General features: G+C 47.3%; 41 protein-coding genes (2 of these 41 only partly in view). 23 read left to right on the top strand and 18 right to left on the bottom strand.

Translation table 11 applies throughout. The annotated features are described in order from the left end of the window. Together BMX82_RS05775 and BMX82_RS05780 are read left to right on the top strand one after the other, a co-directional pair. On the top strand, positions 1–937 hold the 3' portion of the coding sequence (locus tag BMX82_RS05775; RefSeq protein ID WP_143058327.1) for a YncE family protein. It extends 215 nt beyond the left edge of the window; the window shows 937 of its 1,152 coding nt (coding positions 216–1,152); its start codon lies off the left edge, out of view; its stop codon occupies positions 935–937. A gap of 9 nt (positions 938–946) precedes the next feature. Beyond that, the gene (locus tag BMX82_RS05780) at positions 947–2,062 is read left to right on the top strand and encodes an ABC transporter substrate-binding protein (protein ID WP_036914201.1); all 1,116 of its coding nucleotides are present in this window, start codon (positions 947–949) and stop codon (positions 2,060–2,062) included. Here BMX82_RS05780 and BMX82_RS05785 read toward each other — a convergent pair. Then, positions 2,054–3,208 carry a TlpA disulfide reductase family protein gene (locus BMX82_RS05785; protein WP_091766877.1) on the bottom strand — a complete coding sequence of 385 codons (1,155 nt, stop codon included), beginning with the start codon at positions 3,206–3,208 and terminating at the stop codon, positions 2,054–2,056. The two genes, BMX82_RS05780 and BMX82_RS05785, sit on opposite strands and share 9 nt — an antisense overlap. 176 nt (positions 3,209–3,384) lie before the next feature. On the opposite strand from BMX82_RS05785, the gene pnp reads away from it, so the two are divergent. The 16 genes from pnp (at position 3,385) to BMX82_RS05860 (ending at position 21,885) form a co-directional block, all read left to right on the top strand. Continuing rightward, the gene (gene pnp, locus BMX82_RS05790) at positions 3,385–5,733 is read left to right on the top strand and encodes a polyribonucleotide nucleotidyltransferase (RefSeq protein ID WP_036914198.1); all 2,349 of its coding nucleotides are present in this window, start codon (positions 3,385–3,387) and stop codon (positions 5,731–5,733) included. 77 nt (positions 5,734–5,810) lie between these two features. Beyond that, complete coding sequence (locus tag BMX82_RS05795) at positions 5,811–7,340, top strand: amino acid adenylation domain-containing protein (protein ID WP_036914195.1); 1,530 nt, start codon at positions 5,811–5,813, stop codon at positions 7,338–7,340. Positions 7,341–7,351: 11 nt separating this feature from the next. Continuing rightward, the gene (locus tag BMX82_RS05800; RefSeq protein ID WP_036914193.1) at positions 7,352–7,582 is read left to right on the top strand and encodes a phosphopantetheine-binding protein; all 231 of its coding nucleotides are present in this window, start codon (positions 7,352–7,354) and stop codon (positions 7,580–7,582) included. Further along, positions 7,569–8,345 carry an AAC(3) family N-acetyltransferase gene (locus BMX82_RS05805; RefSeq protein ID WP_091766880.1) on the top strand — a complete coding sequence of 259 codons (777 nt, stop codon included), beginning with the start codon at positions 7,569–7,571 and terminating at the stop codon, positions 8,343–8,345. The genes BMX82_RS05800 and BMX82_RS05805 overlap by 14 nt, the downstream gene beginning before the upstream one ends. Positions 8,346–8,640: 295 nt before the next feature. Continuing rightward, on the top strand, positions 8,641–9,102 hold the full coding sequence (rplM, locus tag BMX82_RS05810; protein ID WP_036914189.1) for a 50S ribosomal protein L13: 462 nt from the start codon (positions 8,641–8,643) through the stop codon (positions 9,100–9,102). A 9-nt stretch (positions 9,103–9,111) separates the two neighbouring features. Further along, the gene (rpsI, locus tag BMX82_RS05815) at positions 9,112–9,498 is read left to right on the top strand and encodes a 30S ribosomal protein S9 (RefSeq protein ID WP_036914187.1); all 387 of its coding nucleotides are present in this window, start codon (positions 9,112–9,114) and stop codon (positions 9,496–9,498) included. 120 nt (positions 9,499–9,618) lie between these two features. Next, the gene (gene rpsB / locus BMX82_RS05820) at positions 9,619–10,434 is read left to right on the top strand and encodes a 30S ribosomal protein S2 (RefSeq protein WP_036914185.1); all 816 of its coding nucleotides are present in this window, start codon (positions 9,619–9,621) and stop codon (positions 10,432–10,434) included. Between the two features lie 41 nt (positions 10,435–10,475). Further along, complete coding sequence (gene tsf / locus BMX82_RS05825) at positions 10,476–11,471, top strand: translation elongation factor Ts (RefSeq protein ID WP_036914183.1); 996 nt, start codon at positions 10,476–10,478, stop codon at positions 11,469–11,471. Between the two features lie 87 nt (positions 11,472–11,558). After that, positions 11,559–12,176, top strand: a complete 618-nt coding sequence (locus BMX82_RS05830) for a fumarylacetoacetate hydrolase family protein (RefSeq protein WP_036914180.1) — start codon at positions 11,559–11,561, stop codon at positions 12,174–12,176. Between the two features lie 272 nt (positions 12,177–12,448). Further along, positions 12,449–15,952, top strand: a complete 3,504-nt coding sequence (gene porU, locus BMX82_RS05835; protein ID WP_143058337.1) for a type IX secretion system sortase PorU — start codon at positions 12,449–12,451, stop codon at positions 15,950–15,952. 72 nt (positions 15,953–16,024) lie between these two features. Continuing rightward, positions 16,025–17,164, top strand: coding sequence for a type IX secretion system outer membrane channel protein PorV (porV, locus tag BMX82_RS05840; RefSeq protein ID WP_091767289.1), 1,140 nt, complete (start codon positions 16,025–16,027; stop codon positions 17,162–17,164). A 17-nt stretch (positions 17,165–17,181) separates the two neighbouring features. Beyond that, positions 17,182–17,661, top strand: coding sequence for a 2-C-methyl-D-erythritol 2,4-cyclodiphosphate synthase (ispF, locus tag BMX82_RS05845; protein ID WP_036914174.1), 480 nt, complete (start codon positions 17,182–17,184; stop codon positions 17,659–17,661). Positions 17,662–17,931: 270 nt separating this feature from the next. Further along, entirely contained in the window at positions 17,932–19,194 is a 1,263-nt protein-coding gene (locus tag BMX82_RS05850) for a fimbrillin family protein (protein WP_081911210.1), read from the top strand. Positions 19,195–19,271: 77 nt separating this feature from the next. Continuing rightward, a complete protein-coding gene (locus BMX82_RS13165) occupies positions 19,272–19,400 on the top strand; it encodes a hypothetical protein (RefSeq protein ID WP_255327780.1) in 129 nt (42 codons plus the stop codon). A 449-nt stretch (positions 19,401–19,849) separates the two neighbouring features. Further along, complete coding sequence (locus tag BMX82_RS05855) at positions 19,850–21,109, top strand: glycosyltransferase family 4 protein (RefSeq protein ID WP_091766886.1); 1,260 nt, start codon at positions 19,850–19,852, stop codon at positions 21,107–21,109. Next, positions 21,106–21,885 (top strand): glycosyltransferase family 2 protein, encoded by a 780-nt coding sequence (locus BMX82_RS05860; RefSeq protein ID WP_091766889.1) that lies wholly within the window; start codon positions 21,106–21,108, stop codon positions 21,883–21,885. The genes BMX82_RS05855 and BMX82_RS05860 overlap by 4 nt, the downstream gene beginning before the upstream one ends. A 38-nt stretch (positions 21,886–21,923) precedes the next feature. Here BMX82_RS05860 and BMX82_RS05865 read toward each other — a convergent pair whose 3' ends face one another. The 4 genes from BMX82_RS05865 to BMX82_RS05885 form a co-directional block, all read right to left on the bottom strand. Continuing rightward, the gene (locus tag BMX82_RS05865) at positions 21,924–24,524 is read right to left on the bottom strand and encodes a carboxypeptidase-like regulatory domain-containing protein (protein ID WP_091766892.1); all 2,601 of its coding nucleotides are present in this window, start codon (positions 24,522–24,524) and stop codon (positions 21,924–21,926) included. A gap of 8 nt (positions 24,525–24,532) precedes the next feature. Further along, positions 24,533–25,225, bottom strand: coding sequence for a GLPGLI family protein (locus tag BMX82_RS05870; protein WP_091766895.1), 693 nt, complete (start codon positions 25,223–25,225; stop codon positions 24,533–24,535). A 72-nt stretch (positions 25,226–25,297) separates the two neighbouring features. Continuing rightward, positions 25,298–25,492, bottom strand: coding sequence for a hypothetical protein (locus BMX82_RS05875; RefSeq protein WP_091766898.1), 195 nt, complete (start codon positions 25,490–25,492; stop codon positions 25,298–25,300). A 519-nt stretch (positions 25,493–26,011) separates the two neighbouring features. Next, positions 26,012–27,850 carry an alpha-amylase family glycosyl hydrolase gene (locus tag BMX82_RS05885; RefSeq protein WP_091766904.1) on the bottom strand — a complete coding sequence of 613 codons (1,839 nt, stop codon included), beginning with the start codon at positions 27,848–27,850 and terminating at the stop codon, positions 26,012–26,014. Positions 27,851–28,354: 504 nt separating this feature from the next. On the opposite strand from BMX82_RS05885, the gene BMX82_RS05890 reads away from it, so the two are divergent. Together BMX82_RS05890 and BMX82_RS05895 are read left to right on the top strand one after the other, a co-directional pair. After that, on the top strand, positions 28,355–29,869 hold the full coding sequence (locus BMX82_RS05890) for a PDC sensor domain-containing protein (RefSeq protein ID WP_091766907.1): 1,515 nt from the start codon (positions 28,355–28,357) through the stop codon (positions 29,867–29,869). Beyond that, complete coding sequence (locus tag BMX82_RS05895) at positions 29,838–31,775, top strand: ATP-binding protein (protein WP_177172028.1); 1,938 nt, start codon at positions 29,838–29,840, stop codon at positions 31,773–31,775. The genes BMX82_RS05890 and BMX82_RS05895 overlap by 32 nt, the downstream gene beginning before the upstream one ends. 86 nt (positions 31,776–31,861) lie before the next feature. Here BMX82_RS05895 and BMX82_RS05900 read toward each other — a convergent pair whose 3' ends face one another. Genes BMX82_RS05900 through BMX82_RS05915 form a run of 4 tightly spaced genes read right to left on the bottom strand, consistent with a single transcriptional unit; the run spans position 31,862 to position 39,268 of the window. Further along, on the bottom strand, positions 31,862–33,229 hold the full coding sequence (locus tag BMX82_RS05900) for an Outer membrane protein SusF domain-containing protein (protein WP_091766913.1): 1,368 nt from the start codon (positions 33,227–33,229) through the stop codon (positions 31,862–31,864). 16 nt (positions 33,230–33,245) lie between these two features. After that, positions 33,246–34,430 carry a SusE domain-containing protein gene (locus BMX82_RS05905; protein WP_091766917.1) on the bottom strand — a complete coding sequence of 395 codons (1,185 nt, stop codon included), beginning with the start codon at positions 34,428–34,430 and terminating at the stop codon, positions 33,246–33,248. A 24-nt stretch (positions 34,431–34,454) separates the two neighbouring features. Then, a complete protein-coding gene (locus BMX82_RS05910; protein ID WP_091766920.1) occupies positions 34,455–36,065 on the bottom strand; it encodes a RagB/SusD family nutrient uptake outer membrane protein in 1,611 nt (536 codons plus the stop codon). A gap of 23 nt (positions 36,066–36,088) precedes the next feature. Continuing rightward, a complete protein-coding gene (locus BMX82_RS05915) occupies positions 36,089–39,268 on the bottom strand; it encodes a SusC/RagA family TonB-linked outer membrane protein (protein WP_091766924.1) in 3,180 nt (1,059 codons plus the stop codon). A 270-nt stretch (positions 39,269–39,538) separates the two neighbouring features. Here BMX82_RS05915 and BMX82_RS05920 point away from each other — a divergent pair, with 270 nt between their 5' ends. Further along, on the top strand, positions 39,539–40,564 hold the full coding sequence (locus BMX82_RS05920) for a LacI family DNA-binding transcriptional regulator (RefSeq protein ID WP_036914139.1): 1,026 nt from the start codon (positions 39,539–39,541) through the stop codon (positions 40,562–40,564). A 35-nt stretch (positions 40,565–40,599) separates the two neighbouring features. Further along, positions 40,600–41,901, top strand: coding sequence for an MFS transporter (locus BMX82_RS05925; RefSeq protein WP_091766927.1), 1,302 nt, complete (start codon positions 40,600–40,602; stop codon positions 41,899–41,901). Between the two features lie 4 nt (positions 41,902–41,905). On the opposite strand, the gene BMX82_RS05930 is transcribed toward BMX82_RS05925, so the two are convergent. The 3 genes from BMX82_RS05930 to BMX82_RS05940 are packed head-to-tail and all read right to left on the bottom strand — an operon-like array spanning position 41,906 to position 44,960. Next, positions 41,906–42,382, bottom strand: coding sequence for a DUF4625 domain-containing protein (locus BMX82_RS05930; protein ID WP_091766929.1), 477 nt, complete (start codon positions 42,380–42,382; stop codon positions 41,906–41,908). Between the two features lie 12 nt (positions 42,383–42,394). After that, a complete protein-coding gene (locus BMX82_RS05935) occupies positions 42,395–42,814 on the bottom strand; it encodes a hypothetical protein (protein WP_091766931.1) in 420 nt (139 codons plus the stop codon). Between the two features lie 31 nt (positions 42,815–42,845). Continuing rightward, on the bottom strand, positions 42,846–44,960 hold the full coding sequence (locus BMX82_RS05940) for a TonB-dependent receptor (protein ID WP_091766933.1): 2,115 nt from the start codon (positions 44,958–44,960) through the stop codon (positions 42,846–42,848). Between BMX82_RS05940 and BMX82_RS12885 the strand changes: the two genes are divergently transcribed. Next, positions 44,947–45,150, top strand: coding sequence for a hypothetical protein (locus tag BMX82_RS12885; protein WP_143058328.1), 204 nt, complete (start codon positions 44,947–44,949; stop codon positions 45,148–45,150). The genes BMX82_RS05940 and BMX82_RS12885 overlap by 14 nt on opposite strands. A gap of 405 nt (positions 45,151–45,555) precedes the next feature. Here the strand turns inward: BMX82_RS12885 and BMX82_RS05945 are convergent, their stop codons facing one another. The 6 genes from BMX82_RS05945 to BMX82_RS05975 all read right to left on the bottom strand — a co-directional run. Next, positions 45,556–47,772 carry a glutamine synthetase III family protein gene (locus tag BMX82_RS05945; protein ID WP_036914128.1) on the bottom strand — a complete coding sequence of 739 codons (2,217 nt, stop codon included), beginning with the start codon at positions 47,770–47,772 and terminating at the stop codon, positions 45,556–45,558. An 11-nt stretch (positions 47,773–47,783) separates the two neighbouring features. Continuing rightward, positions 47,784–49,019 (bottom strand): LL-diaminopimelate aminotransferase, encoded by a 1,236-nt coding sequence (locus BMX82_RS05950; RefSeq protein ID WP_036914125.1) that lies wholly within the window; start codon positions 49,017–49,019, stop codon positions 47,784–47,786. A 5-nt stretch (positions 49,020–49,024) separates the two neighbouring features. Beyond that, positions 49,025–49,843 carry a diaminopimelate epimerase gene (gene dapF / locus BMX82_RS05955; protein WP_091766935.1) on the bottom strand — a complete coding sequence of 273 codons (819 nt, stop codon included), beginning with the start codon at positions 49,841–49,843 and terminating at the stop codon, positions 49,025–49,027. Positions 49,844–50,023: 180 nt separating this feature from the next. Further along, complete coding sequence (locus BMX82_RS05960; RefSeq protein ID WP_091766937.1) at positions 50,024–51,385, bottom strand: glutamate synthase subunit beta; 1,362 nt, start codon at positions 51,383–51,385, stop codon at positions 50,024–50,026. A gap of 33 nt (positions 51,386–51,418) precedes the next feature. After that, on the bottom strand, positions 51,419–55,912 hold the full coding sequence (gene gltB, locus BMX82_RS05965) for a glutamate synthase large subunit (RefSeq protein ID WP_036914117.1): 4,494 nt from the start codon (positions 55,910–55,912) through the stop codon (positions 51,419–51,421). Positions 55,913–56,567: 655 nt separating this feature from the next. Further along, positions 56,568–57,671: the 3' end of a DNA/RNA helicase domain-containing protein gene (locus tag BMX82_RS05975; RefSeq protein ID WP_091766942.1), read on the bottom strand. Its footprint extends 1,254 nt past the window's final position; the window shows 1,104 of its 2,358 coding nt (coding positions 1,255–2,358); its start codon lies off the right edge, out of view; its stop codon occupies positions 56,568–56,570.

Raw genomic sequence — 57,671 nt, forward strand, 5'->3', positions numbered from 1 at the left:
ATTCAAGAATGCCAATGGTCAGAGTCTGGGCGGCACCCCCAATGATGTGATTGTGCATGGTAATAAGATATATATTACCGGCTCTGATGAGAATGCCGTATTTGTACTGGACAAGAAGAGCTTCAGGCTGATTCAGAAAATCAGCACGACCAAGGACATGGGTGAAGCAGAGGGTGTTACTCCGCGCCATCTTCAGGGCTATGCTGATAAGGTGTATGTCTCTACCTATGGTGGTTATGTAGGTGTGATTGATACGCTGTCACTGAGTATTCGTGATATGTTCAAGGTTGGTTCTGCTCCTGAAGGACTGGCTATCGGTGGTACTTCTGATGAAGATGTATCCCTCTATGTGGCAAATAGTGACTATGGTTATGGAAACGGCTCTATCTCAAAGATTAATCTGGCAACAAAATCGGTAACGGAAATCAAGAATGAGAAGATTCGCAACCCGCAACAGATGGCGGTGGCAGGAAACGTAATCTATCTGCTTGACTGGGGATACTATGATGAAAACTGGAATCAGAAGGAAGCTGGTGTCTATAAGATTGAGGGCGGTGCTGTTACAAAAGTTATTCCTGATGCGACGGGCATGGCTGCATCAGGACAAACCATCGTTACCTACAACTATCCTTATGGCAGTTCTAAACCCACCTATAATATCTATAACATTGTTTATGGCACGTTGAGTACCTTCCATCTGGAAGGAGGTAATCCTATTGAAAGTCCTTGTGCTATCAACATTGAGCCAAATGCAGGCTGGGTGTATATTGCCTCTCGACCAATCGATCCTGACACTGGTTATCCCAGCTACACAACGCCAGGCTATGTGAATATATATGATGGCAATGGACAGTTCAAAGCCGCATGTTCCTACGCTACAGGTGTAGAGCCCCATGCGATTGCATTTACCTATGGTATTGTTAAGTTGAAGTTCTAACCCCCAACAATGAAACAACTGTTTGGACTCTTTATCGTATTGACGCTATTCTCCTGCAACGGGCGTATGTCCCGTTTGCTGGGGGATGGCGACAGTATCGCTTTCAAATATGCAACCCTGCCCTCAATCGTTGAATATGATGGTTACACTGTAGTTACCATAGCTAATCCTTGGAAGGAGGATAAAGCTCTGCATAGTTACATTCTTGTGCCTCGTGATGCGGAAGTACCTGTACATCTGCCGAAGGGAACCGTTATTCGTACTCCGTTGGAGCGTGTTGTTGTGTTTACGACAGTTCACAGTTCTCTGTTGATGAATCTTGGTTGCGAAGACCGTATAGCTGGTGTGGCAGATCTGAAATACATCAAAATACCTTGGATTCAGAAACAAGTGAAGGCTGGACGTATTGTGGATTGTGGCGATGGTATGAGTCCTGTCATAGAAAAGATTATCGATCTGCATCCTGATGCTATTCTGCTATCTCCTTTTGAGAATAGTGGTGGCTACGGCAGATTGGAAGAGATAGATATCCCGTTGGTGGAATGTGCGGAGTATATGGAGGTTTCGCCTTTGGCGAGAGCTGAATGGATGCGCTTCTACGGACTGCTTTTCGGTTGCCAAGATAAGGCCGACGAACTCTTTGATGAGGTTGATAAGAATTATAACGACCTTAAGCAGTTGGCTGAAAAAGCAGGCAAAGGCCGCTCTGTTATAGTCGACAAGCAAGTGGGTTCTGTATGGTATGTTCCAGGTGGGCGTAGCACCATTGGACAAATGATTCAGGATGCGGGTGGACAATATGCATGGTCTGAAGACGATCATAGTGGCTCTTTGTCTTTACCTTTTGAGACTGTTCTCGAATATACTCAGAATGCGGAAGTATGGATGCTCCGCTATGAAGGTGAACGTCAGATGACATTAAACGAACTTCTCAATGAGAAGGAGGGTTATAGCCAGTTTAATGCTTTCCGGACAGGAGAGGTATATGGTTGCAATGTGCGTACCTCACGATTCTACGAAGAATCGCCCTTCAGACCTGACAGGCTTCTGGGCGATTATATTCAGATTCTACATCCTGGAATTCAGGGCGTAGGTCCGTTGCGATATTATCGGAAACTACAGTAGCTTCTTGATTTCTGCTTCCAAATCCTTGATTTGAGCAGCACGCTTTACAAGATTGTTTCCGCGATCAATCAGGAAGAAATCAGGAACTGCCTGAATGTTATATAGCATAAGGCGCTGAGAGTTGATTCCTTCGCCATCGCGAACGCTAATCCAAGGCAGGGCAGCGGTCTGCTGCTTCCAGAAATGTTCATCACCGTCGAGTGATACCTGATAGATTTCAAGTCCCTGAGCGTGATATTTGTTGTAGAGCTCACGAAGCATGATAATGCGGGTGGGAGAGTCTTCAAGGGCAAAGACATGGAAGTCGAGCAGTACAACCTGGCCTTTCAAATCAGTCAAGTGGCGCTCTTGTCCTTTATTGTCGATGAGTGCGATGTCTAGTACTCCAGACTCCTGGACTTTACTGGCGTCAACCTGTATATCAGCGTTTTGTGCATCAACAAGGCGCTGATTTTTCATGCCTTCAATGGCAATGTTGTGCAGGTTCTGTCCGCGCTCTGCGTGGGGATAATATGTGTCCCAACTGGTAGCCACAGCGGCAAAGGCCTTAATGTCATCTTTGCTGGTGCGGGGGTTGAAAATCAGATAGTTGCCAATGGCTTGGAAAAGGGCGAAGTATGAATAGGCCTTCATCGGCTCTTTGTAGATGTAGTTAAGCTTGACATCCTCTTTGTAAGCGTTGATGAGGCTCTGGATGCTATCGTTGGCAGCGGCGATACCAAGAGTGGTGTTCTGCTGAAGTGCAATAGCCTGACTCTGTAGGGCCATCTGCTTCAGGGTTAACTCCTTAATCTTCTCGCAGTTCTCAGAACCGTTTACGGTGTAGTTGGAGGCCATACCGGGGTATTCGCCTTTAATCTGGACCGTCTCTGTAGAGTCTATGCTGACGTTAATAATCTGATCGGCGATTCTCAAACGATAGAACTCAGGAGCGCTTGTGGCGTCCTCCTTGAAAGAGAAATCGCCATTTTCACTTAACTTGACGGAATCGAGAACGTTTATGCCCTCGATACCTACATTTTCAAAGTAGAGCAAAGAGTCTTTGGCGTTCGTAATCTGTCCTTCAACCGTGAACTTATTATCGTTACACGAGGTAATCGTAAATGCTGCCATCATAAAGGCAGTTGCTTTCCAAATATGTTTCATTTTGTTGTTAAGATTTTCTTTTCGTGGGTGCAAAGGTAGCACATTTTTCATAAAAAACGAAAAATAATCAGCTTTTCTTCGTTTATTAATATAATAATGTGTAACTTTGCGCCGTTTTTGCGACGTAACAGCGCTTATGTCGCACCAAGTATTTTTATTTTTAGATGTTTTAAAAGATGAATGTAATTACAAAAACCCTTCAATTGGCTGATGGAAGAACTATCACCATTGAAACCGGGAAAGTGGCAAAACAGACCGATGGTGCTGTCATGCTTCGCATGAACAATACTGTACTCCTGGCCACTGTTTGTGCCGCAAAAGATGCAGTTCCCGGAACCGATTTCATGCCCTTGCAGGTAGATTATCGCGAACAGTACAGCGCAGCTGGTCGTTTCCCTGGCGGATTCACCAAGCGCGAAGGTAAAGCCTCTGACAATGAAATCCTGACGTCACGACTGGTGGATCGTGTTCTTCGTCCACTCTTCCCAAGTAACTATCACGCAGAAGTATTCGTAAACGTTATGCTGCTCAGTGCCGACGGCGTTGACCAGCCCGATGCACTTGCCGGTTTTGCTGCCTCTGCAGCTTTGGCATGTTCGGATATACCTTTCGAGTGCCCTATCTCGGAAGTTCGCGTAGCTCGTATTAATGGCGAGTATGTCATCGATCCAACCTTTGAGCAGATGAAGGAAGCCGACATGGATATCATGGTAGGTGCCTCTGCCGAGAACATCATGATGGTGGAAGGTGAGATGAAGGAGGTTAGCGAGCAGGATATGATTGGTGCTCTGAAAGCTGCCATGGCTGCTATCAAGCCTATGTGTGAACTTCAGGCTGAGCTCTCTAAGGAACTTGGTAAGGATGTTAAGCGTGAGTATGATCACGAGGTGAATGACGAGGAACTGCGTGAGCAGATGAACAAGGAGCTCTATCAGCCTGCCTATGATATCACCAAACAGGCTCTCGAGAAGCAGGCGCGTGCTGAGGCTTTCGAGAAGATTCTTGCTGACTTTAAGGAGAAGTATGCTGCCGGCCATGCTGACCTCACAGAGGATGAGCTGGAGGAGAAATATGCTATGATGGATCGCTACTACCACGATGTGGAGCGTGACGCTATGCGCCGTTGTATCCTCGATGAAGGTATCCGTCTTGATGGTCGTAAGACTGATGAGATCCGTCCTATCTGGTGCGAGGTCTCTCCGCTGCCCATGCCTCACGGAAGTTCTATCTTCACTCGTGGTGAGACGCAGTCTCTGTCTACTTGTACTCTCGGTACAAAACTCGACGAGAAGTTGGTTGACGATGTTTTGGAGCGTGGATATCAGCGTTTCCTCCTGCACTATAACTTCCCACCGTTCTGTACTGGTGAGGCCAAGGCTCAGCGTGGCGTAGGTCGTCGTGAGATTGGTCATGGTCATCTCGCATGGCGTGGCTTAAAGGGTCAGATTCCTGAGGACTTCCCTTACACCGTACGTCTGGTATCTCAGATTCTTGAGTCAAACGGTTCTTCTTCAATGGCTACCGTATGTGCCGGTACACTCGCCCTGATGGACGCAGGTGTTCCCATGAAGAAGCCTGTTTCCGGTATTGCCATGGGTCTGATCAAGAATCCTGGAGAAGACAAGTATGCAGTTCTCTCAGATATCCTCGGCGATGAGGACCACCTGGGCGATATGGACTTTAAGACCACTGGTACGAAGGATGGTCTGACCGCTACCCAGATGGATATCAAGTGCGACGGTCTGTCGTTCGATATCCTCGAGAAGGCCCTTATGCAGGCTAAGGCTGGTCGTGAGCACATCCTGAAGTGTCTTACCGATACCATCGCAGAGCCTCGTGCAGATATGAAGCCTCAGGTTCCCCGCATCGTTCAGATGGAGATTCCTAAGGAGTTCATCGGTGCCGTTATCGGCCCTGGTGGTAAGATTATCCAGCAGATGCAGGAAGATACAGGCGCAACCATCACTATCGACGAGGTTGATGGCGTAGGTAAGGTGCAGGTGTCTGCTCCTAACAAGGAGAGCATTGATGCTGCTATCGGTAAGATTAAGGCTATTGTGGCAATTCCTGAGGTGGGTGAAATCTACGAGGGAACAGTTCGTTCAATCATGCCTTATGGTTGCTTTGTAGAAATCATGCCAGGTAAGGATGGTTTGCTTCATATCTCAGAGATTGACTGGAAACGTCTTGAGACCGTAGAGGAGGCTGGCATTAAGGAAGGCGATAAGATTCAGGTGAAGTTGCTTGAGATTGATCCGAAGACAGGCAAGTACAAGCTTTCTCACCGCGTGCTGATTGAAAAGCCAGCCGATTATGTGGAGCCCCAGCAGCGTCGTCGTGAGCGTGGAGATCGCCCTGAGCGCGGTGAGCGCCGTGACCGTCGTCCGGATCGTGGCGATCGTCGTGAACGCCGTGACCGTGGTGAACATGGAGAGCATCGCCCACGTCCTGAGCATCAGGAAGAGGCTCCTGCAGAGAACCAGCCGAAAGACTTCAGCGATTCTCTCGATAACATGGACTTTTAATTAAAAAGAGTCAAGATAATGAAGCACCGGGGCTCTGAAGTTCCGGTGCTTTTCAGCAAACAAACACCGACTATTGTATGAAAATCAATTTGATAGAATTATTTGAGGAATCAGTCAGAACGTATCCGCAGAAGGTTGCAGTGATTGATAAGGACAGAGAGATAACCTTCTCTGACCTGCATCAGAATTCTCTACAGTTAGCAGCCAAGATTACTGCCATGGGTGTGGGGCAGAATAAGCCTATAGGCGTATTCCTCGACAAGTCAATAGAGAGTGTTTATGCCGACTTAGGTGTCCTTTATGCCGGAGATTTCTATATGAACCTCGACATCAAGACACCAGCCGAGCGTATTCGCAATATTATTCAGTTGGTGGAACCTGCTGTTATCATTTCTACGAGCCGACAGGTTAAATCTATTTTGGCCATTATTCCTGAGACTGTCAAGGTTATTCTACTTGATGAGGAGGAATGGCCTGCCGAGGTTGACGCAGAAACAATTATAGGGAAATTGTCGACAATCATCGATACGGATCCTTCTTGTATCATCAACACGTCGGGTTCTACGGGAACACCGAAAGGCGTTGTGCTGAATCATAAGAGTTTCTTTGATTTTATCGATTGGGCCATAGATACCTTCCACTTTGGCGAAGATCTTGTGATGGGGTCTCTTTCGCCAATAGTGTTTGATATCTATAGTTTCGAGCTCTGCATGCTAATGGCTAAAGCAAGTACATTGGTGGTATTACCTGCCCATCTGGCTGCCTTCCCGGCAAAGATTCTTGAGGTGCTTGAGCAGCACAAGGTAAACTTTTTGTTCTGGGTGCCTACTATCATGGTAAACATTGCTAATATGGATTTGCTTTCTACGTTTAAACTGGAGAACCTTCGTACAGTGTGGTTTGCTGGTGAGGTGTTCCCCACTAAGCAATACAACTATTGGCATCACCATCTACCTGAAGTGACCTTTGCAAATCTTTATGGTCCGATAGAGATAACCCTTGATTGCACCTATTATATTATTAATAAAGAGATACCAGATGAACAGCCTCTGCCCATTGGCTATCCTTGTCGTAATACCGATATTCTGATTCTTGACGATGAAGATTGCTTGATAACTGAGCCAAATGCGGAAGGAGAACTTTGTGTACGTGGTACGTCTCTAGCTATGGGGTATTATAATAATCCGGAGAAGACTGCCGCAGCTTTTGTGCAGAACCCATTGAATAAGGCCTATCCTGAGGTGATTTACCGTACTGGCGATATCGTCTGCTACGATGCTGACGGACTAATTCTGTTTAAGGGACGTAAGGATAATATTGTGAAGCACATGGGCTATCGTACTGACCTTGGTGAGATAGAACACGTAATCATCAATACCTTGAAGTTAGTTAAGAACGGTTGTATCGTTTATAATCAGGCCGAGAAACAGATTACGCTTTTCTATGAGGCGGCAGAAGAGATTCCTGCCTCAGAATTCCGTCTGCAGATTGGTAAGGTGCTGCCAAAGTATATGATTCCTACGTCATTTCATCATCTGGAGCTTCTGCAGCGCAATGCCAATGGAAAGATTGATCGTCTCTTCTACAAGAAGCAGGTTAATGGATAAATGAGAAAAATATGAAAGAAAAAATATTGGAGATTCTATCTACCATACGTCCTGAGTGTGATTTTACTGAGGATGTTGACTTTATGGAGGCTGGTTTGCTTGACTCATATGATATTGTAAGTCTAGTGACCAACTTGGAGATTACTTTCAATTTCAGAATTAATGGCGTGGATGTTGTTCCAGAGAATTTTACTTCTGTTGACAGTATCATTGCCATGCTAGGAAAGTATGGCGTACATTAGTTATTTGGATTTGCCCAAACACTGGGGACTGGAGCGCGGAGACCGGGTGCTGCTCACATCCGACATCATGCAATTGATGTTTACAACCATGCGTAATGGGGAACGCTTCGACCGTGATGCGTTTCTTGATGCAATCCTCGGTGTGATAGGTGAAGAGGGTACCCTGCTGATTCCCACTTTCAATTGGGACTTCTGTCATGGTGTGGCTTTCGACTATCATAAGACACCCTGTAAGACAGGTGCATTAGGAGGGTTCGCATTGAGTCGTCCCGATTTCCGTCGTACTCAGCATCCTCTCTACTCATTCGCTGTTGCGGGTAAAGACCAACAGTTGCTTTGTGACATGCAGAATGTCTCGTCCTTCGGAGTTGATTCTCCTTTTGGCTATCTGGAGAAAAACCATGGTAAGAATGTTATTATCGGCATACACTATACCGACTGCTTTACGTTTGTGCATCACTGCGAGGAGGTCTGTGGTGTAGATACCTATCGGTTTTCTAAGACCTTTACGGGTCAGTATATTGATGCGGAAGGACAGGAGTCAACTCGTAGTTACTCTATGCTTGTGCGTTCTTATGAACTCTATGAAGCCACTGACCTGACACTCATTGGTGAGAAGATGGAACGGGCGGGGGTCGCTCATGTGATTGTCCTTAATGAAATTCCTTACCGTATTGTCGATCTGACGGCTGCGGCGCCAGTGATTTGCGATGATATAAAAAATAATTCGAGTCGGGGAATTTGTAAGCATAAGCTGCAGTAGATAGTTAAAAAAATATAAATATCTATTTCTTGGACTGCAAAGGTGTGCATGAATAAATAAATATGTGTACCTTTGCAGTCCGATTATTGGGGAGAGACTTAGAATCCCCGTGAATCAGGGTGTGAATAGCGGCGTCTTTGGCCGGGCGCAGTGGTTCGTGAATCGCTGGTTCATCAGCGGAATCGTATGATTCCGGCGTTCGTTAGACTTGCAACCGAGTGTTAGACCTCGGGTGTGAGTTTGTGTGCGCAAATATAGTTAAACTGTTTTTTAGTAGTAAAATTAAATTTTTGAAATGAACACTTTAAGTTACAAGACGCTTTCCGTAAACAAGGAAACAGCAAAGAAGGAGTGGGTGGTTATCGATGCCACAGACCAGGTTGTTGGTCGTCTCGCTTCAAAGGTAGCTAAGCTGATTCGCGGAAAGTACAAGCCAACTTTCACTCCACACGTTGACTGTGGTGACAATGTAATCCTTATCAACGCCGATAAGGTTGTATTCACTGGTAAGAAAGAGACCGATAAGGTCTACACTCGTTACACAGGTTATCCTGGTGGACAGCGCTTCAATACTCCTGCCGAGCTTCGTAAGAAGAATGGTGGTGTAGACAAGATGCTTCGTCATGCTGTAAAGGGTATGCTGCCAAAGGGTCCCCTCGGACGCAGCCTGCTGAATAACCTCTATATTTATGAGGGTACCGAGCATCCACATGCCGCTCAGCAGCCAAAGACTATTGATATTAACCAGTATAAATAATAAGGAAAGATGGAAGTAATTAACGCAATAGGTCGTCGTAAGAGCTCTGTAGCCCGCGTATACGTTTCTGAGGGTACAGGCAAGATCACGATCAATAAGAAGGATTTAGAGGTATATTTCCCTTCAGCTATTCTGCAGTATGTTGTTAAGCAGCCGCTTAACCTGCTCGAAGTTGCTGAGAAGTATGATATCAAGGTAAACCTCGATGGTGGTGGTTTCACAGGTCAGAGCCAGGCTCTGCGTCTCGCTATCGCCCGTGCACTGGTGAAGATCAATGCCGAGGATAAGAAGAAGCTTAAGGATGCAGGCTTCATGACACGTGATAGCCGTGAGGTTGAGCGTAAGAAGCCAGGTCGTCCCAAGGCACGTCGTCGCTTCCAGTTCAGTAAGCGTTAATCCTGCTGGACTGCTAGCGAAAAGTTTAGTATCTAAACCCGTTGGATTCCTTTGGACTACCATCGGGCTGATTCTGGACAGAATTAAAAAGAAAGTAAACAATTTAAAGAATTTAGCAAAATGTCAAGAACAAATTTTGATCAGTTGCTCCAGGCTGGTTGTCATTTCGGCCACCTGAAGCGTAAGTGGAACCCTGCAATGGCTCCTTACATCTATACCGAGCGTAATGGTATCCATATCATTGACCTTCACAAGACAGTAGCCAAGATCGACGAGGCTGCTGATGCACTGAAGCAGATTGCCAAGAGTGGCAAGAAAGTGCTGTTCGTCGCTACTAAAAAACAGACAAAGGAAGTGATTGCCGAGAAGGCTGCCTCTATCAACATGCCTTATGTTATTGAGCGTTGGCCAGGTGGTATGCTCACCAACTTCCCGACAATTCGCAAGGCCGTTAAGAAAATGGCGAACATCGATCGTCTGATGGCAGATGGAACCTACTCAAACCTCTCAAAGCGTGAGTTGCTGCAGATTACTCGTCAGCGTGCTAAGCTTGAGAAGAACCTCGGTTCGATTGCAGATCTGACTCGTCTTCCAAGTGCACTCTTCGTAGTTGACGTACTGAAGGAGCAGATTGCCGTTCGTGAAGCCAACCGTCTGGGTATTCCTGTATTCGGTATCGTTGATACCAACTCTGATCCTAATAATATCGACTTCGTTATCCCAGCTAACGATGATGCTAAGGATAGCGTAGAGACTATTCTCAACGCTTGCTGCGGTGCTATTGCTGAGGGTATCGAGGAGCGCAAGGCAGAGAAGGCTGATGAGAAGGCTGCTGACGCTCAGGCAGAAGGCGAGGAGGAAGTAAAGCCCAAGCGTGCTGCTCGCAAGGCTCGCAAGGACGCTCCCGCTACTGAGGAGGCCCCTGCTGCTGAGTAATATTCAAGATATAAGGTAAAAAAAGTAAAAAAGTTAATAAAATGGCAATTTCAATTGACGATATCAAGAAGCTTCGCGCAATGACTGGCGCAGGTCTGGCTGACGTAAAGAAGGCTTTGACTGAGGCTGAGGGCGACTTTGACAAGGCTAAGGAGCTCCTTCGTGAGCGTGGCCTCGCTATTGCTGCTAAGCGTAGCGACCGTGAGACTTCAAATGGTTGTGTACTCGTAAAGAAGGTTGATGGCTTTGCTGCCATGATCGCCTTGAAGTGCGAGACCGACTTTGTGGCTAACGGTGCCGATTTTATTGCTCTGACTCAGAGTATCCTCGACGCTGCTATTGCTGCTAAGGCTACCGATATTGAGGCTGTTAAGGCTCTCGATATCAATGGTCAGACTGCACAGGAAGCTGTTACACAGCGCTCAGGTATCACTGGTGAGAAGATGGAGCTCGACGGTTACCTCGTACTCGAGGGCGACAATGTTGAGGTTTACGACCACATGGGTAAACATACTCTCTGCACCATGGTACAGACCAATAAGCCCGCTGCTGAGCAGGGTCATCTCGTAGCTATGCAGGTGGCTGCCATGAAGCCCGTAGCTCTCGATGCTCAGAGCGTTGACCAGAAGATTCTCGACGAGGAGTACAAGACCTCTTTCGAGAAGACTAAGCTCGAGCAGGTAGAGAAGTATGTTGAGATGAAGTTGAAGAAGGCAGGTCTGAACCCCAACCTCGTTGACTCTGAGGATCATATTGAGAGTAATATGTCTAAGGGTTGGTTGACTCAGGCTCAGGCTGATGAGGCTCGTAAGATCATTGCTGAGGCTAAACCCGAGGGTGAGGCTCAGCTGAAGATGCCTATGATCGAGAACATCGCTAAGGGTCGTGTTCAGAAGTTCCTGAAGGAGAACTGCCTGGTTGACCAGGAGTTCCAGTTCGGTGATGGTGATAAGGCTACTGTTGCTCAGTGGCTCGCTAAGCAGGACAAGGATCTGAAGATCACCGCTTTCAAACGCTTCACACTCGTTGCTGACTAATCCATTAGTCACTATATTAAAAAAGAATCGGCATTGTTTGTGCAGTGCCGATTTTTTTTGTACCTTTGTCTCCAAAACCATAGCATTATGAAGATATTCGCCATTGGCATGAACTATGCCGCGCATAATCAGGAGTTACATGGCACGCTGAAGCGCCCTGATGACCCCGTCATATTCACGAAGGCCGATTCTGCCTTTCTTAATCAGGGTAAGCCTTTCTTTATTCCTGACCATCTGGGACGTATCGACTACGAAACTGAGGTGGTTGTGCGTATCTGCCGTTTGGGTAAGAATATCCCTGAACGTTTTGCTCATCGCTATTATGATGCGGTGACTGTGGGTATCGATTTTACGGCGCGCGACCTGCAGAAGAAGGCTTCGGAGGCAGGACAGCCCTGGACTATCTGCAAGGGGTTCGACGGCTCTGCAGCTATAGGCGAGTGGGTACCTAAGGAGAAGTTTCTTGATATTCAAGCCATTCATTTCCATCTTGACATCAATGGAAATACCGTTCAGGAAGGATGTACCAGCGACATGCTCTATCGTGTTGACGAGATTATCGCCTATATTTCTCAGTTCTTTACATTGAAGACAGGTGATATCCTCTATACTGGCACCCCCGCAGGTGTGGGGCCTGTTCATATTGATGATCATCTCGAAGGCTACCTCGAAGAACGCAAGGTGCTTGAATTTAATTGTAAATAAGTATTGTTTTTTGAGGAATAAACTGTGTTTTCTAAAGATTGGTCACAGATTGTCTCAGAATAGTCACAGGTTATTGCTTGTTGTTTCTTCTCGTGTGCTTATATGTATATATAGTTGTAATACTTACTTTTTACCCCACACTTCCCGCACGTAAAGAAATCGCCTCCTCAAATGACATCCTTTGCAGTTCTTTTGCCATACTTTGTTGGGCAAATAGGTAGGATGACGCAATAAAGGAGCGGGAGATTTCGTTTATAAAGGTAGTGATAAGAATCTTTAGGCTGATAATTGGTTTGGTGCTTTTGTCTCTCTGTCGGCAGGCAGAGGCGCAAGAGTATTTTGACTTGACTGCCAGTCAGGTTAAGATAGATTCACTGCTGCCTGTCTTTAGTTGGCATAAGACGTTGGGGCCGCACTATGCTGACTCTGTCTATGCTGTGACTATAGAGTATCCAGAATTCATTGACATGCAGCCTGCAGACGTTTGCCGCTATAAGCAGATTAGTGATGGCTTATCTTTGCCAGTAATGCCTGTGGTGAGTCAATCAATAGGTGTGGTGAGGAAACATGGGGTACTTGAAGTGTCGTTTGTGCCATTGGTGTTCCGCAATGGCAAGTATCAGAAACTTGTGAGTTTTAAGTTGGACGTAAGGAGTCAACGGGCTGATAGTAGAAACCTGACGCGTGGTTCGTTTAACCGCTATGCTGACCACTCTGTATTGCGAGAGGGCACATGGGCTAAGATCCGTATTTCTGAGAGTGGCTTCTATCAACTTTCAGATGCTCTAATCCGAAAGGCTGGTTTCTCTGATATTAATAAAGTGAAAATATATGGATATGGAGGTGCCTTACAGACAGAAAGCCTGACAGGTGACTATCTCTCGGCTACAGACGACTTGTACGAGGTGCCAACCTGTACCATCAATGGACGTAAGGTGTTTTATGGCGTTGGACCTGTGACATGGGAACAAAAAGACGTACTTCAGCGTATACGCAATCCTTATAGTGACTATGGCTATTATTTTCTGACAGAAAGCGATGACAAACCTCTATCCGTCAGTCAGGAGACTATATTAGCTGATAACTATCCCTCTAATAATGATTATCACACCCTCTACGAGATAGACGACTATGCTTGGTATCATGGCGGACGTAACCTCTATGATAAGACCCTCTTCAATATTGGATTTCCTCAAATCTATAATCTCAAAGCCGTTGGCAGCAAAGGAAAGCTGACGGTAGCGTTGACCTATGATGGAAATTTTGAGGCTGTGATAGAGGTAAATGGTGCTGTGGTGGGTACAATAGCCCGCGACGTTAGATTAGATGCCTATAGTAAGGCTGATAGACATGCGGAAACTTATGAGTTGGAGAATCTGCAAGCAGAGAACATTATTCGTATTACGCAGACTGCAGGTAACCATGTAAGACTTGACTTCCTGGACCTCTATCATGAGAAGCCTAATGCCCAGCCCGACTTGCAGACGGCTTATCTGCCAGAGCCGGAATATGTTTACCAAATAACGAATCAGAACCATCATGCTGATGAGGCGGCCGATATGATAATCATCATACCTACTACTCAGAAATGGCTGACTCAAGCAGAGCGTATCAAGGCCCACCACGAACAGAAGGATGGATTGAGGGTAAGGATTGTGCCTGCTGATGAACTATATAACGAATTCTCAAGCGGAACTCCTGACGCAACCGCCTATCGTCGCTACATGAAGATGCTCTATGATAGGGCTGTGACAGAGGCGGATATGCCTAAGTATCTATTACTTTTCGGTGACGGTGCCTGGGACAACCGTATGCGCTGCTCAGAGTGGAAAGACTATGACCCTGACGACTTCCTGCTTTGCTATGAGAGTGAGAACTCGTTCAGCTCAGTGAACTGTTTTGTGAGTGATGATTTTTTCTGTCTGTTAGATGATGAGGAACAGATACGGCAACTTGCAGGCAGCGGCTACATTTATCAGGGTAAGCCCGACGTAGCGGTGGGACGATTTCCTGCACGAACGCCAGAGGAGGCACAGATATTGGTAGATAAGACGCTCAGATATGCTAATAACGAGCAGGCGGGCATTTGGCAGAACACTATCTGCATGATGGGTGACGATGGCAACGGCAATGCTCACATGACGACAGCTGACAAGGTGGCCACTCTTGTGGAAACCAACTATCCTGGCTATCAGCTGAAAAAAATCTACTGGGATGCTTATACCCGTACTTCTTCGTCTACGGGCTATAGTTACCCAGATGTGACGCGTCTCATCAAACAGCAGATGGAGAGTGGGGCACTGATTATGAACTATTGTGGTCATGGCGCTCCTTATGCATTCTCCCATGAACTAGTGATGAAATTGTCTGATTTTGAGGAGTCTGTAACAAAGAAATTGCCTTTATGGGTGACGGCTTCTTGCGATATCATGCCTTTCGATGGACAGGAAGAGAATATCGGTGAGACGGTGATGCTCAGCAAACGGGGAGGCGGTGTGGCTTTCTTTGGCACCACCCGTACTGTCTATGCTTCTTATAATGAAGCCATGAATTTGGCTTTCACTAGTTATGTACTCTCGCCAGAAAATACCATCGGTGAAGCTGTGCGACGAGCAAAATGCGACCTTGTGAGTCAAGGTAGAGATACCTCACCTAACAAATTGCAATACACCTTACTGGGTGATCCAGCCTTGAAACTGGCTCTCCCAACAGCCAGTGTGATTATTGATAGTATCAATGGTCAGGTTGTGGGCGATGATGTTGTCCAGTTGGCAGCAGGTACTGAGGTGCGAATAAGTGGGCGTGTGGAGCAGATGATTAACGGCATTGTAACGGCCACGGTAAGGGATGCCGAGGAAACAATCGTCTGCAAATTGAACAGTCAGGATGCTGATGGTGCCGAAGAGCCTTTTGTGTATAAAGACCGCACGAAAACCCTTTTCAGTGGGTCAGATAGTATACGTGATGGACAATTCCAAATAACCTTTGTAGTACCAAAAGATATCAGTTATACTGATGGCAAAGGTCTGATAACCCTGTATGCTGTTAATGCTGATAAGACGCTGACAGCTCATGGGGCGTATGACGGATTCATTCTTTCTGCCGGCAATGGCTTGCAGACCGATTCTATCGGGCCTAGTATTTATTGTTATCTGAACGCTAAGACCTTTATGAATGGTGACAAAGTGAATACTACGCCATACTTTATGGCAGAATTATACGATGATAGTGGTATTAACGCCTCTGGCAGTAGCATTGGTCATGATTTGGAATTGGTTATCGACGGTGAAGCGTTGAAAACGTATAATCTGAACGATTACTTCACATACGACTTTGGTGACTATCGTAGCGGTAAAGTGGGCTTCAGCATTCCTGAACTCAGCGAAGGGCAGCACCGACTGCGTTTCAGGGCTTGGGATGTTTTAAACAACTCATCGACTTCTGAACTAGTGTTCAATGTAGTAAAGGGATATGAGTCAAATCAATTTAATGTGGTTTGTACGAAGAATCCTGCCACAGAAAACACCTCGTTTATCATCACACACGACCGAATGGGAGGGGAGTTGACAGTGACTCTCGATGTGTTTGACCTCTCTGGGCGACAACTATGGAGTCACACGGATACTGGTATGTCGTCAGACAATACCTATACCATTGACTGGGATCTTCGTCTCGCAGGTGGCAACCGTATGCAAACGGGTGTCTATATGTGCCGATTCCAGCTCGATGGCGGTGTTTCAAAAACGGTAAAATTGATTGTATTAAGCAATAATTAGCGTGTGTATACGTTATATGAATGAAGGTATATGAAGAAAAAAGAAGATAAAGGAAATTCGCTAAAGTGGCTGATGGTGATACTATTCATTGTTCACCATTCACTCGTTTCTATGGCTCAGGATGGTAAGAATGTAATGTTCAATCCCGTTGAACATGCTGTTATCTCACAGACCATTGCCCCAGATGCCCGTTCTGCAGGAATGGGTGATGTGGGTGTTGCTACCGACCCTGATGTCAATTCACAATATTGGAATCCTGCAAAGTATCCGTTCTGTATCAGTCGTGCAGGTATTGCTCTGAACTATACTCCTTGGCTTCGTCAGTTGGTCAATGATATCGACCTTGCTTATCTGGCAGGCTACTATCGTATCGGTGACTATTCGGCCATCTCTGGGTCGTTGCGTTATTTCTCGCTTGGTGAGGTGTTTGCAAACGATGGTATGACGGTGAAACCTTATGAGATGTCGTTCGATGTAGCTTACTCGCTGATGCTGAGTGAAAAACTTTCGTTGGCGGCAGCCATCCGATGGATATATAGTGACCTGCGCTATGACTATAGTGAGGACTCCAAGCCAGCCTCAGCCTTTGCTGCCGATTTGGCTATGTATTATAATAATTACGTGATGATGGGTAGTCGCGAGTGTCAGTTGGGATTTGGTCTGAATATGTCGAACATAGGTAGCAAAATATCCTACTATGGCGATGAGGAGAGTCAGTTCCTTCCTGCTAATCTGCGTCTTGGTGCTTCGCTGATGGTTCCTGTTGATGAGTATAATCGCTTCTCCATCTCAGCCGATGCAAACAAGCTGTTGGTGCCTACGGTGCCTCGTCAGGAAGAAGGTGAATCGAACAGCGACTATCAGGATCGTGTCCGCCGTGAGTATAGCGATATCAGTGCCGTCAGTGGCATCTTCAAGAGTTTTAGTGATGCCCCAGGCGGCCTTAGTGAGGAACTGAAAGAGATTCAGTGGAGTGTAGGTGCCGAATATGTGTATCATGATCAGTTTTCGCTTCGTGCGGGTTATCATCATCAGAGTGAATCAAAGGGCAACTTGAAGTACTTCACCGTGGGTGGCGGCTTCCGCATGAATGTTTTCTCACTCGATGTTGGCTATGTCATCTCTACTGCACGAAGTAATCCTTTGGATCAGACCCTGCGTTTCACTTTGGCCTTCGATATGGATGGCATCAAAGACTTGTTTAAGAGGTAATAATATAAGAAAAAGATATGAAAATTAGAGTTGGAATGGGCTATGATGTCCATCAGTTGGTAGAAAACCGTGACCTGTGGATGGGCGGTATCAAGATTGAACATAGTAAAGGATTGTTGGGGCATAGTGATGCTGACGTGTTGTTGCATGCTGTCTGTGATGCCCTTCTTGGTGCGGCAAATATGCGCGACATTGGTTATCATTTCCCTGATACCGCTGCCGAGACTGACGGAATGGACAGTAAGGTTATTCTTAAGAAAACCATCGAACTGATAGCTACGAAAGGCTATCGTTTGGGTAATATCGATGCTACCATCTGTGCCGAACGTCCCAAGATGAATCCGCATATCCCACAGATGAGGACCTGTATGGCACAGATATGCGGTTGCGACGAGGATGATATTTCCATCAAGGCGACAACCACCGAGAAGCTTGGCTTCACTGGTCGTGAGGAGGGCATCTCGGCCTATGCCGTCGTACTGATCGAGAGGGTTTAGATTGTGTAAGTACCGACCCGGATCTTTGATAATGATATATCGGCAATGGTAATTGCCGATATTTTTTTGCTCTTTAGAAAAAAAAGGATAAATAATATTTGCGAATTAAAAAAAATGTTTAACTTTGCCATTGTTTACAACCAAATGTCGTATCAATGGTGAGGGTACGCTCAGCGCCTAGCTATAAAACGACAACTAGAAATTACTGATTATCAACCAATAAACCTTGTAAGTCTTTTGGATTATACTATTTTTATAACATCTGTTAATATGAAAAAAACTATTTGGATGGCTGTCATGACGGCAGTCACAGTAGCCCTTGTCGGTTGCTCAAGCGAGGACTCACTGACTGGTAATGAAAATCCGGCAGAGGGTAAGACATCTGGAATTCCATTCGTTGTTAAAGTTGCCAACAACGATGCAACCCGTGGAACTGCCATCAGTACTGTCAGTTCGTTTAACATGGTGGGTATTCAAGGTACTTCCAATAAATGGATGGATAACTATCTGTTCACAAAGCCCAACGGCAGTTGGGTTGCTGATGGGCATGCGAATCTGACATGGCCCGATGGCGCAGATACTCATACCTTCTATGCTACCAGTGACAATACTGATGATGTGCCAGCCATCACTGACGGGACGTTCGTGTACACCGTGCCGACTACTGTCAGAAATCAGAAGGACTTGTTGGTCGCTGTGAGCGAAGATAATGAAGCCGGCAATCCTGTTACTCTGAGCTTCAAACATGCGCTCTCGTCGGTAAAGTTCAAGATCGGATTCGACAAGGATGCACGTGGTGGAGAAGATGACCTTCATATCAAAGTTACGAAAATCACGTTGCATCATATCGCCACCAAGGGCACTTTCGATTTCGCCAACTTTGCCACCAACCCCTGGACTGTTGATCCGGAAGATGCAGAATATATGGATATCGACATCGAGCTGAAGAGCCCGGTAGAGTTCACTCCTTCTGCTGTAGATGACTTCATCACGCTGGATGAGAATATTGATGGCGAAATCTATGTAATGCCACATAAGCCGACACCATGGGATACAGACGGGACTCCTGGACATCCGTTGAAAGACAGCTACATCGGTGTCACCTGCCAGGCCGTCGAATACAGGACCAAAGACACGCCGACCTATTATGATCTGGCCTGTCTCGATGAGGATTCCAATGAAGATGAGTATGATGAAGCAAAGGAAATGTATATCGACTTTTATGAGGGATTTGCATCGACGGATAATGACGATTGGCTCAACGACAAAGTGGTCGGAATGATCGTCCCGACGAATGAAGACTGGGGCATGAACGTCGTTCTTGAAAGTATCCTGAACCATAGGAACGCAGAGGCAGCTGCCTACGGCACCGAGGATAATGTCGAAAAGGTGTTTATCCCGCTGGAGATGGCCAATGGCTTCGGGTTCGGCAAGACGAATGTCATCAATATCAGAATGGACAAGATGAAGTACAGTAACGGAAAAGACTTCTATGCTCCATGGATTCCCATTATTATTCCGGTAAATCCTTAATGTTCATCATTAGCCAGATGAACATCATGGATATAGAGCTCAAACAAACAAATTAATCAGAAAAAAAAGAAGGAAGTATGAAAGCAAAATATGTAAAACCAGAAGCAACAGTCGTGGAAGTAGAATATTCAGGTATTCTCTGTGCATCAACTTTTGATTATTTCAGCGATCCTACAATTATCGAACGTGAAATGGAGGAGGACTAAGGGCCATGGTACTGAACCTTGAAATACCATAAAGCATAAAAGAATGATGGCGTTACTCTCTCGAGCAGCGCCATCAAAAAAGCCTATGTTTAACTAAAAATCCTTTTCTTTAAAAGAAATCTTCAGCTCACAAGAGCTAAAAATTTGAAAGTTTAAAAGGGAGCTTCGCAGCGACCTCCTGTTATCCTACAGTTGAAAACTTTCTTTTACCAATAACTAAAAACCTAAAACTATAAATATTACTACTAACCTAAAACAATCTATTAACCTTTTGACGATGCAAAGGTACGACGTTTTTTCGTAACTTGCAAGAATTTCAATGCGTTAAGTGTATATTTTCCTCTTATTCTTGACCTATATCAAGCACTTGTGTGCGATAACAACAAATATTCACGCTTTTTTGCTTGCATTTAACAAAAGATGTTGTACCTTTGCATCAAAGAAGAAAAATGAGAGTACTGATTGTCAATACGAGCGAAAAAACGGGTGGGGCTGCGGTTGCTGCCAGCCGTTTGATGCGTGCTTTAAACAATAATGGCGTAAAGGCAAAGATGCTGGTTCGCGACAAGGAGACAGATGCGCTGACGGTGGTGGAACTGCCTAAGTCGCCCCTATTACGCTGGCATTTCCTATGGGAACGGTTAGTGGTGTTTCTTCATCTGCGTTTCTCTCGTAAACACTTGTTTGAGATTGATATTGCCAATGTGGGATCAGACATTACGAAACTTCCAGAGTTTAAAGAGGCCGATATCATCCACCTGCATTGGATTAATCAAGGCATGCTTTCCCTTGGTTCAATCCGTAAGATATTACATAGTGGTAAGCCTGTTGTATGGACTATGCATGACATCTGGCCTGCTACGGCTATCTGTCATGTTACGCTGGGCTGTCGTCGTTTCACCACTCAGTGTAGTAATTGTCGTTTGCTGCCAGGGAGTGGCTCAAAGAGTGATCTGTCGACCAGTGTCTGGCAAAAGAAGATGCGCTTGGTGAATCATGAGAACATCTACTATGTGGCTTGCAGTCATTGGTTGGAGTCTGAGGCTAAGAAGAGTGCACTGCTAAAGGGACAGAAGATTACGAGTGTACCCAATCCGATAGATACTCATATATATAATAGGTATAACAAACAAGAAGCGCGTGAACGGCTGGGGCTGCCGCATGACAGGAAACTGATACTCTTTGCCTCACAGCGTGTTACCAACGAGAATAAGGGCATGAGCTATCTGATAGAGGCTTGCCAACAGTTGAAGGATATTCCGCAATTAGGCGTCGTTATTCTTGGAGGTCATGCAGAGGAGGTCGTAGAGCAGTTACCGTTAGAGGCATTCCCGCTTGGTTATGTAAACGATGAACAGCGTATTGTTGATGTGTATAACGCTGTTGATGTTTTTGTGCTGCCTTCGTTGTCTGAGAACCTGCCTAATACTATCATGGAGGCAATGGCCTGTGGTGTACCTTGTGTTGGGTTCAAGGTGGGAGGTATACCAGAGGAGATCGATCATAAGAAGAATGGCTATGTGGCAGAATACCGTCAGGCCGACGATCTGGCAAGAGGTATCCGTTGGATTTTGACGGAAGCTGACTACGAGGCTCTGAGCGAGCAGGCTGTACGTAAAGTGGCACACAGCTATTCGCAGCAAAGTGTGGCTATGAGGTATCTCGATGTGTATGATCAGGCAATAGCCTTCAAACATTACAAGCTATGATCAGAATAACCTACGTCACGATTACCTATAATGCCGCTGGTGTGTTGCAGCGTACGCTCGACAGCGTTCTATCACAGGATTATCCTGATATCACACACTTGATAATCGATGGGGCATCGACAGACGGTACGCTGAAAATGGTTGATGATTATATCGAACGTTCCAATGCAGCAGATAATGGGCATCGGATACAAGTGATGTCGGAACCCGACGAGGGTATCTACGATGCTATGAACAAGGGACTTCGTTCACTTGACGGTGACTATGTGTGTTTTCTGAATGCAGGTGACTTCCTTCCTGCCGCTGATACTGTCAGCAAGATTGTAGGGTATATTTCCCTTGCTGCTGGAGAGGAAAATATGCCCGCTGTACTTTATGGCGATACGGATATCGTTGATGGCGAAGGCCGTTTCCTGCACCATCGTCGTCTCTCGCCGCCCGAGAATCTCTCGTGGAAATCCTTCCGTCAAGGCATGCTCGTATGCCATCAGGCTTTTTATGCGCGGGCAGACTTTGCCATAGCTACGCCTTATGACATGCAGTATCGCTATTCGGCTGATGTTGACTGGTGCATCCGAGTGATGAAGGCTGCGGCGAAAGAGAATGTGCCTTTGTTGAATCTGAAGATGGTGGTGGCCAACTATACCCAAGAGGGACAAACAACACTCCATCACCGTGAGTCGCTCATGGAGCGCTATCGGGTGATGGAGCGTCATTACGGCCGCATTCAGACGTTCCTGCTACATTGCTGGTTCGCTGTCAGGATGTTAACCTGAATGGCATGACTGGTTCGAAATAATATGCCTTTGGGCTATTAAAACATTTTTTTCAGACCAACGACAATATAGCCAGGTAGTCGTTTATCTACGACAGTCTCCATGTAATCATGCTCCGCATCAACAGTGATGCGCTCGAAGCACTTGGTATGCAGAAGATTCTTTCCGTCAGCAAAGAATGTCCAACGCCCTTTCGTGTAACTGGCCAGAATGGCACAGTCAAAATAGCTGAAGTGCTGGGCACCCGATTGGTCATGAATATATATTATCGGCAGACTTACATCCCATTTCCCTTTTTTTACCAAAAATGGTCTGGCATAAGTTTCATAAGACCTGAAGTTCAGTACAGAGGAGGTAAGCCCGATTTTGCTTTGCTGGAAGCTGAATCGGCATCCCACCTCCATATTGAGCAATGCCCTCTTGAACTTACTAGTTATAGACACCTCACTATCAACCTCAGAATGCCGATTGTTGCTTATCTTCTGAAAATAGGCTGACTGATAGAGGCTATTAGACATGGTCGATTTCAATGACAAAGTGATTGGGAACCTGAACCCTTTTTTGACGTTGATATATATATGTTGCAATACTTGGTCCCGATTTGTCTGTATCAGCGAAGCATAAATGGTGTTTCCAAAACCATCATTGCTAAATATGTATGGATTTTCCGTGAAGGAACACCCAGCATCCATAATCCATGAGAAATCAGAGAGTACATTAAAATAATGACTACTGAGTGTCAGATTGTGATGCTTGTGCATCAAATTCTCCTTGCCGTCATAGACCGTCAATTGCCTATAGTCATTAATCACTGTTCCCCGAGCGAAATAACTATCATCCCTCTTATAACCTGTCGTATAAGATAGCATCAGGGAGTTGATAGAGCTAAACGCCAATTCTATTGACGCATTAGGCAGCACAACAACTTTATCATCAGTGCAACCTTGGTTCAGATAAGCGAGGTCAAAGCCTGCATCAAAACGTAATAGCCCCTTATTCTTTTGTATGGAAAGTCCGTAACTATATAGGCGGGTTGTTTCCTTATCTTTCTTAGCAATGGGCTGAATAGAAGACGGAGTAACCAACATAGTAGAGTGGATCGCGTTCCATGCCGTGTTCATTTTAAACAGCCATGCCTTAGAGAGCCGGTGTGTCCATGAGGCTGCCAGATGATGATCCAACAAGGTGATGCGCTGTCTCTGTGAGGCCGAATGTATCTGTAAAACAGGCATATAAAGGAGACTGTCAGCAGACTCGACATCAATCGTCCGGTGGATGTTGTTATATACGAGTTGCGAACTGACAGACAGGAGGTTCCTGTTATTCCAGTTTTTGACAAAAGCTAGATTATGACTGAAGTTCCACACATCCGTCTTTTCATCCCAAGAATAAACTCCAAGCCAGTTCTGGCTTGTCTGAGGCATAGCTGTCACAGTGAACTTCCAGTCTAAAGCAGCATTACTAGCCATCACACTTTTCGTGCTAACTCCCACATGGTGAAAATCGCGTTTCGCGTCAGTAGACTGACTCATCGTCTCGATAGTGTTTCTTGTCCAATAAGACCTAGTTATGTCATACTGGCCTTTGCTCTGTTCGTGGTTGAATAGATAATAAGCATTTATCTTGAAACGATTACTGGGATTCCATGCAATATTGGCAGAAGCCATCCCGTTTGTGCGTTGGTATGTGTTGATGTTATTGTCGATATATGACACTGGAGAATGTCCGTTGTCGATAATTTTGTCGGAACCTCCCACTGCCTTCGCATAATCCTTTATGCTGCCCATCAGCTTAACATAGTCAACCAGAGTCATCATCTCCTCACCAGTATTGAACAGTTTCGTATTAATACCCCACATCACCTTCTCACCAAAAGAAAAAAGGTTCATCGCCCCTCTGTATTTGTCACGATAACCTCCCAATACCTCAGCGTTTCCTGTCACATTGCCAGAATGTAACGAGTCGATTGTCACGTTTAGGGCTGTCGTCTTACGAGTCTTGAAACCTTCTACGAAAGAGTATTCGCTGTAATTCTTCCGCAACTGAATCTTGTCAACATAGTCAGAAGGGAGGTTATTGGTAACCTGCTCATTGTGGTCGCCAAAGAAGTCCTGTCCATTAATGAGAATCTTCTTAACTGCTTCACCATTAGCCGTTACCTGTCCTTTGTCATTAACGTCCATCCCTGGGAGTTTCATCAGGATGTCTTTCAACACCTTCTCAGAGCCGTCGGTATATTTCTGATAGTTATAGTCTATCGTGTCGCCACGCACCTTGAAACCTGGCATACGTCCTTTCACCACAACATTTTTCAGCAACACTGCATCTGGCTGCATAGAGATGCATAAACTGTCATGAGCAGAAGACAGCTCTACCTCAGCAGTCTTATAGCCCAGACAGGAAACCTTTAACAGCAAACGGCCATCTTCAGAGGTAGCCAGCGAGAACAGACCCTCATCGTCGGTAACAGCAAAGCCAAGCAGCGTACTATCTGGCAAAGCATAAGCCATGACATTGGCAAAAGAGATATTACTATCAGTCGATGCATCTTTTACAATGCCTTTTACAGGTCTGCATTCTGCTATATAAGGCACAACGACATTTAGCAGCCATAGAAACAGCAAAAACTTGTATCTCATTTTAAATACTAATCATTCAACCTACGCTTTCGTATTTCTTCGAACAGCTCTGCTGACACTTTCTTTCCGCGCTTCTTCTCAGCAACAGCAGAATGAGAATTGGTGTTGATGGACATGCAATGATAGATGTTCCGTTCATCCTCCAGATCCAAAATCAAACCAGGCAAGCCTGCGTACACATCGGGGCCATCACCCACGGGAATTTCAGGATAGAACCATGCCGTAATGGTCCCGTTTAGGGTCGCTCGATAACATTTCAACCCCATAATCTCCTTGCTTTCCGAGCATACCTTCCAGTCATATTGAGGAATAGGAGTCTCTATAATATAAGTAACTGCTAGGAAGTCTTTCGCCTCAACCATCGTCCGAGTGGTCAGATTTTTATATACAGCATGATCTTCCTCACTGTAGTCTCCACCAACAAGAATAATCTTCACATCACCATCATCGCCCAGATCCTCCTCCGGCTCAATACGGACATAAGAAGATTGTCTGTCCTTGATTACAAGACAGAAAGAGTCTTCCTTTTCTACTTCCATACCGGAAAATAGACCCTTATGTTCCAGGTTTTGACGGTTGCCCATGATTTTCTCGATCTGTTCTTTTCGCTGTTTGGAGAATACCGAGTACTTCACTTCTATACTCTGCGCAAGACACAGCATCGGAAGCATCATCAGTACAAATAACGTTTTTATCTTCATAATAAAACTATAAAAGGAATAATCCCGCCCTCCTTAACATAAAAACGGGGGGCAGGATAATACTACGTTCGTTTATTTTGATTTTATCACAATTATTTCTTTAATTGTTCCATCAGGATTATATACAACAATAACCTTTTGCTTTCCATTTTTTTGCACATTGGTCACCTCCTGAATATTAGGAGAGGGAACACCTACTACTGGTGATGCCATTGAAGTTGATACCACTCCTAAAAAGATGGCCAGAGACAGTAATAACTTTTTCATTTCTACTTAGTTTTAATTATCTGCACCTACTCCGTAAAGCTTTTCGGTTTCCGCTCCTTTTTCCCAGTCTGGTCTGTCTCAATTCTTCCGGAATATATTGATGATTATTTCAACTAACCCATTTAATCTGGAAGGAAATTTATAATTTTATTGGTTTATGATTGTGGGGGCAAAAATAGCGAAATTGAATAGAACAACCAAAAAAAATTTGTTTCATCTTGTTTCACATACTGCAAATGAAACAAGATGAAACAAAAAAAGCTCCCAAAAACGCTGTTTTTTATATTTTTGCATTCGGATGGTGCTAATGCCTGTGATATAGTTGCTAGTTACATCGTTCACCAGATACTTGTCGCCTGGCCAACTATACCCAAGAGGGACAAACAACACTCCATCACCGTGAGTCGCTTTTGGAGCGCTATCGGGTGATGGAGCGTCATTACGGCCGCATTCAGACGTTCCTGCTACATTGCTGGTTCGCCATTAGGGCCTTTCTTTAACTAACTAACTAAACTCAGATTATTTATATATGAATTTCTTCCCGTTGATGATATAGACTCCTTTCTTGAGTCCGTTGAGGGCTTCCTGACTGTTCTTGCCCGTACGTAGCAGTCTGCCATCGAGCGTGTAGATCTTCATGACACCATCAGTCTCAACCATGGCGTCTCTGATGCCAGTAGAGGAGACCACTGCCTGCAGACCTTCCTGATTATAATAGCCACCATTAGTAAAGGCTAAGTCAGCAGTCTGGTTCGTGCCGTCGTTGAAGATGATTCCCTCATTGCTACTGCTTTGGTTCTTACGATCAGAGGCGTTGTATGTCCATTTCCAAACGGTATGGCCTTTGCTGTCTTCTCCCAGTTTCTCGCAGTTCACGCCAGGCCAGCTGTTGCCTGTATAGTTATACTGCCTGTCCCAGCGCCAGCACTTAATCTGACTGCCCCAACTCTTGGGAGCTACGAAGAAGGCGCAAGTCTCACCCTCGTTGACGGTGCAGAACGATGGAACCTCCACAGGCGTATCGTCCTCAGGTGATTCGTCTGCTTCAGTGATGGCATTGACCTTCGAAAGATCTATGCTGGCATCTGCGTAGACGGCGAACTTCTTGCCACTGACTGCCAGCGTTATGTCGGCAGTGGTGTTGATGAGCTCAGGCTGTACGTTGCCTAAGAGCAGATGTAGCGTTCCGTTCTTACCCTTGACACTTAGCTCAAACCCGCCATCGGTGGTCTTAGCAGTTGTAATCTCACTCTCATTGCTGATACCAGCCGCCTTGCGCAGAGCAATCAGTTTCTTCAGTGTACCCTTGTTCGACATCCAGTGCTTCAGGAAAAGACATGGAGTTCCAGGCATGGTGAGGATATAGGCGTTGGCGGCGCAGATGTTGGCCGTCAGCGGATCGCCGCCGTCGCTCTTTGAGCGGAAAGAGTCGTGGTTGTCTACAAAAGTCACGCTATAGCGCTTGTAGGCGTTATCGTTGCTTAGCACCTGATCTTTGAGGGCGCTCCAGTTACCACCGCCAAAGGCAGAGTTGATCTTGTACTTCAGGGGGAAGTCGAAGGCGGCACTCTGTATCTTACCGTCCACCTTCGTGCCATTGATCCAGTTGGTGACTACCGTCTTATTGCCGTCCCAGCACTCACCGACGCTGTAGGTCGGATTGGCCGCCGTGTTGTAGAGACCCGTATACTTGGCAGCATAGCCTTTAACGAAGTCATAACGGAAACCTACATAACCAAGATCGTTGAGCAGGAAGTCAAGATAGGCCTTCACGTTCTTCTGAACATTAGCACCGCTATGATCCAAGTCGCGTGCACCGCCCCAGGCCTCACCAGAGTCTTTGGCTCCTGTAGGCTTGAAGCCGCTGTTCTTGCTCTCGTCGTCCTGACAGATGTCTGCTGCTGTCAGCTGGTAGGTCTCGCCCTTGTAGGTCTCGGCGGGGAAGTGGAGCCAGTCGTTGTCCACACTGGCGCGGTGATTGATGACCACATCCTCGATGAATCCTACACCTTTTTTCTTAAAGGTTTGAATCATTGAGCGCAGCTCAGCCTCTGTGCCGAAAGCGCTTTTATGGTCGAACCAATATACGGGATGATAACCCATGTTGTTCGTCAGGGCGTTGGCATAAGCAGAGTTGGGTACCCAGATGATGTCGAAGTACTCTGACAGTTCGTCAGCCTGTTTCTCCAGTGTCGTCCACCTCGAGTCTGCATAGCCGTCCCAGTAGAATCCCTGCAGCATGACGCCCTTATAGTCTGAAGGCCAGCCTTGGGCTGATGCTGTAAACAGTGAACAATGGATAGCAATGACTAGTAGCGCTATCCGCCATATGATGGAATGTCTTGTTGATGAGTGCATATGCTCTTAGTTTTGATTGTTGTTTCTGAATGCAAAGTTAAGAAAAAAGCCGTTTGGTTGTTATTCAAGCAGCTCTATTTCTGGTAGTTATGTTGTGCAAACGGTTGCACTGGCAGAGTGGTATTGGCGTAGACATATTCGCTTTGTTACTGATAAACATCTGGTTATCGTATTGTTCCCCCAAAGTACCCATGAAGGGAACAGTGAGTTCCTACGGCGGGAACAGTCTGTTCCCATGGGAGGAACTGGTAGTTCCCTCCGTGGGAACTGCTGGGAAAAACTATCCGGACAAGTGAAGGAAACGGCACTTTTGAGGGGTTGATAACCGTAGGATGATGGGTTGTTAAAATTATATAATTTTCAGAGGATAATGTTGCATGTTTAATGAAAATTGCCTATATTTGCAATTACTATTATAGTTGAACCAATTAAAAACAATCATCCGAAACAGTTCCGATAACTGCTTTAGGATTTGTTGTATGGCAGATATGCCTTTAGGGAAAAATGAAGAAATGGCCTGGAATAATAACTAAGACCCTATCAATCAGATTAAGTCTGCTGGTTGTCTGTGAGGTGGCATTGTTGCTTCTGGCTTCACTGATTGTGATGTTTTATTTCTCACGTCAGGCATTGAGGAAGGAAGAGTTGAACAATGCGGAGCAGACGTTGGAGGGAACTGTCCAGCGTATAGACAATATTCTGCTGGGCGTGGAGCAGCTGACTGATAATGTCTATAGGGACTTATTGTTGCATCTTGATGAGCCCGACCGCATGTTCTACTATAGTCGCAGAATTGTGGAGTGCAATCCTTATATTGTGGGATGTGCCATTGTTTTTAGGCCTTATTATTACCCAGACCGTGAGTTGTTTATGGCTTATGTCCATCGCAAAGGCAATAGTCTGTCGTCTGACGGGAATTCGGAACTGGTGACTCAGACCACGTTTACGAATAAGCCTTATACGCAGCAGGTGTGGTATACAGAGCCCATGACCACTTGCAAGGCCTGTTGGACAAACCCGCTTAAAAACGAGAATACAGAGAATGAAGCGCTCTGCACCTTCTGTTTACCGATACTTGACCAGGATTCAGAATGCGTGGGTGTCATAGCTGTTGATTTACCTATCGCGCTGTTCTCAAAGACAATCCTTGATGTCAAGCCTTCGCCCAATGGATACGCTATGTTATTGGCTCGCAACGGTTCGTATATCGTACATCCGGATTCAGAGAAGCTGTTGCATCAGACGGTATTTGTCCAAATGGGACAAGGGGCAGATAATACCGTACTGGAGGCTGCCGAGGCAATGGTGGCTGGTGAGACTGGTCATAAGCTTTTCCGTATGAATGGTCGTAAGTGGTATGTGTTCTATAAGCCTTTCGAACGTGCTGATATGCCAGGGCGTTATGTGAATAAAGTTGGGTGGAGTGTCGGTGTCGTTTATCCAGAGGACGACATTGCTGGCGATTATAATTTGCTGTTTTGCTATTTGCTGATCATCGCCCTGATAGGAATAATTCTCATATTTGTATTCTGTCGCATGATTACCCACCGTCAGTTGCTCCCTTTGGACTTACTGACGCACTTTACACAGCGTATTGCTGAAGGACACTACGACGAGTCTATCCCCGATGGAAAGAGCAAAGATGAGGTAGGGCGATTACAAGACCACCTCCAACAGATGCAGAAGGCACTGGCAATACATGTTGGTGAATTAGAGAAGTCGTCCTCCATGCAACAGGAACGTACCAAAGTGCTGGAAGATGCCTATGACAAGGCACAGGAAGCAGATAAGATGAAGATGGCTTTCCTCCATTACATAACGAATCAGATGATTGAGCCTTCTAATGTTATCGACAGAAGTGTCACGACTTTCTGTAATAACTATTATGGCATCAGTCTTGAAGAGGCCGATAAAAAGGTGAATGACATCCGACAGCAGAGTCAGGCCATCATCACCCTGCTTGACTATATGCTTCATACAGCAGAAAATGAAACAAGAAAGGAGGAGAGCCATGAGTAAAGTAAACCACAGTCTTTCCATGAAGCTCAGTCTAGGCATTCTACTGATAGTAGCTCCCGTCTTCATATTGGCTTTGGGTGCTCTATTCCTTCAGTCGCGATACTTTATCCGGCAGGAAGCTTCTGAGCATGCCAACAGTTTGCTTAACACAGCCGTTCAGCGGGTGAGAAAGTGTATGAGTGCGGTTGAAACATCGATTAATGCAAATGCATGGTTGATTGAAGACGACTTCCGTCTAGAGACTCTGCCTGCCTCTTCACACCGCATTGTACAATTCAATCCCATTGTGCATTATAGTTGTATTAGTGTCCAACCGAATATGTTTCCCAAGCATGGACGCTATTTCTCTGTCAGTTCCCTCAATAAGGGTGACACGGTGGTTACTATTCATGAGACAGATAAAGAGTATCTCGACAGAGCATGTTACAGAATACCGATAGAAACTGGTAAGACCTGCTGGGTGGAACCGTCTTATGAGCAGGCAGAGCGTGAGGTCGGCCTTAACGAGGTGGTGGCTTCTTATTGTAGACCCATCCGACTGAAAAACGGCAAGATCGCTGGTGTCGTTTCTGCCAGTCTCTCCTTCAGACAACTTGCTGAAGCTATGAATGTGGGCGATAGCACCTATCCTGATGCCTATTTCGCTCTGTTAGGTAGTGACGGGCGTTACCTTATCCATCCCGACTCTGCGCGTCTTTTCAAGAAGACCATCTATACCGATGTTGACCCAGGTTCACAATCAGAGATGATTGCATTAGGGCATGAGATGACGGTAGGTAATCAGGGGAATATGCGTATGAAAATCAATGGAACACTGTGCCATGTATGCTATTCTCCTGTTCCAGACACAAACTGGAGTCTTGCGCTGATATGTCCAGATACTGTAATTCTGAGTAACTATTATCTGCTGACATACATGATTATAGCACTTATCTTTATTGGTTTACTGGTTATTCTGTGGCTATGTAATAGAAGTGTCAGATATGCCATCAGACCGCTCAGCAGACTTCTCAGACTCTCACAAAAGATAGCAGATGGCGAGTACAGTGAGGTAATACCTTATTCTAAGCGTAAGGACGTTATAGGCAGGTTGCAGAATAATTTTGCAATCATGCAGCAGTCACTTTACCATCATGTGAATGGTATATGCCAAACGACAAAAGAGACGGAGAAACGTAATGACGAGCTGGTACATGCCATGAAATCGACAGAGGAGGCAGTCAGGCAGAAGAACCGCTTTATACAGAACATATCGCACCAGATACGTACGCCGATGAATATTATTCTAGGTTTTGCCGATGTGTTACGCGACGGTCTTGCATCGTGTAACACTAATATGATTCAGGAAGAAGACCAGAAGCAGATCATCCGCATGATGAAATATAATGCCATGCACTTGAACCGTATGATATTAATGCTCTACGATAGTTCTGAGTCGGGCACTTCACGTGAGTTGATGATTTCCAGAAATGACCAGATGTCATGTAATGAACTGGCTCGGGAATGTATAAACTATACCTACACCCACTTCCCAGTTCAGGCCATAGAGTATAAGACAGAACTTCCTGATGCCGTATGTATCCTAACCAACCATCTTTATCTGATGCGCTCGCTTCGTGAACTGCTCTATAACTCAGCAAAGTTCTCTGACGGAAAGCATATCAAACTGAGTGTTTCCCAGACAGAGACAACTGTTCGTTTCGTTGTCGAGGATGTTGGGCCGGGCTTATCTGAGGAATCAAGGGATCAGCTTTTCAAATCGTTTACAAAAATGGATGATTTATCTGATGGCCTTGGTCTTGGCTTACCACTTACAAAGCGTCATGCCATCAACCTTGGTGGTAACCTTGTTCTCGACACCAGCTATAACGAAGGTTGCCGTTTCGTTCTTGTTGTGCCGAAGTAAAAAACATAAAACATAAAAAATAAAGTCGGGCCGCTCTTCACTAGGGCGGCCCGACGGGCTTATTATGAGCGAATATGCTCGGGGAATTACTTGATGGTTACCTTGTGGGCTCCGTTGTAAGAGAGGTAGAGCTTGAAGGTGTGTGTGCCAGCTGTAATATTGAGGTTCGCACCGTCCTGAGTCAGAGCGTTTACATCGCCACCCCAGTTGATACCCCAGTCGTGGTTAGCACGGAACTTGAACTCACCTGACACAGCGTCGGTTGTTACCTCCCAGCAGCCATCGGCAGTGTTGTAAGTCATCTCTACATCGCCGCTCCAGTCGTTGAACCCACCGATGAGGCTGACGCTCTCAATCTTAGTGAGGTTGTAACTGAGGCTGGCTGCATCGAGGTCGATTTTGTAGAAACCTGCACCTGGGTCTGGGCAGTTAGGACCGCCAGAAGAGGTCAGCGTACCATTTGTGGTCGTGCCGTCTACATACTCAAGGTCGTCGTCCCAGTTGTCGGCATTGGGCTTGAACTTGAACTCGCCGTCGAGATAATAGAATCCAGTGTATTTACCATCGCCGTCAGCGCCATAAAGAGCATGGCTGATGCCCCAACCGCCTTCGTTACCAATCTCATAGAAGAACTCACCGAATTTGAGTGCCGTTGAGGTCCATGTTTGATTCATCATGTCGAACTGAATGCGATAGAACTTGGCGCCCTCAACGTAAGCCACTTTGAGATTCCCACCAGCATTATCAGTGGCGAAAGACCCCTCGGTCTCAGACGCGGTGAGACACTTGCTCCAGTCACCGCCGAGACCAGACTTCGGCGTAACTTTGAACTCGATGTCGCCTGTTACCACGCTTCCGGGAATCAGCACCGTAAATACGGGATTCTCATAGGCATCGGCGCCACCGTTTGACAATTCATAATCCGTGTTGCTGTTGTTCCAGCCGTTCACTGTACCTGTGATGTAGTAAGCGTCCTCAATTATTGGCGCGTTGGGTGTTGCGGTGAGGGTGGTGCTGCCTGTTGCCGCGATTGTTGTACCGTTGATGTCAACCAGACCTACGACGTTTACAGGTATGGTACGTGCTACTGGGCGGCGTCCCCAGAGGTTATTGACGGCACTCTCAAGTTCGGTGGTGCTCACGTAGCCGTTACCGTTAACCTCAAGAGGAATCGACCTGCTGCCGTCCTCGTTGGTGATTTCGGCGCTATACATGGCCTCTACACCTTCGTCTGCGCCGTCAACAATTTCCAAGCCCGTAACAGAGGCATTGAACAATTGTACGGTCTCGTTGGTATAAGTGGCAAAGTCGACGGCACTTGTGGGGCTGACGCTGATGCCTACGTTGAGGGCTTCCTCAGGTCCGTTGGTGATAGGGTCGGCCCAGTCTTTATAATCGTCGGTACAGCCTGTCATCAGCAAGGCGATACCAATCATTGACAATAACTTTTTCATACTTCAAAGATGTTTTTTATTTTTCAACAAACATGAACTGACCTGTGATGTCGTTCAGGAATACAGTGTAGCTGCCTTCCTTGTAAGGAATGTTGGCTCCGCCCTGAGTACCCTGTCCGTAGGGGAATGAATCAGTACCCCAGTTGAAGTCCCAAGCGCCATCGGCAGCGAACTTCAGTTCTCCAGCCTCACTGGCGTCGAAAGTAGCTGTCCATGCGTGGTTCTCGCCACCATAGGTGTTGAAGGCGTTCATCAGGTTTGCGTTGACATCCCAGCCGTTGTATCCGCCAGGTATACCCATTGTGGTGAATGCACGAGGTGCACCGTCGTATGGCTCAATGGTCAGAACATTATTCTTGGTGTCGAGCTTCACAGTGTAGTAACCGTCAGAAGGAACGGTGATATTTCCTGAACCGCCATCGTTCTTCACGTAGCCGGCATCGCCTGCTCCCCACTGTTCATTCCAGTCACCAGGAGTCTTGATGAGCTTGAAGCCCTTGCCTCCAGGGAACCAGCCAGTGAAGGCAATCACACCCTGACCTGTTGCCTTGTCGTAGCTCTCGTCAGCAAGTGTCATCAGCGGGAAGATTGCTGTGCCGATGCCACCAACAGAGTTATTCCAAGAGCCGTCACCAACACACTCGCCAACAAGATACCAGAGTTCAGGTGCTGCCTCCTTCAGAGCAACATAGAAGGGTATGACGTTGATGGTTACTGTGTTAGAGTAAACGGTGGGAGCGCCTGGTGTTTCGGCAGCCAGACGAGCATAGACTGTTGTGCTTGCTGGTACAGAATTCTCATTCCATCCGGCTAGTTGGACAAGACCTTTTGCCAACTGAGCGGCATCTACTGTACCACTGCAGCCATTGTAAACCTGATCTAGAATCACATAGTCTGCAACTGCTGTTCCTGTCTCATCTGCCTCGACTTCTGCGACAGATGTCGTGAAGCTATCAGAGAGAGAGAATGCCATCTGATACTGAGCAGCAACAGGGAATCCGCCATAGTCAGGCTGTGACCATGTGAAGTTCAGACCAGAAGAGGTCTTCAGATCTACGTTAAAAGCCGAATAGGCCGGTGTGTTCAGGGAGAACGTTGCCGGTACGGTCAGCGTTGGATTTGAGTCATTATCGTCTGCGCATGAAGCAAACAGATACGCACCGCATAAGAGCAGTAATGATGACTTGAATATATTCTTCATAAACTATTTCCTTTCTATTATTGATTAGTATCCAGGATTCTGCACATTGTCGTAAGTAGGCAACTGTGATGCGGGAATAGCATAGATGTTGCGGTATGTGTCAAAATTACGACCAGCATATGTACCACCCTTCCATTGCCACTTATAGTCAGAGTTTCCGCCAAACTTACCGAAGCGGATCAGGTCTACACGGCGACGGCCCTCGAAGTAGAACTCACGAGCCCACTCATCAAGAATATCATCCAGTGAATAACTTGTCTTTTGTGTAGCATGAGCACGAGCACGAACGGCATTGATAGCATTAACAGCTTCAGCTGTTGCTTTGCCACCATTAGCACGGGTCAGAGCTTCTGCATAGGCAAGATAGGCTTCAGCAGCACGGAGGAAGAAGAAATCTGCATCCATAAAAGTAGCATCGTGACCAGAACTTCCATCAGACTTGTAGTTGATGAACTTGGCAACTGCATAGCCGTTCTTAAAGGTGGCACGGTCAAGATTGTTCAATTCACGGCCAACACCATCAAAGATGGCACGATCATCGCCTGCAGCAACTACCATCTCATATGAAGGTACCTGAGGTGCATCCAGATTCGGGAAGAACTTCTGAATCAGACTTGGACGGGTGCGGTTACCGCCCCATACCTGACCTGACAGGCCGTTTGTACCATTAGGATCATTGGGGTTAGCATGCATGTCGCTGTCAAAGCTTCCTGCACACAGGAACTGAGAGGTACCCCATGATGTGGTGGTCAGACCATCCTGGAGAATGGGGAAAATTGCTTCTACAGAAGCTGCGCTCTCACCATTGTCGCCCATAAAGAGCATCTGGTAAGCAGACCATCCGTTAACAGATGTGGTATTCAACTTGTAAGCAGAGTCAATCACCTTCTTGGCGTACTCGGCAGCCTTTGCCCACTGTGCGGTACCTGTGTAGACCTCTGCATTCAGATATAGACGTGAGAGCAGAATCCAGGCTGCAGCCTTATCAACACGGCCGTATCCGCTATCTGAGGACTTCTTGGGTGCTGCGGCAGAAAGGTTAGGCTCGATATTCGTGAGGAGTTCCTCCTCCAGCCAGCTATAAATCTCCTGACGGCTCATGATAACTGGCTTGGCTAGTGTCTCAGAGAAAGGAACGCGTCCGAAAGCATCCATCAACAGATAATAGTCCAAAGCACGAAGGAAACGAACCTCGGCAGTCATCGTAGCATCATAGTCGGCTGCGATATTCAGATACTGGTTACAATAGGTAATACCTGTTGTCAGACGTGCAAAATATCCATTCAGCATGGGGTGAGACTCGTCGTATGTGTTGAAGCAAGATTGTTCGATACCATCATCACCCCAGCCATTGATAGCCTCATCGGTAGGTAATTCGTTTGAATTCCACATCTGGCGAATGAAACCTGATGTACCGCCATCGATACCGTCAATATCACAGTCGCCGTTAGCACCGCCGTTGCCGGCCATAGCTATGTTTGCATAGCACTTGTTGAACAGACCTTCTGCGCTGACCTCTGTAGACATGTTGGGATCCAGTGGATCAACATCGAGGTCCTTGACACATGATGTGGCGCCAAATACAAGTGCAAGGCCTGCTGCGATAGGCATTATATTCTTGATAAACTTTTTCATTGTCTTATTTTCTTAATGGTAAATTAAAGACTCAAATTGACACCAAGGATGAATGAGATAGGACGCGGATACATGTTGCTGTCAAAGCCGTTAGCTACCTCAGGATCAAGCCCTTTGTATTTGGTGATTGTAAACACGTTGCTGACTGTTCCGTAAACACGGCCGTTCAGTTTCTTGAAGAGATCGCTGAAGCTATAGCCGAGAGTGATATTATCACACTTCAGGAACGAAGCATTGTGCACGTAGAAGTCAGAGAGCTGTGACGTAATCTGGTATGTCTGCCAGTTACGGCCAATAGCCTCATGTGTATAGTTGTTCATATAAAGCAGCGAACTCTTCCATACCTCTGTCGGGCTTACGTTGGCCATTCCCTGCTCAATATTGTTGTACACATAGTTACCAATGCTGGCACGGAGAGAGAATCCGAAGTCCCAATCCTTATATTCCATACGAGAGGCAAGACCCATGGTTACGGGAGGTGCCGGGCTCTTATAGAAGTACTTGTCGGCCTGTGTAATAATACCATCACCATTACGGTCTACAACAGCGTTCTCAATGGGCTTTCCATTCTGATCGTATGCCTGCTGGAATACCAGGAATGAGTTGATGGGGTGACCCACCTGCTGATACTCGAGATAACGGTCTACACCGATCTTCACGTCTTTGGTCTGTGGAACGGGAGAACCATCACTTGACACACCGTTCAGGTCGGTAATCTCATTATGGTTATATGTGAAGTTGTAATCAATTGTCCAATAGAAATCTTTGTTCTGGATCGCCTTCCAACTGATGGTAGCTTCAATACCCTTGTTCTCCAGTGAGCCGATGTTCTGCCAACTCTGGTTACGATATGCAGAGAGTGCCAGTGTAGGAGCATAGTTCAGAAGGTCTGTCGTCTTGCGATAGTATACATCAACTGTTCCTGTCAGACGCTGGTTGAACAATCCCCAGTCAAGACCGATATTGTAGGTGGTCGTTGTCTCCCACTTCAACTCTGGTGTGTAGTTGTCTGGACGGTAAAGTAAACCGTCTCCCGCTACTGGATAGTAGCTGTCGGTACCCTTGTTCTTGGTATAGGTAGCAATCCAGCTGTAGTCGGGAACGGCACCAGCCTGCTGACCTGTCTTACCATAGCTCAGACGGAGTTTGAGATCACTCAGGGCCTCCACATTCTTCAGGAAAGGCTCTTCGTTGATTTTCCATGCCAAAGCCAGCGATGGGAACAATGCCCAATGTTCCTTGAAACGAGAAGAACCATCATTACGGAGTGTAAAGGTCAACATGTAGCGGTCTAACAGAGAATAATTGGCACGTCCGAAGAATGATACCAGATAGCTGTCGGTACGGAAATGATATGGCGTATGAGGACGTTCGTTGACGGCATTGCCATAAGGCATATTTGTTTCCGGATTGATTGACATTGGATCTATCCATCTTGGACTAGTTGAAGGATAGTATCCACAATAGTCACTCTTCTCATCACGCCAGAAGTGTTGCCATTCATAACCAGCCATCACATCAACATGATTCTTAAGCTGATCATTGAAGTCATGATAATATTGGGCATAGGTTGACAACTGAAGGTTACGCTTCAGAATCTTCTCATCTCCCCAGTTTCCATAATAGATAGACTTTGGATACCAAGGCTGCTCGTTTCTATACTGCTTACCTTCTGAGACGTCAGCACCAAGAGTCAAGTGCAGGCGCAGATCCTCAAAGCCATGGACTTTATAGTCGATGTCAGCACTACCGATGAACGAACGGCTGTTAGCATGCTCATTGCGACCATATAACAATGACAATGGGTTTGGCATGCTGGCTACGCCATTAACGGTGTAAGGCCATGTCGTATCCTTGTCATAGTCAGCAGCTACGGGCCACTGGAAGTATCCATTGAAGTTTCTTAAGGTCTGATCCAGCTTGTCACCCAGCAAATCCTTATGATACTGTGACGTAAATCCGTAAGGACTCTGAGTCGGGTCAAAAAATACAGCAGAACTGATAGCGGCCATCTCGGCATATCTTGTCTTGGCATACATTCCCTTTGCATTAAGATTCATGGTCAAGTGATTGTCCATGAAAGAAGGATTCAGGTTCAGGGCTGCTGTCACACGCTGGAAATCAGTCGTCTTCAAAATACCCTCCTGATCGGTGTAGCCCACAGAAGCACGGTATGGCAAATTTTTCAGAGCACCAGCAATAGTTACATTATGATCATGGCTGACAGCGGTACGATAAATTTCGTTCTGCCAATCAGTATTGGCGGTACCTAATGCATAAATAGGCAGAATAGTATTCCCGTCAGTATCTACATATTGACCTTCGGCATTTGTAAGGAACTGTCCATCGGCATTTCTTACGCCATACATATTCTTGATAAAATCACGATACTCGTCGCCATTCATCACATCAATCGTGCTTTTCTTGGCGCTGACAGTCATGGAGCCACTGTAGGTCACGGTGGGCTTCATACCATTACGTCCCTTCTTTGTGGTGATAATGATTACACCATTAGATCCACGGCTACCGTAGATAGCTGTAGCGGAAGCATCCTTCAGAACGTTGAATGACTCGATATCCTGCGGATTAATCATTGACAATGCATTGGACAAACCTTTGACACCTTCGTTGTCCATTGCCAAACCGTCAATAACAATCAATGGGTCGTTTGAGGCATTCAGTGAAGAGCCGCCACGGACACGAATCTGTGCACCTGCACCAGGAGCACCATCGTTGGTGACGATGTTCACACCAGCCACCTTTCCGGATAACATGTCCTGTGGGTTAACCACAAGACCCTTATTCTTGGCATCTGGCTTGAGTGCGGCAACAGAACCTGTCAAGTCACTCTTCTTCACTGCACCATAACCGATAACCACAACCTCATTGAGCACTGCGGCATCGTCTTGCAGAATTACTTCTACAGTAGGAGCTGCCTTTACCGTCTGTGGCTGGTAGCCGATATAGGTGACGGTAATGTTTGCATCTTGATTGGCTTTCAAGACGAAGTTACCATCGAAATCAGTCACGGTAGCGGTCTGAGTGCCGTCAACGCGTACTGTTGCACCGATAATGGGTTCGCCTGTAGCATCTTTCACATGGCCTTTGACATCAATCTGAGCAAAGGCGCCTACCGATAGGAATAGCCCGAATAAAAGGGCAAGCATCCTAAGCGGAAACTGAATGTTTACCTGCTTCATCATTACTTTTAATTAGAGTTATTTTTGTTATATGTTATATTGTCTTAAGCTTGTTGGGCTTGGTTTTAATTTATCGTAAATTGACGTCTGTCAGTGGTTTATGGTGCAAAGTTAGTTTTTCTTTCAATACGTTGTACTTTTTTTGCTTAAAAAGATGCGAAAGAGCCGCGCAAACGTTTGCATACGAGTGTACTTATTTAAATATATACTAAAATTTGGTTATTATCACGAATTGCACTATCTTTGCAAACGCATCTTCATAATTAAAAACCAATGGAAGAAAAGATTCCGATGACAATGAAGGACATCGCTAAAGAATTCGGAGTTTCTGTAGCGACGGTTTCGCGTGCGTTGAAGGATTCGCCTCGTATCAGTGAAGAGCGGCGGCGAGTTATTCAGCAATATGCTCGTGAACATAATTTCTATCCTAATGCCATTGGTGAAGCCTTGCGCCATAGTAGGGTGATGCCCCAACGAGTGATAGGTGTCATCGTGCCAGAGTTTACACATTATTATTTTTCTTCAATTCTGACAGGCATTGAAGAATCCGCGGCATTGCGTGGCTATCGCATCATGGTGGCTCTCAGTGGCGAACAGTATGAACGTGAGGCTTATATTTGTGAGAATTTCCTTCGCTATAAGGTGTGTGGGGTTATTGTTTCTCAGGCCAAGGATACGAAAAACTATGATCATTACCAAAGACTGTTGGATGCTGGTATCCCTTTGGTGTTCTACGATCGTATTTGTACAGGTGTTAATGCCAGTCGTGTGGTGGTTGATGACTATATGGGAGCCTATAATGCTGTGACTCATCTAATAGAAACGGGATGTAAACGTATTGCGTTCTATGGAGGTCCAATGCAGTTGGAGATTTCCAAGAATCGTTTTAATGGTTACAAGGATGCGCTATTGAAACATGGAATGAAAGTTGACGAGTCAATTATCCGAGTATGTGATAACCGTGGTGAGGCCGAAGTTATGACGCCTGAGATTCTTGCCATGGATAATCGTCCCGATGGTTTCTTTGCTGTTAATGATGATACGGCCATTGGTGTTCTATATACAGCAAAACATGCAGGTTTCAGGGTACCAGAGGATATTTCTATTTGCGGATTTACTAATGGGCAACGTGCGGTGGCTTGTGACCCCATGTTAACGACAGTAGAGCAACGAGGACATCGCGTGGGAGAGGAAGCTGTTGGGATTCTTATGGATAAGGTTGAAGGTCTCTTGCCGTTGGATAAGGTAGAGAAACGTGTTGTTCGTACTCGACTTGTCATCCGCGGTACAACTCGCTAAAATCATTGTTAGATAACTAAAAAACTAAATATAATATGAAAGTTAAACCCGATTTGTCCTTTTGGAAACTGTGGAATCTGAGTTTTGGATTTTTTGGTGTGCAGATAGCTTATGCTCTGCAAAGTGCGAACATCTCACGTATCTTTGCTACGTTAGGTGCAGACCCTCATAATCTGAGTTATTTCTGGATATTGCCTCCGTTGATGGGTATTCTTGTACAGCCCATAGTCGGTACTCTGAGCGATAGAACCTGGACACGTTTTGGCCGACGTATACCTTATTTATTTATAGGTGCTGCTGTCGCTGTATTGGTCATGTGTTTGTTGCCTAATTCCGGCTCTCTTGGCCTGACTATAGGAGCGGCTATGATTTTCGGACTGATTGCCCTGATGTTTCTTGATACGAGTATCAATATGGCTATGCAGCCTTTTAAAATGCTAGTGGGTGATATGGTTAACGAGAAACAGAAAGCCAAAGCTTATTCAATACAGTCTTTTCTTTGTAACGCAGGTTCGGTGATGGGCTATGTGTTCCCATTCGTGTTTACATTTATCGGCATTAGCAATGTGGCCGAGAAGGGCGTTGTGCCAGACTCTGTTATTTGGTCGTTCTATATAGGTGCCGCTATTCTTATCCTTTGTGTCATTTATACGACTTCCAAAGTCAAGGAATGGAATCCGCAGGATTATGCGGAGTATAATCCGGTTTCTGAAGAGAAAGAAGATAGTGCTAGTTGGATTAGTCTATTGAAGAATGCTCCTTCTACGTTTTGGAAAGTTGGATTGGTGCAGTTCTTTTCTTGGGCGGCTATGCTGTATATGTGGAATTATACCACAGGTTCTATTGCAGAGGTTGTTTGGAATACGACAGATGCTTCGAGTGAGGCATTCCAAGAGGCTGGTAACTGGACGGGTATCCTTTTCGCTGTTCAGGCTGTTGGTTCTGTGCTATGGGCTGTGCTTCTGCCTCAGTTCAAGAATACGAAGGTGGCCTATTCCGTTAGTCTCGTTATTGGTGCTGTTGGCTTCTGTTTGGTACCTTATATTCACAATCAATACATGCAGTTTATTCCGTTCTTGATGATTGGCTGTGCTTGGGCTGCTATGCTCGCTATGCCTTTCACTTTTGTGACGAATGCTTTACAAGGATACGGGCATATGGGAGCTTATCTCGGTCTTTTCAATGGAACCATATGTATTCCACAGATTGTGGCCGCTCTCTGTGGTGGAGTCCTCCTCTCGCTTGTTGGTCACCACCAGTCTACAATGATGATTGTTGCAGGTATCTGTTTTCTGATTGCTTCTGCCTGTGTCTTTGTGATTAAGGATAAGAAATAGTAATCTACTCTACAATCTTGATGGCCACGGCATGGAGCTGTTGCCAACCAGCGCGATCGGTGAGGCGAATCATAAAGTGATAGTCGCCAGGGTCGATATCGGTGGGAATCTGGATATCATGGCGGGCATCGTAAGTGCGCTGACCAGAAGGAATGGAGAAGTCTCGGTTATAGACCCATGGATTCTTTGGGTCTTTCTGCGCATCCATGGGACATTCGGTGGCGGTGGTGCTGTGGGTATGGTGGTCGAAGTTGTTGTGAATCTCGATATTGTAAGCACCCAGCTCTTGGTCGTCGGTCATAACATAATGAAAGGGAATAACGTCGCCGCGGTGATACTGCTGGCAGTCAATAGGGTTGGCGGTAATTCCCTGTTCGCTGATGACGGGCTGCTGCATGTCTTTCTGCTCCTCGTCATCGCTGCCGCTGCACGCACTGAGTGCGCACAGCAGCATGATGGAATAGATAGTGTTTCGTTTCATATCGTGTAATTATTATTCGTCTTCATCTTCCTCCTCAGCCGTGATGTCCTTCTGAGCAGTAACTGATTGTCCTTCGGCATCTGTGACGGTCATCTTGAGCAGGTCACCCTCCTCGACGTTCTTTCCGTTGATATCGACGTGTACGTGGAAGCCGTCAATATTGAGAACACCTATATATTTGTTATCAGTCACAGGGTATGTGACTTTGGTACTCCCGTCCTTGCCTGTAATGGTGAGCAAGATGGCTGATGTACGACCTTTAGCTATGACGTCGGCCTGAACGCAGAGGATGTCACCTTCGATGTTTGCTTCATTAAGAGTAATCTGGGGTGCTGGCAACTTGTCGTCATCATCGTTGCTGCATGCGGTGAAACAGAGAGTGAGTACTGTGAAGAGAGCCATCATAAGGCTCATATTGATAATCTTTTTCATTGTTGTATACTTTTATTTAATGGATGAATGTTTAGAACTCCAGCCCCACCATTAGTGAGACATTACGCCCGGGTTCGGGTACGTCAATAAGGCGGTAATAGCTGGTGTGGTCGTAATATCGGCGATTGAGCAGGTTGTCAGCGTGCAGGGCGATATTGAACTTGCAACCATGTAAGGAAATCTGCTTGCCTGCCGAGAGATTCAGCGTCCAATGACCGTCGGTAGGTTTCTCGGGCGGCACTATTTCGTGCTGCGCTCCTACAATGTGGGCGTTCAAGTCCACGAAGGTATTGCCATGCCATTGGAACGAATATTTCACGTCTGCATCCACCGACCATGGTGTACTGAAGGGTAGCGTATAGCCTTTCTTCTGTCCCGAGAGTTGCTCGGCATAGAGGTACTCGCCTTTCAGCTCACTCTCCCAGTGGCGGTTGATGACCCATGTCGCCTGTGCCTCTACACCATAGCGTAGCACACGGGCCTGGGTGTAGTGGTAGAGTTGAAGCCCTTCCACATACTGAGCCGTTGGGTTCAGGTAGATGTAGTTAGGGAAGTAGTTCACGTAGGGATCCACCTGTAGACATACCACGTCGTTGTCCCAATGGATGCCCATGTCAATCTGGTAGCTCTCCTCAGGGTCAAGATCGGCATTGCCACGCTCGTAACGGAAAATGTGATAGTTTACCCCGTCTGCTCCCAATTCCTTGGGGATGGGCACGCGGAAACTCTTACCCACATTGGCTTTCAGTATCCATTGGCCTACGGCGTAGTTGATACCTGCCGACCAGGTAAGACTCGTGAAACGCCGGTCTATATCGGCTGAGCGCTCCTTATAGACAGAGTCACTATTGACTGTCGGCGTGAGGAACCAGTCGTGATAGCTGCTGATATGAGTATTGGCATGGTCAAGTCTGACACCAGCGTTCAGCTTCAGCCGTTCGTTGATGGTGTAGCAGTCCATCGCGTAAACACCTATGCTAGCCGTTTCGAAGTCGGGGATGATAAAGCCCCAGCCGCCGCGTCGGTTGTGTTGATACTCACCGTTCATACCCATGCTTAACTCATGATGCTTGCTCAATTCGAAATGCATGCCGATGTTGGCTGTCAGTGTATTCTTCACGAAGCGGCGTTCCAATGTGCCGTTGGGCTTTGGCATATAACCATGACTCACGGGTTCGCTTAGTTCTTCGCGATGGTTGTTCTGCCACGCTAGATTTGCTTCCCAACGCAGACGGTCGCCCTGCCATGAGGTATGGCTAAGCACTTTCAGATGATTTACCCACTGATAGGGCAGGTCCACGTCACGTCGCGAGCTGTCGTAATCGATGTCTGAGAGACGAACCTCCAGACCATGGGCATTAGCAAAGAAACCGCTCTTTGAATACGAGTCGCTGATGCGTATGTCTGTATGGAAACGGTAGCCTGCATAGCCTATCATCACGCTGCCGTCGCGCTCGCACCCAGCGGTATTTCGAAGTCGGCGGTCTTTCAGACGAATCCAGTAGCTGTAATACTGAATACTGTCAGTTGGTACACGGTAGTCGGCATAATCGATGAGTGTAGCACCGGCGCGGAAGAACCAGTTCCCTCGGTGTCCGCCAAACTTCGCCGTCACCCCCAGTTGTTCATTGTTCGAGCGCCCGAAAAACTGCACGCTGCCGCTTAAGGGCTCTGTGGGCATATGGTTGGTGTAGAGGCTAAGGACGCCGCCGATGGCATCGCTGCCATAGAGTAGTGCTGCCGGACCTTTGATGACCTCTGCGCGATCTACCGCAAATTGGTCTATCTCCAGCCCATGGTCGTCGCCCCACTGCTGTCCTTCGTGCTTGATACCGTCCTCACTCACTACCATACGATTATAGCCTAGCCCGCGTATTGTTGGCTTCGACTGTCCTGAGCCGATGGCCATCGCCTTTACACCGGGAATGCCTTCCAAAGTCTGCATTAGCGAACCCGAGAAATGCTGCTGCAGGTAGTCGTGGCTTACCTGCACTGCCGACTGCGACGAGCGCATCTGATAGTCACGCTGTCGCTGTCCGCTTACAGTCACGCCTCTCAGCACCACTGTCGTATCCTCTGGAGCTATCTGGCTCTGATTATCGGCCACGCACACCATCAGTGCCGCAGCCAGAATGGATAATGTCATGATTCTGTCTCCATTTCTAGTGTTAATAAGAATCGGCTATGCCGCTTGCCTAAGCAAGAACTACTGCTGGCATCCTTTGTTGGATGTCAGTTTCCCTTCTGATGCTAAATGGAGAAAGCAGGAGGAGCCCGTAGGCCAACGATGCCGCTGTAGGCAACACAGACATGGTGTTGCCGAGCATCGATTCTGACGCTGACCACATTATTTAAAATAATAAGACAGACAGCGGCAGTAGCAATAAAAGTGAGGGAAAGAAACTGGCATAATACGCAGTCGTGCGCCCAATGGGACATAGTCGTCATGTGGCCATGACAGCTATGATGTATGCAATCGGCACACTCAGTCTCAGCCGTTGAGGCACTGCCCTCATGAATATGAAGTGACGAGAAAACTAGCATTGGCAGGAAAACCGCCAATAGTATCCACGAGGCAATATGTCGTTTTGTTTTCAAGTTCACGGCTGCAAAGGTAGTGCTTTTTTCTTTTTTCACCAAATTCTCTCTTCAAAATAACATTAAATAGGTATATAACATAAACCCGATGCAATCACTGCATCGGGTTTACTGCAAGTTTCAAACAACCAAAATGTTGAATACTATCGGATGAAGAGTAGTTCGCGATATTTTGGTAATGGCCAGAGACTGTCATCAACGATGAGCTCCAACTTATCTATCTGATAGCGGATTTCATCGAGCTTCGGCTCAACCTTATCGTGATAGGCGATGGCTTTATCATATTCGCCCTCAATCTTGTTGGCCAGTTTACGAGCATTGACAAGTTCCTCAACACCCTTCTCTATGGTGCTGGTACGCTCGGCAATCTCCTCGATAATCTTCAGGTTGCGTGCGTTCAGCTTCTCTGCCTTTTCAACAGAAAAGACTGTTGAGACACTATCAACGTTCTTCAGCAGCGCACTCTGATAACGTGTGGCTACAGGGATGATATGGTTCATTGAGAGGTCTCCCAATACGCGAGCCTCAATTTGAATTTTCTTAGTGTAGGTCTCCCACTTCACCTCGTTGCGGGCCTCGAGCTCTTTCTTGGTCATCACGCCCAGACTCTCAAACATCTCGATGCTCTCCTTGTCAAGGTAACGCTCAAAGATCTTCGGGCAAGACTTCTCAACATCGAGTCCGCGTTTTTCTGCCTCAGCGACCCACTCGTCGGAGTAACCGTTGCCGTCGAAACGGATAGGCTTGCAGGCCTTGATATCATCACGCAGCACATCAATGATGGCATGGAAAGTGGCGCTGTGTCCTGTGCCCTCGAGTTTCTTGGTAAGTTCAGGGATGCGGGCATCAACGCGTTTCTTGAACGAGATGAGAGCCTCGGCAACAGCAGAGTTAAGTGCAATCATCGCACTGGCGCAGTTGGCCTCAGAACCTACGGCACGGAATTCGAAACGGTTACCGGTAAAAGCGAAAGGCGATGTGCGGTTACGATCGGTATTGTCAATGAGCAGTTCTGGAATCTCGGGGATGTCCATCTTCATACCCTGCTTGCCCGCCATGGCGAGGATGTCGTCCTGATCAGCCTTCTCAATATGGTCGAGCAACTCACTTACCTGACGACCCAAGAAAGAAGATATGATGGCAGGAGGAGCCTCGTTGGCGCCCAGACGATGAGCGTTGGTAGCACTCATGATAGAAGCCTTCAGCAGTCCGTTGTGCTTGTATACACCCATCAGAGTCTCAACGATGAAGGTTGCGAAGCGCAAGTTCTGCTCGGGGGTCTTACCTGGTGCGTGAAGAAGAATGCCGTTGTCGGTGCTCAGGCTCCAGTTGTTGTGCTTACCGCTACCATTGATACCTGCGAAAGGTTTCTCATGGAGCAGAACACGGAAACCGTGCTTGCGAGCCACTTTCTTCATGACAGACATGAGCAGCATATTGTGGTCAACAGCCAAATTAGTCTCTTCGAAGATAGGTGCCAATTCGAACTGGTTAGGTGCAACCTCGTTGTGACGTGTCTTGCAAGGAATACCCAATTCAAGAGCTTCTATCTCCAACTCACGCATGAAAGCAGCCACGCGCTCGGGGATGGAGCCGAAATAGTGGTCATCCATCTGCTGGTTCTTAGCAGAGTCGTGTCCCATCAGCGTACGGCCTGTCAGCAGCAGGTCGGGACGGGCAGCGTATAGTCCTTCGTCAACCAGGAAGTATTCCTGTTCCCATCCGAGGTTTGAAGTAACTTTCTTCACGCTGGGGTCGAAATAATGGCAAACATCAGTAGCAGCCACGTTAACAGCATGAAGGGCACGGAGCAAAGGTGCTTTATAGTCTAGTGCCTCACCGCTATAGGAAATAAATACGGTAGGGATACAAAGAGTGTCTTCGATAATGAATACAGGACTTGTGGGGTCCCATGCAGAATATCCGCGAGCCTCAAAGGTTGAACGGATACCGCCTGAGGGGAATGAAGAGGCATCAGGCTCCTGCTGAACGAGCAGTTTGCCGGTGAACTCCTCAACCATACCGCCCTTGCCGTCGTGCTCAATGAATGAGTCGTGCTTCTCGGCGGTGCCTTCAGTCAGAGGTTGGAACCAGTGTGTATAGTGTGTAACGCCGTTTTCGGTGGCCCATTGCTTCATACCTTCAGCCACGGCGTCGGCAATCTTACGATCCAGACGTGCACCATTGTCCATTACGTCAATCATCTTCTCATAGACGTCCTTGGGCAGGTACTTGTACATCTTCTCACGGTTAAAGACCTTGCTTCCGAAGAACTTTGCTGGTCTTTCACTTGGTGTTTTTACGTCGAGTGGCTTTTTCTTGAAAGCCTCACCGACAACCTGAAATCTTAATGTTTCCATAATGTGTAGTTTTAATGTGATTTTGTCCAGTTTTCTATTCTCTGTAATGCCTCTTCCGTCTTTTCATGACTTCCGAAAGCGGTAAACCTTACATAACCTTCACCGGCGGGTCCAAAACCGACACCAGGGGTGCAGACTACGTTGGCTCCATAGAGCAGATTCTCGAAAAATTGCCATGAGCCGCTACTGTCAGGAGTGCGCATCCAGATGTAGGGCGCATTCTCGCCGCCATATACCTCAAAGCCCAATGCGCGAAGAGTGCTGAGCATCTTGTGGGCGTTCTGCATATAGTAGTCGATGGTGGCTTTTACCTGTTCTTTGCCGTCAGGGGTATAGATGGCTTCGGCTGCACGCTGACTAATATAGCTGGTACCATTGAACTTCGTACATTGACGACGGTACCACAATGGGTTTAAGGGAATACGCTCGCCCGTAAGTGTTGAGGCTGTCAGGTCTTTAGGCACTACGGTGTAGCCACAGCGGATGCCCGTGAAACCGGCAGTCTTCGAGTATGAGTGGAACTCGATAGCACAACGGCGGGCACCACGTATCTCATAGATGGAGTGCGGGATGTCGTCGTCCTGAATATAAGCTTGATAAGCGGCATCATAGAAAATGAGCGTATCGTTCTTCAGGGCATAGTTCACCCACTTGCGCAATTCTTTCTTTGTGATGACCATACCTGTGGGGTTGTTCGGATAACACAGGTAGATAACATCAACGCGACGGTCGGGAATCTGGGGCACGAAGCCGTTCTCAGCCGTACAAGGCATGTAAATCACGTTCGACCATTTGCCATTCTCTACCGTTCCTGCACGGCCTATCATGACATTCGAGTCGATATATACGGGATAGATAGGGTCTGTGACGCCGATGGAGTTATCCCAGCGGATGAGTTCCTGGATGTTGCCAGTATCGCTCTTTGCTCCGTCGTTAATGAAAATCTCGTCAATGTCAAGGTGGATGCCACGAGGCAGGAAGTCGTTCTTCAGGATGGCTTCACGCAGAAAGTCATAGCCTTGTTCCGGACCATAGCCTCTGAAGCCGTCGGCAGTTCCCATTTCGTCGGCAGCCTTGTGCATGGCTTCTACAACAGCGGGACAGAGTGGTTGTGTTACATCGCCGATACCAAGCGAAATAACGTCTGCCTTTGGATGCATCACCTTGAAAGCATTTACTTTCTTGGCAATGTCTGCAAACAGATAGTTGTTTGGCAGTTTCAGAAAATGTTCGTTTACTAATGCCATATGTGTTATATTTCTATTTGTCCGTCAAAAACAAACTCAGCGGGGCCTGTCATGTATACATGATTATCGGCTTCACGCCATTCGATAGAGAGTGTTCCGCCATCCATCACGATTTGTGATGTGCGCCCAGCCTGCCCTGTGATAGCTGCTGCAACGGCAGTTGCGCAGGCACCTGTTCCACAGGCTTGTGTAATGCCGCTTCCGCGTTCCCAGACACGGGTTCGTATGCTGCCGTCTGGCCTGATGTTGGCAAACTCGATGTTGCAGCGTTGCGGGAAAGCGGGATGCTGCTCAAGTATGTGTCCGCTCTCGCCTACCTGCTCCACATTGTCAGTAAAGATCACATAATGAGGATTGCCCATCGAGACGAAAGTGCCATGACCTGGATTGCGTGATTCGATGAACTGCGATTCTTCCTCAAGAACAGGTTTTCCCATATCGACAGTGACACTTTCTACGACACCATCGTTGACAAGCAGGTTTAGTGTTTTGACGCCTGAGAGCGTCAACAGGCGGATTTCTGTCTGCTGCGTGAGCCCGCGTTCATATAGATATTTACCGATACACCTTGACGCATTTCCGCACATCATGGCTTCGCTGCCGTCGGCATTGAAGATGCGCATGGTAAAGTCGGCTTCGGCTACAGACGATTTGCCAATCAGCACCAGACCGTCGGAACCAATCCCTTTATGGCGGTCGCTCCAGCGTCGTGCTGTTTCAGAAGGATCGGGCACTTCATAGAGCATCGTGTTGACGTAGATGTAGTCGTTGCCACAACCATGCATCTTCGTAAAACCGATTTTCCGTGTCTCTTGATTGCTCATTGTCTTACAATTATGATCCTTTTGTTATTACTGGGTGCAAAATTAATGCAAAAAGTTAGAAAGACAAAACAATTCTAAACTTTTTGCATTAATAAAACAAAGCAAACTTTCAATTTGTTATCATTTAAAGCGAATAATATTCCGAATTGTTACTTTAAATAAATAAAACATGCCATTTTGTTATAAATTGTAAGTTTTGCGAATATACTGGTCTACCTTTGTAGCAGTCTGACGTCCGCTGGCCATCGCACGTACCACGAGCGAAGCTCCGTTAGCGGCATCGCCACATACAAACACGTTCTCTGCATACTGAGGATGTTCGGGTTTCAGGAATCCCATGGCCAGCAGTACGAGTTCTGCCTTGATAATCTCGGGTTTGCCTTTCTCTACCATGATGGGACGCCCGCCCTCAGGATTGGGTTTCCAGTCAATCTCCTGCACTTTCACGCCTGTGAGTTTGCCGTCCTTGCCCAGGAATTCGAGGGTGTTGATGTTCCATCGACGCGTACAGCCTTCCTCGTGACTGCTTGTGGTCTTGAGAGTACGAGGCCAGTTAGGCCATGGATTCTGCGGGTCTTCAGGACCTTCAACGGGGCGTGGCATGATTTCAATCTGTGTCACGCTCTTACAACCCTGACGATGAGAAGTACCTATGCAGTCGCTACCTGTATCTCCGCCGCCAATCACGAGTACATTCTTGTCTTTGGCGGTGATGCGTTCGTCTTTCGAGAATTCCATACCTGCCAGTATGCGGTTCTGCTGGCTCAGCAGCTCTAGCGCGAAGTGTACACCTTTCAATTCACGGCCGGGAGCTTTCAAGTCTCTGGCTGTAGGAGTACCGGTGGCTACCACAATAGCGTCGTATTGCTTGGCGAATGCCTCGTCGCATTCGATGGCCTTGCCGTATTCGAACTTAATGCCCTCTTCTTCCAGAAGGTGCAGACGGCGGTCGATGATGGTCTTGTTGAGTTTGAAGTTGGGGATGCCGTAGCGCAGCAAACCGCCGATCGCCTCATTCTTCTCAAACACCGTCACCTCGTAGCCCATCAGGTTCAGGTCGTAGGCAGCTACAAGTCCTGCGGGCCCGGCTCCGATAACAGCCACTTTCTTACCGTTACGCACGATATCGGTGTGTGGCTGGATATATCCTTCGCGGAAAGCAGCCTCGGTGATGGCGCACTCGTCTTCTCGGTTGGTGGTCGGTTCGTGGTTGAAACGGTTCAGCACGCAAGCCTTCTCGCAGAGTGCTGGACAGATACGGCCCGTGAACTCGGGGAAGGGATTTGTGCTGTTCAGCAGGCGATAAGCCAGCTCCCAGTCGCCTTTATACAGAGCGTCGTTCCACTCGGGTGCTTTGTTGCCAAGCGGACAAGCCCAGTGGCAGAAAGGCACGCCGCAGTCCATGCAGCGGCTTGCCTGCAACTTACGTTCGCGGGTGCTCAGTGTTTGCTCCACCTCGCCGAAATCGTGTATTCTATCGTGAATCGGACGGTAGCCCGCCTCTTGGCGGTGTATCTCTAAAAATGCTTTTGGATTTCCCATCGTTATTTGCTTTTTTACCTTTTAACTTTCCGTTTAATAGTCGCGCTGCATATCAGCGATTTTCTGGCGCAGCTTGCTCATCTGTTCCTCCTGGAGCACACGTTTGTACTCGATAGGCACTACCTGGATGAAGTCTTCCACATAGCGCTGCCAATCGTCGAGCATACGTCCTGCGAGTGCAGAACCTGTGTGCAGATAATGTTGGCGAATCAGTTCCAGCAGTTCCTTGCGCGAAACAGAGTCCTCTACGAGTCCGAGTTCCACCATATCCATGTTGCAGAAGTAGTCGAATGTGTGGTCGGGATCGTAGACATAAGCCACGCCGCCCGACATGCCGGCAGCGAAGTTGCGGCCAGTCTTGCCCAGTACTACCACGCGTCCGCCAGTCATGTATTCGCAGCAGTGGTCGCCGGCACCCTCGATGACGGCGATGGCGCCTGAGTTGCGCACACCGAAGCGCTCGCCCACCTTACCGTTGATGTAGAGCTCGCCCGAGGTGGCGCCATAGAGACCTGTGTTGCCCGCAATGATGTTCTCTTCAGCATGGAAATTCTCACCGCTGCGTACAGGAGGCAGGATTGAGATGCGTCCGCCGCTGAGTCCCTTGCCGAAATAGTCGTTACACTCGCCTTCGAGTTTCAGGTTAACACCTCGGACGGCAAAGGCACCGAAGCTCTGTCCTGCCGACCCCTTGAACTTGATGTTGATGGTGCTGTCGGGCAGTCCCTGTTCTCCGTATTTCTTTGCGATGACGCCCGAGAGCATCGTTGTCACGGCGCGGTCTGTGTTACGGATAGCATAGTCGAGGGTTACCTCTTCTTGCGTATCGATGGCCTTCTTGGCTGCTTTGATTATCTCCTCGTCCTTCACACCATGAACCTTTGTGAACTCGCCGCGGTCCCAATACAGAGGCTTGTCGGTCTCTGGCTTATGCAGCAGTCGGGCGAAGTCTATTGTCTTCTGTTTGTCTGTGGCGTTTGCGGTGTTCACCTCAATCAGTTCCGTGTGTCCGATAATCTCTTTCAGGCTCTTCACGCCGATTTCAGCGAGGTATTCGCGTACCTGTTCAGCGAGGAAGGTGAAGAAATTCACCACATACTCGGCACGGCCCTCGAAATGTTTGCGCAACTCAGGGTTCTGAGTGGCTACGCCCATCGGACACGTATTCGTGTTACACTTACGCATCATCACACAGCCCAGGACAATCAGCGGCAGCGTACCGAACGAGAACTCGTCGGCACCAAGCATGGCCATGATGATGACATCCTTGGCAGTCTTCAGCTGACCGTCGGTCTGTAGGCGAACCTGATTGCGCAGTCCGTTGATGACCAGTGTCTGCTGTGTCTCTGCGAGACCAATCTCGGGCGAGATACCTGCGAAGCGCATAGAGCTGGCAGGACTGGCGCCCGTACCGCCCTCGGCACCGCTGATCACGATGAGGTCGGCCTTGGCCTTGGCCACACCGGCGGCAATCGTTCCCACGCCGCTTTCGGCTACGAGTTTCACGCTCACGGCTGCCGTGGGGTTGATATTCTTCAGGTCGAAGATGAGCTGTGCCAGGTCTTCGATGCTGTAGATGTCGTGGTGAGGTGGGGGAGAGATGAGCGAGATGCCAGGAATGGCGTTACGCGTCTTGGCGATGATCTCGTTCACCTTAAAGCCAGGCAGCTGTCCGCCCTCACCGGGCTTCGCACCTTGTGCCACTTTGATCTGTATTTCCTCTGCGTTTACGAGGTATTCGGCAGTCACGCCAAAGCGTCCGCTGGCTATCTGTTTCGTTTTGCTGCTCAGGCTCACACCGTCCACCTCCGAGTGGTAGCGTGCGTTATCCTCGCCGCCCTCACCGGTATTCGAGCGTGCACCCAATTTGTTCATTGCCAGCGCCAAAGCCTCGTGGGCTTCGATGCTCAGGGCTCCGAAACTCATGGCGCCCGTCACGAAGTGCTTCACGATGCTCTCTACGGGCTCCACCTCGTCGATAGGTGTGGGTTTTGCAGCCTTCTTCCAGCCGAAGAAGTCGCGTATGAAGATAGGGCTGTCTTTCTCGTCCACGATGGCCGACCACTCCTTGAACTTCTTGTAGCTTCCCAGACGGGTGGCCAGTTGCAGGTTGGCGATGGTCTCTGGGTTCCAGGCGTGCTTGATGCCGTCCTTGCGCCATGCAAACTGTCCCTGGTTTTTCAAGAGAGTCTGTTCCTTCGCCTCTTCATGCAGTCGGATGGCGTCGCGCGCAATCTCTTTCAGTCCGATGCCGCCGATGGTGCTCACCTCTGTGCCGAAGTAGCGTCTCAGCAAGTCCTCGCTCAGTCCGATGCTCTCGAAGATCTTCGCACCGCGATAAGAGCGGATGGTCGAGATACCCATCTTCGACATAATTTTTTTCAGTCCCTTATCCACAGCCTTGATATAGTTTTTCTCGGCCGTAGCATATTCCTCCTGAATCTTTCCTTTCTTCACGAGGTCGTCGAGGATGGCGAATGTCATATACGGACAGAGTGCTGAGGCACCGTAGCCCAGCAGCAGCGCTGCGTGCATCGTCTCGCGAATCTCGCCGCTCTCAACAATCAGCGCGGTCTGTACGCGCTTACCCACGCTGATCAGGTAGTGGTGTACGGCGCTCACAGCCAACAGCGATGGGATGGCAGCGTGCTTCTCATCGATGTCGCGGTCTGTGAGGATGATGTAGTTCACACCCTCGTCGACGCTTGCCTCCGCCGCATGACAGAGGTCGTCGAGCGCCTTGCGCAGTCCCTCTTCGCCCTGCTCCATGTCGAAGAGCATGGCAAGCTTCTGCGTCTTGAATCCTTTGTATCGTATGTTGCACAGAATGTCGAGCTGTGTATTTGTCAGCACGGGCTGGGGCAGTCTCACCATTTTGCAGTTCGAGGCGTCGGGTGTCAGGATGTTGGTACCCACGGCACCGATATACTCCGTCAGACTCATCACCAGCTCCTCGCGGATGGGGTCGATGGCGGGGTTGGTCACCTGAGCGAACTGCTGACGGAAGTAGTTGAACAATACCTGCGGGCGGTCGCTCACCACAGCCAGCGGCGTGTCGTTACCCATGGCGGCTACAGGCTCCTGTCCTGCTGTGGCCATCGGTACGATCGTCTTATCGATATCCTCCTGTCCGAAGCCGAACATCACGAGCTTCTGGGCATAGTCGCTTACCGCGTTGTCCACCTTGCGGCCGCTCTTCAGCTTCTCCAGCTGCACGCGGTTCTCGTTCAGCCATTCGCGGTAGGGATGAGCCTTCGCCAGCTGCTCTTTTATCTCGCCGTCGTAGTATATCTTACCCTCTTGCGTGTCGATGAGCAGAATCTTGCCAGGCTGCAGTCGGCCCTTGCTCACCACGTCGCCCGGTTCGAAGTCCATCACGCCCACCTCGCTGGCCACAACCATCATACCGCCTTTGGTGATGGTGTAACGGCTGGGGCGCAGTCCGTTGCGGTCGAGCATACCGCCAGCGAAACGTCCGTCGCTGAACAGCAGCGCTGCAGGACCGTCCCACGGCTCCATCAGGATAGAGTGATATTCGTAGAACGCCTTCAGGTCTTCGCTGATCGGGTTTTTGTCGTTGAAACTCTCAGGCACCAGGATGGCCATTGCCTGAGGTAGCGAGAGTCCGCTCATCATCAGGAACTCAAACACGTTGTCGAGGCTGGCGCTGTCGCTCATGCCGTCCTGTACGATGGGGCGCAGTGCCTTGATGTCGCCCAGCGCCTCACTGCTCAGTACGCTCTCGCGAGCCTTCATCCATCCGCGGTTGCCGCGAATGGTGTTGATCTCGCCGTTGTGAGCCAGCAGTCGGAACGGCTGAGCCAGTTTCCACTTCGGGAACGTGTTGGTCGAGAAACGCGAGTGTACCAGAGCCAGTCCGCTCGTGAAGTAGTCGTTCGACAGGTCGGGGAAGTAGCGTCGCAGCTGTCCGCTAGTCAGCATACCCTTGTAGATGATGTTCTTGTTCGACAGCGAGCAGATATAGAAGTCCTCGTTGTCAATGCGGTTCTCAATCTTCTTGCGAACCTTATATAATATGCGTTCAAACACGGGAACGTCCTCATCCGACACGCCCGTCACGAAAATCTGCTTGATGTCGGGCTCCACCTCGCGGGCTCCCGCTCCCAGCACCTCTGGATTGGTAGGCACGGCGCGCAAGTGCATCAGCTGCAGTCCTTCGCGCTCTATCTCCTCTATCATCACGCTCAGAATCTCCTGCTGAGCCTTCTGCTCTTTCGGTAGGAATACCAGTCCTGTGCCGTATTTTCCCTTTTCGGGCACGGGGATGCCCTGCAACAGAATAAACTCGTGGGGAATCTGAACCATGATGCCCGCACCGTCGCCAGTCTTGTCGCGTGTCTCAGCGCCTCGGTGCTCCATGTTCTCCAGCACTTTCAGCGCGTTGTCTACCAGCTCATGGCTCTTGTTGCCATGAATGTTCACCACCATGCCCACGCCGCAGGCATCGTGCTCATACGCTTGTTGGTAGAGTCCTTTTTCTTGGTCTTGATTTTTACACTTTGTCATATTATCCTTGCTTTTTCTATCTTTCTGTTCAAATTTGGCTGCAAAATTATATCAAAATGTAAATATAGGAGAATAGTGTCTTGCATTTTAAATCTTAAAATCGCCCTCAACTTTCAGTTTGTAACAATCAGCCCCCTTTTTCTTTCAATACGATAAAAACGCCCCTTTATATCCCGTCCTCAACTTTCAATCTGTTATTTGAAGGTCTGTCAAACACTCGCGCTGCATCCTTTTGCCTCTACCTTTTCTGCCTGAGTGTGTAGACGCATTTTGCTGCAGTTGTTGCAGTGTTGCAGTTCAAATCATGAAGTGTAAAAAGTGAAAAATTAATACTATATATTATATATATTATATATATAAATATATAGACATATTTTTTAGGGTGCGGCAGTCTTGCAAACAACTGCAACACTGCAACAACTGCAGCAAACATGCCCGAAGTCCCAGGGCAAAGTGAGCCAGTTTGCTCGGAGTAAAGTGAGGGTTTCATTTATCGAACCCCCGACTTTCCTCGGAGTCTAGTTCTTTTGGCTTGTTCGGTCCGTCACCGCCTTCGCTATATCGTCTTATCCCCTTTCTTACTCTCTGCAACGAACGGGATGTTCTCTTTTGATAATGATTATAAGGATAAAGATTATATCTCTGGTTTTGCAAACTAGAAGTTCAGTGTGTCAATAAATTCGCCAATTACTCTAAATTCTTCAGCGTCTTCTGCATTAATAGAAATAGGGATATAGTCCTTGTTTAGGGGAATTAGTTCTATTTTCTCATGCTTCCAGTTACCAAATTCATCGTAGGATTTTGAGCTGGAATATTCTTTGATAGAATAAGCACCAGAATAATCGGGATCGAAATGATTAAAATGTTGCACCAGTACTATTTTTCCTTGTCTACTACCAGCAGGATTGGCACGAAAGACGCAAAAGTCGCCATCATTAATGCGAGGCTCCATAGAGTGACCTGAGGCTTGAACAACATACATGTTGCGATTCAACTTGCCAACTCCCTCTGCCCTAATCCATCCTAATTCATTAACCTCGTCACCTTCACCAAAATAGCCACATGCAGCTTTGACAGAGTAAACTGGCAAGTAGTCTATGTATTTTACATCATCATTGACAACAGGCTCAATGCGTATTTCTTGTGCCACAGCAGGCTTCTCTGCCATCAGTTCACGAAAGTGCTCTGCTAAAGCCTGATCGCAGAAATAAACATAGCATCCCTTCATACCTCTTGTCATCAGAGTACGATAAGTGTTTTTAATGATGGAATCTGCTATTTGTAAAGCCTCCTCTGGGTTTTTCTTCAATATCGTTTTAAACCCTTTCAATGATTGATCCATAGTAGATCTCTTTAACCCATCAGTCACTACGCGGTTATTTTTAAATGACATGTCGAGACCTACGATTACCCCCACGTAATCAAGCTCTAATCCTTGACAAGTATGGATGCATCCTATCTGATCAATGGAGTGTTTTCCAATCAACCAAGGCTCATTGCTATTGAAATTCCATTGTTTGCGGAATCCAAATTGTGGAATTGTTATATCGTATTCCGTTTGATTTTGCTTGCTATTCCAATCCCAGCAATAACCGGCAACCACGCGACTCTTGTTATTTGATTCATTCTTACGCTTTACCTCCTCAAACATCTCGGTAGGTGAATCGAAGATGCGGAAATCATAATCCTCTTCTGTTAATCGTATATTTGCGGTCTCACGAATCTGAAGAGCATTGTCGAGCCAACTTAGATAACCGTC

The sequence above is a fragment of the Prevotella sp. khp7 genome (assembly GCF_900109055.1).
Taxonomy (GTDB): domain Bacteria; phylum Bacteroidota; class Bacteroidia; order Bacteroidales; family Bacteroidaceae; genus Prevotella.

Bases quoted from the DNA above. Each gene is read 5' to 3' on its own strand.
- BMX82_RS05780 (WP_036914201.1), top strand. From the start codon at position 947: ATGAAACAACTGTTTGGACTCTTTATCGTATTGACGCTATTCTCCTGC.
- BMX82_RS05785 (WP_091766877.1), bottom strand. From the start codon at position 3,208: ATGAAACATATTTGGAAAGCAACTGCCTTTATGATGGCAGCATTTACG.
- pnp (WP_036914198.1), top strand. From the start codon at position 3,385: ATGAATGTAATTACAAAAACCCTTCAATTGGCTGATGGAAGAACTATC.
- BMX82_RS05795 (WP_036914195.1), top strand. From the start codon at position 5,811: ATGAAAATCAATTTGATAGAATTATTTGAGGAATCAGTCAGAACGTAT.
- BMX82_RS05800 (WP_036914193.1), top strand. From the start codon at position 7,352: ATGAAAGAAAAAATATTGGAGATTCTATCTACCATACGTCCTGAGTGT.
- BMX82_RS05805 (WP_091766880.1), top strand. From the start codon at position 7,569: ATGGCGTACATTAGTTATTTGGATTTGCCCAAACACTGGGGACTGGAG.
- rplM (WP_036914189.1), top strand. From the start codon at position 8,641: ATGAACACTTTAAGTTACAAGACGCTTTCCGTAAACAAGGAAACAGCA.
- rpsI (WP_036914187.1), top strand. From the start codon at position 9,112: ATGGAAGTAATTAACGCAATAGGTCGTCGTAAGAGCTCTGTAGCCCGC.
- rpsB (WP_036914185.1), top strand. From the start codon at position 9,619: ATGTCAAGAACAAATTTTGATCAGTTGCTCCAGGCTGGTTGTCATTTC.
- tsf (WP_036914183.1), top strand. From the start codon at position 10,476: ATGGCAATTTCAATTGACGATATCAAGAAGCTTCGCGCAATGACTGGC.
- BMX82_RS05830 (WP_036914180.1), top strand. From the start codon at position 11,559: ATGAAGATATTCGCCATTGGCATGAACTATGCCGCGCATAATCAGGAG.
- porV (WP_091767289.1), top strand. From the start codon at position 16,025: ATGGTGATACTATTCATTGTTCACCATTCACTCGTTTCTATGGCTCAG.
- ispF (WP_036914174.1), top strand. From the start codon at position 17,182: ATGAAAATTAGAGTTGGAATGGGCTATGATGTCCATCAGTTGGTAGAA.
- BMX82_RS05850 (WP_081911210.1), top strand. From the start codon at position 17,932: ATGAAAAAAACTATTTGGATGGCTGTCATGACGGCAGTCACAGTAGCC.
- BMX82_RS13165 (WP_255327780.1), top strand. From the start codon at position 19,272: ATGAAAGCAAAATATGTAAAACCAGAAGCAACAGTCGTGGAAGTAGAA.
- BMX82_RS05855 (WP_091766886.1), top strand. From the start codon at position 19,850: ATGAGAGTACTGATTGTCAATACGAGCGAAAAAACGGGTGGGGCTGCG.
- BMX82_RS05860 (WP_091766889.1), top strand. From the start codon at position 21,106: ATGATCAGAATAACCTACGTCACGATTACCTATAATGCCGCTGGTGTG.
- BMX82_RS05865 (WP_091766892.1), bottom strand. From the start codon at position 24,524: ATGAGATACAAGTTTTTGCTGTTTCTATGGCTGCTAAATGTCGTTGTG.
- BMX82_RS05870 (WP_091766895.1), bottom strand. From the start codon at position 25,225: ATGAAGATAAAAACGTTATTTGTACTGATGATGCTTCCGATGCTGTGT.
- BMX82_RS05875 (WP_091766898.1), bottom strand. From the start codon at position 25,492: ATGAAAAAGTTATTACTGTCTCTGGCCATCTTTTTAGGAGTGGTATCA.
- BMX82_RS05885 (WP_091766904.1), bottom strand. From the start codon at position 27,850: ATGCACTCATCAACAAGACATTCCATCATATGGCGGATAGCGCTACTA.
- BMX82_RS05890 (WP_091766907.1), top strand. From the start codon at position 28,355: ATGAAGAAATGGCCTGGAATAATAACTAAGACCCTATCAATCAGATTA.
- BMX82_RS05895 (WP_177172028.1), top strand. From the start codon at position 29,838: ATGAAACAAGAAAGGAGGAGAGCCATGAGTAAAGTAAACCACAGTCTT.
- BMX82_RS05900 (WP_091766913.1), bottom strand. From the start codon at position 33,229: ATGAAAAAGTTATTGTCAATGATTGGTATCGCCTTGCTGATGACAGGC.
- BMX82_RS05905 (WP_091766917.1), bottom strand. From the start codon at position 34,430: ATGAAGAATATATTCAAGTCATCATTACTGCTCTTATGCGGTGCGTAT.
- BMX82_RS05910 (WP_091766920.1), bottom strand. From the start codon at position 36,065: ATGAAAAAGTTTATCAAGAATATAATGCCTATCGCAGCAGGCCTTGCA.
- BMX82_RS05915 (WP_091766924.1), bottom strand. From the start codon at position 39,268: ATGATGAAGCAGGTAAACATTCAGTTTCCGCTTAGGATGCTTGCCCTT.
- BMX82_RS05920 (WP_036914139.1), top strand. From the start codon at position 39,539: ATGGAAGAAAAGATTCCGATGACAATGAAGGACATCGCTAAAGAATTC.
- BMX82_RS05925 (WP_091766927.1), top strand. From the start codon at position 40,600: ATGAAAGTTAAACCCGATTTGTCCTTTTGGAAACTGTGGAATCTGAGT.
- BMX82_RS05930 (WP_091766929.1), bottom strand. From the start codon at position 42,382: ATGAAACGAAACACTATCTATTCCATCATGCTGCTGTGCGCACTCAGT.
- BMX82_RS05935 (WP_091766931.1), bottom strand. From the start codon at position 42,814: ATGAAAAAGATTATCAATATGAGCCTTATGATGGCTCTCTTCACAGTA.
- BMX82_RS12885 (WP_143058328.1), top strand. From the start codon at position 44,947: ATGGATAATGTCATGATTCTGTCTCCATTTCTAGTGTTAATAAGAATC.
- BMX82_RS05940 (WP_091766933.1), bottom strand. From the start codon at position 44,960: ATGACATTATCCATTCTGGCTGCGGCACTGATGGTGTGCGTGGCCGAT.
- BMX82_RS05945 (WP_036914128.1), bottom strand. From the start codon at position 47,772: ATGGAAACATTAAGATTTCAGGTTGTCGGTGAGGCTTTCAAGAAAAAG.
- BMX82_RS05950 (WP_036914125.1), bottom strand. From the start codon at position 49,019: ATGGCATTAGTAAACGAACATTTTCTGAAACTGCCAAACAACTATCTG.
- dapF (WP_091766935.1), bottom strand. From the start codon at position 49,843: ATGAGCAATCAAGAGACACGGAAAATCGGTTTTACGAAGATGCATGGT.
- BMX82_RS05960 (WP_091766937.1), bottom strand. From the start codon at position 51,385: ATGGGAAATCCAAAAGCATTTTTAGAGATACACCGCCAAGAGGCGGGC.
- gltB (WP_036914117.1), bottom strand. From the start codon at position 55,912: ATGACAAAGTGTAAAAATCAAGACCAAGAAAAAGGACTCTACCAACAA.